50 protein-coding genes and 1 riboswitch (1 of these 51 running past the window's edge) are annotated in these 57,671 nt (G+C 31.4%); of the genes, 5 read left to right on the forward strand and 45 right to left on the reverse strand.

What is annotated here, in order from left to right:
• Nucleotides 1–91: 91 nt before the first annotated feature.
• Nucleotides 92–1,369 carry a PTS sugar transporter subunit IIC gene (locus KSU54_RS08250; RefSeq protein WP_003536278.1) on the reverse strand — a complete coding sequence of 426 codons (1,278 nt, stop codon included), beginning with the start codon at nt 1,367–1,369 and terminating at the stop codon, nt 92–94.
• Between the two features lie 15 nt (nt 1,370–1,384).
• Nucleotides 1,385–1,996 carry a hypothetical protein gene (locus KSU54_RS08255; protein WP_008791356.1) on the reverse strand — a complete coding sequence of 204 codons (612 nt, stop codon included), beginning with the start codon at nt 1,994–1,996 and terminating at the stop codon, nt 1,385–1,387.
• 50 nt (nt 1,997–2,046) lie between these two features.
• Between KSU54_RS08255 and KSU54_RS08260 the strand changes: the two genes are divergently transcribed.
• Nucleotides 2,047–2,736 (forward strand): MurR/RpiR family transcriptional regulator, encoded by a 690-nt coding sequence (locus KSU54_RS08260; RefSeq protein ID WP_003536276.1) that lies wholly within the window; start codon nt 2,047–2,049, stop codon nt 2,734–2,736.
• 81 nt (nt 2,737–2,817) lie between these two features.
• Here KSU54_RS08260 and KSU54_RS08265 read toward each other — a convergent pair whose 3' ends face one another.
• The gene (locus tag KSU54_RS08265) at nt 2,818–3,264 is read right to left on the reverse strand and encodes an S-ribosylhomocysteine lyase (protein WP_003536274.1); all 447 of its coding nucleotides are present in this window, start codon (nt 3,262–3,264) and stop codon (nt 2,818–2,820) included.
• On the reverse strand, nt 3,252–4,133 hold the full coding sequence (locus tag KSU54_RS08270) for a DegV family protein (protein ID WP_003536272.1): 882 nt from the start codon (nt 4,131–4,133) through the stop codon (nt 3,252–3,254). The genes KSU54_RS08265 and KSU54_RS08270 overlap by 13 nt, the downstream gene beginning before the upstream one ends.
• Before the next feature lie 96 nt (nt 4,134–4,229).
• Here KSU54_RS08270 and KSU54_RS08275 point away from each other — a divergent pair, with 96 nt between their 5' ends.
• Nucleotides 4,230–4,829 carry a YigZ family protein gene (locus tag KSU54_RS08275; RefSeq protein ID WP_008791355.1) on the forward strand — a complete coding sequence of 200 codons (600 nt, stop codon included), beginning with the start codon at nt 4,230–4,232 and terminating at the stop codon, nt 4,827–4,829.
• A 54-nt stretch (nt 4,830–4,883) separates the two neighbouring features.
• Nucleotides 4,884–5,348, forward strand: coding sequence for a dUTP diphosphatase (locus tag KSU54_RS08280; RefSeq protein ID WP_003536269.1), 465 nt, complete (start codon nt 4,884–4,886; stop codon nt 5,346–5,348).
• 4 nt (nt 5,349–5,352) lie between these two features.
• On the opposite strand, the gene KSU54_RS08285 is transcribed toward KSU54_RS08280, so the two are convergent.
• The 23 genes from KSU54_RS08285 to KSU54_RS08395 all read right to left on the reverse strand — a co-directional run bounded on the left by KSU54_RS08285 (nt 5,353) and on the right by KSU54_RS08395 (nt 34,448).
• A complete protein-coding gene (locus KSU54_RS08285) occupies nt 5,353–5,715 on the reverse strand; it encodes a metal-dependent transcriptional regulator (protein WP_003536267.1) in 363 nt (120 codons plus the stop codon).
• Nucleotides 5,715–6,320, reverse strand: coding sequence for a class I SAM-dependent methyltransferase (locus tag KSU54_RS08290; RefSeq protein ID WP_117792132.1), 606 nt, complete (start codon nt 6,318–6,320; stop codon nt 5,715–5,717). The genes KSU54_RS08285 and KSU54_RS08290 overlap by 1 nt, the downstream gene beginning before the upstream one ends.
• A gap of 57 nt (nt 6,321–6,377) precedes the next feature.
• Nucleotides 6,378–6,956: a TetR/AcrR family transcriptional regulator gene (locus KSU54_RS08295; RefSeq protein ID WP_008791354.1), complete on the reverse strand. Its 579-nt coding sequence runs from the start codon at nt 6,954–6,956 to the stop codon at nt 6,378–6,380.
• Nucleotides 6,957–7,097: 141 nt separating this feature from the next.
• Nucleotides 7,098–10,532, reverse strand: coding sequence for a transcription-repair coupling factor (mfd, locus tag KSU54_RS08300; RefSeq protein WP_003536260.1), 3,435 nt, complete (start codon nt 10,530–10,532; stop codon nt 7,098–7,100).
• A gap of 8 nt (nt 10,533–10,540) precedes the next feature.
• Nucleotides 10,541–11,095, reverse strand: a complete 555-nt coding sequence (gene pth / locus KSU54_RS08305) for an aminoacyl-tRNA hydrolase (RefSeq protein ID WP_003536259.1) — start codon at nt 11,093–11,095, stop codon at nt 10,541–10,543.
• 10 nt (nt 11,096–11,105) lie between these two features.
• A complete protein-coding gene (gene pulA / locus KSU54_RS08310) occupies nt 11,106–13,190 on the reverse strand; it encodes a type I pullulanase (RefSeq protein ID WP_003536258.1) in 2,085 nt (694 codons plus the stop codon).
• A 167-nt stretch (nt 13,191–13,357) separates the two neighbouring features.
• Complete coding sequence (locus KSU54_RS08315) at nt 13,358–15,754, reverse strand: glycogen/starch/alpha-glucan phosphorylase (RefSeq protein WP_003536257.1); 2,397 nt, start codon at nt 15,752–15,754, stop codon at nt 13,358–13,360.
• 24 nt (nt 15,755–15,778) lie between these two features.
• Nucleotides 15,779–17,641 carry a 1,4-alpha-glucan branching protein GlgB gene (gene glgB / locus KSU54_RS08320; protein ID WP_003536253.1) on the reverse strand — a complete coding sequence of 621 codons (1,863 nt, stop codon included), beginning with the start codon at nt 17,639–17,641 and terminating at the stop codon, nt 15,779–15,781.
• A gap of 208 nt (nt 17,642–17,849) precedes the next feature.
• A complete protein-coding gene (locus tag KSU54_RS08325; RefSeq protein WP_040434197.1) occupies nt 17,850–18,854 on the reverse strand; it encodes a LacI family DNA-binding transcriptional regulator in 1,005 nt (334 codons plus the stop codon).
• A gap of 171 nt (nt 18,855–19,025) precedes the next feature.
• Nucleotides 19,026–20,780, reverse strand: coding sequence for a glycoside hydrolase family 35 protein (locus tag KSU54_RS08330; protein WP_003536251.1), 1,755 nt, complete (start codon nt 20,778–20,780; stop codon nt 19,026–19,028).
• Between the two features lie 19 nt (nt 20,781–20,799).
• Nucleotides 20,800–22,161: a PTS sugar transporter subunit IIC gene (locus KSU54_RS08335; RefSeq protein WP_008791349.1), complete on the reverse strand. Its 1,362-nt coding sequence runs from the start codon at nt 22,159–22,161 to the stop codon at nt 20,800–20,802.
• Between the two features lie 310 nt (nt 22,162–22,471).
• Complete coding sequence (locus KSU54_RS08340; protein ID WP_003536249.1) at nt 22,472–24,166, reverse strand: phospho-sugar mutase; 1,695 nt, start codon at nt 24,164–24,166, stop codon at nt 22,472–22,474.
• 77 nt (nt 24,167–24,243) lie between these two features.
• Nucleotides 24,244–24,741, reverse strand: coding sequence for a cob(I)yrinic acid a,c-diamide adenosyltransferase (locus KSU54_RS08345; protein ID WP_003536248.1), 498 nt, complete (start codon nt 24,739–24,741; stop codon nt 24,244–24,246).
• A gap of 2 nt (nt 24,742–24,743) precedes the next feature.
• On the reverse strand, nt 24,744–25,223 hold the full coding sequence (ybaK, locus tag KSU54_RS08350) for a Cys-tRNA(Pro) deacylase (protein WP_003536247.1): 480 nt from the start codon (nt 25,221–25,223) through the stop codon (nt 24,744–24,746).
• Between the two features lie 83 nt (nt 25,224–25,306).
• Nucleotides 25,307–25,576: a phosphocarrier protein HPr gene (locus tag KSU54_RS08355; protein ID WP_003536246.1), complete on the reverse strand. Its 270-nt coding sequence runs from the start codon at nt 25,574–25,576 to the stop codon at nt 25,307–25,309.
• Between the two features lie 136 nt (nt 25,577–25,712).
• Nucleotides 25,713–26,804, reverse strand: a complete 1,092-nt coding sequence (locus KSU54_RS08360) for a phosphotransferase enzyme family protein (RefSeq protein WP_009009176.1) — start codon at nt 26,802–26,804, stop codon at nt 25,713–25,715.
• Nucleotides 26,805–26,810: 6 nt separating this feature from the next.
• Nucleotides 26,811–27,734: a nucleotidyltransferase family protein gene (locus KSU54_RS08365; protein WP_003536242.1), complete on the reverse strand. Its 924-nt coding sequence runs from the start codon at nt 27,732–27,734 to the stop codon at nt 26,811–26,813.
• A 50-nt stretch (nt 27,735–27,784) separates the two neighbouring features.
• Entirely contained in the window at nt 27,785–29,938 is a 2,154-nt protein-coding gene (gnpA, locus tag KSU54_RS08370) for a 1,3-beta-galactosyl-N-acetylhexosamine phosphorylase (protein ID WP_003536240.1), read from the reverse strand.
• Between the two features lie 2 nt (nt 29,939–29,940).
• Nucleotides 29,941–31,059 (reverse strand): ABC transporter ATP-binding protein, encoded by a 1,119-nt coding sequence (locus KSU54_RS08375; protein ID WP_003536238.1) that lies wholly within the window; start codon nt 31,057–31,059, stop codon nt 29,941–29,943.
• Between the two features lie 12 nt (nt 31,060–31,071).
• Nucleotides 31,072–31,239 (reverse strand): DUF6903 family protein, encoded by a 168-nt coding sequence (locus KSU54_RS08380; protein WP_003536236.1) that lies wholly within the window; start codon nt 31,237–31,239, stop codon nt 31,072–31,074.
• A gap of 11 nt (nt 31,240–31,250) precedes the next feature.
• Nucleotides 31,251–32,126, reverse strand: coding sequence for a carbohydrate ABC transporter permease (locus tag KSU54_RS08385; protein WP_003536234.1), 876 nt, complete (start codon nt 32,124–32,126; stop codon nt 31,251–31,253).
• Between the two features lie 14 nt (nt 32,127–32,140).
• Entirely contained in the window at nt 32,141–33,037 is an 897-nt protein-coding gene (locus KSU54_RS08390) for a carbohydrate ABC transporter permease (protein WP_003536232.1), read from the reverse strand.
• Between the two features lie 61 nt (nt 33,038–33,098).
• Nucleotides 33,099–34,448, reverse strand: coding sequence for a carbohydrate ABC transporter substrate-binding protein (locus tag KSU54_RS08395; RefSeq protein WP_003536229.1), 1,350 nt, complete (start codon nt 34,446–34,448; stop codon nt 33,099–33,101).
• Between the two features lie 183 nt (nt 34,449–34,631).
• On the opposite strand from KSU54_RS08395, the gene KSU54_RS08400 reads away from it, so the two are divergent.
• Nucleotides 34,632–35,474, forward strand: a complete 843-nt coding sequence (locus tag KSU54_RS08400; RefSeq protein WP_003536228.1) for an AraC family transcriptional regulator — start codon at nt 34,632–34,634, stop codon at nt 35,472–35,474.
• A gap of 37 nt (nt 35,475–35,511) precedes the next feature.
• On the opposite strand, the gene KSU54_RS08405 is transcribed toward KSU54_RS08400, so the two are convergent.
• The 11 genes from KSU54_RS08405 to KSU54_RS08455 all read right to left on the reverse strand — a co-directional run bounded on the left by KSU54_RS08405 (nt 35,512) and on the right by KSU54_RS08455 (nt 47,711).
• Nucleotides 35,512–35,646, reverse strand: coding sequence for an IS3 family transposase (locus KSU54_RS08405; protein ID WP_081446370.1), 135 nt, complete (start codon nt 35,644–35,646; stop codon nt 35,512–35,514).
• Between the two features lie 456 nt (nt 35,647–36,102).
• Nucleotides 36,103–37,224, reverse strand: coding sequence for a prenyltransferase/squalene oxidase repeat-containing protein (locus KSU54_RS08410; RefSeq protein WP_003536226.1), 1,122 nt, complete (start codon nt 37,222–37,224; stop codon nt 36,103–36,105).
• Entirely contained in the window at nt 37,221–37,910 is a 690-nt protein-coding gene (locus KSU54_RS08415; RefSeq protein WP_003536224.1) for an ECF transporter S component, read from the reverse strand. The genes KSU54_RS08410 and KSU54_RS08415 overlap by 4 nt, the downstream gene beginning before the upstream one ends.
• Entirely contained in the window at nt 37,907–39,424 is a 1,518-nt protein-coding gene (locus tag KSU54_RS08420; RefSeq protein ID WP_003536222.1) for an ABC transporter ATP-binding protein, read from the reverse strand. The genes KSU54_RS08415 and KSU54_RS08420 overlap by 4 nt, the downstream gene beginning before the upstream one ends.
• Nucleotides 39,417–40,289 carry an energy-coupling factor transporter transmembrane component T gene (locus KSU54_RS08425; protein ID WP_003536220.1) on the reverse strand — a complete coding sequence of 291 codons (873 nt, stop codon included), beginning with the start codon at nt 40,287–40,289 and terminating at the stop codon, nt 39,417–39,419. Before KSU54_RS08425 ends, KSU54_RS08420 begins: the two co-directional genes overlap by 8 nt.
• Complete coding sequence (locus tag KSU54_RS08430; RefSeq protein ID WP_003536217.1) at nt 40,290–41,009, reverse strand: DUF4430 domain-containing protein; 720 nt, start codon at nt 41,007–41,009, stop codon at nt 40,290–40,292.
• Between the two features lie 73 nt (nt 41,010–41,082).
• Nucleotides 41,083–41,252, reverse strand: a riboswitch (cobalamin riboswitch).
• Between the two features lie 871 nt (nt 41,253–42,123).
• The gene (locus KSU54_RS08435; protein WP_008791340.1) at nt 42,124–43,167 is read right to left on the reverse strand and encodes a class I SAM-dependent methyltransferase; all 1,044 of its coding nucleotides are present in this window, start codon (nt 43,165–43,167) and stop codon (nt 42,124–42,126) included.
• 4 nt (nt 43,168–43,171) lie between these two features.
• A complete protein-coding gene (locus KSU54_RS08440; RefSeq protein ID WP_003536213.1) occupies nt 43,172–44,596 on the reverse strand; it encodes a hypothetical protein in 1,425 nt (474 codons plus the stop codon).
• A gap of 141 nt (nt 44,597–44,737) precedes the next feature.
• Complete coding sequence (locus tag KSU54_RS08445; protein WP_003536211.1) at nt 44,738–44,956, reverse strand: DUF6465 family protein; 219 nt, start codon at nt 44,954–44,956, stop codon at nt 44,738–44,740.
• Nucleotides 44,957–45,149: 193 nt separating this feature from the next.
• Nucleotides 45,150–46,973, reverse strand: coding sequence for a translational GTPase TypA (gene typA / locus KSU54_RS08450; RefSeq protein WP_003536209.1), 1,824 nt, complete (start codon nt 46,971–46,973; stop codon nt 45,150–45,152).
• 120 nt (nt 46,974–47,093) lie between these two features.
• Nucleotides 47,094–47,711: a pentapeptide repeat-containing protein gene (locus KSU54_RS08455; protein ID WP_003536208.1), complete on the reverse strand. Its 618-nt coding sequence runs from the start codon at nt 47,709–47,711 to the stop codon at nt 47,094–47,096.
• A gap of 116 nt (nt 47,712–47,827) precedes the next feature.
• Here KSU54_RS08455 and KSU54_RS08460 point away from each other — a divergent pair, with 116 nt between their 5' ends.
• On the forward strand, nt 47,828–49,312 hold the full coding sequence (locus tag KSU54_RS08460) for a hypothetical protein (RefSeq protein ID WP_217746604.1): 1,485 nt from the start codon (nt 47,828–47,830) through the stop codon (nt 49,310–49,312).
• A 19-nt stretch (nt 49,313–49,331) separates the two neighbouring features.
• Here the strand turns inward: KSU54_RS08460 and KSU54_RS08465 are convergent, their stop codons facing one another.
• The 7 genes from KSU54_RS08465 to KSU54_RS08495 all read right to left on the reverse strand — a co-directional run.
• On the reverse strand, nt 49,332–51,332 hold the full coding sequence (locus KSU54_RS08465; RefSeq protein WP_003536206.1) for an FtsX-like permease family protein: 2,001 nt from the start codon (nt 51,330–51,332) through the stop codon (nt 49,332–49,334).
• Nucleotides 51,319–52,086, reverse strand: a complete 768-nt coding sequence (locus KSU54_RS08470) for an ABC transporter ATP-binding protein (RefSeq protein WP_003536205.1) — start codon at nt 52,084–52,086, stop codon at nt 51,319–51,321. Before KSU54_RS08470 ends, KSU54_RS08465 begins: the two co-directional genes overlap by 14 nt.
• A gap of 73 nt (nt 52,087–52,159) precedes the next feature.
• Nucleotides 52,160–53,167 carry a sensor histidine kinase gene (locus KSU54_RS08475; protein WP_003536204.1) on the reverse strand — a complete coding sequence of 336 codons (1,008 nt, stop codon included), beginning with the start codon at nt 53,165–53,167 and terminating at the stop codon, nt 52,160–52,162.
• Nucleotides 53,164–53,829, reverse strand: coding sequence for a response regulator transcription factor (locus KSU54_RS08480; RefSeq protein ID WP_003536203.1), 666 nt, complete (start codon nt 53,827–53,829; stop codon nt 53,164–53,166). The genes KSU54_RS08475 and KSU54_RS08480 overlap by 4 nt, the downstream gene beginning before the upstream one ends.
• A 49-nt stretch (nt 53,830–53,878) precedes the next feature.
• A complete protein-coding gene (locus KSU54_RS08485; RefSeq protein ID WP_003536202.1) occupies nt 53,879–56,836 on the reverse strand; it encodes an EAL domain-containing protein in 2,958 nt (985 codons plus the stop codon).
• Between the two features lie 88 nt (nt 56,837–56,924).
• Nucleotides 56,925–57,581: a GDSL-type esterase/lipase family protein gene (locus tag KSU54_RS08490; RefSeq protein WP_009300006.1), complete on the reverse strand. Its 657-nt coding sequence runs from the start codon at nt 57,579–57,581 to the stop codon at nt 56,925–56,927.
• Nucleotides 57,582–57,628: 47 nt separating this feature from the next.
• Nucleotides 57,629–57,671, reverse strand: the end of a protein-coding gene (locus KSU54_RS08495; RefSeq protein WP_003536199.1) for an ABC transporter ATP-binding protein. 1,646 nt of this gene lie beyond the right edge of the window; the window shows 43 of its 1,689 coding nt (coding positions 1,647–1,689); the start codon falls outside the window, past its right edge; the stop codon is at nt 57,629–57,631.

The raw sequence follows: 57,671 nt of genomic DNA on the forward strand, positions 1-57,671 counted from the left end.
CCATGATTCCTGCTGGTCCCGCTCCAACAACCACAACATCATAATTATTTTTCATCTTTCCTCCATATTAAAAGTGGCATCGGCCACTTTATTATTCTGCTTCATTTGCAAGTGTGTTTTTTTCATAAACTTTAAAAAATGGATAATATACTCCAACTGAAATAATAATCAAAACAATCATGAAGATTACATTACGAATATCCAATGCTGACAAAAAACCTTGAGCAAAAAATGGCGTAAATGATGGATCAACTATATATCCCATTGAAACTAATCCAATTTTTTGAACTAAATACCCTAAACCAATCGAAATACACGGCATTACTAAAAACGGTATCGATAAAATTGGATTTAATACAATCGGAGCCCCAAACATGATTGGCTCATTAATTCCACAAATCCCAGGAACAATACTTAAACGACCAATCGAGCTAATATGCTTAGATTTAGAACGACACATTAATAAAACCAATCCTAAAGTATTACCAGCTCCACCTAATAAAGCATATCTAAACATCTGTAAATTCATGATTGCTGTTGGATCTTTTCCTAAATTTACTAATTCACCATTTAGTCCCGTATTCGCAATCCCCAAAGCAAAAACTATTGGAAATACAATTGAAGAACCATTAATTCCAAACATCCAAAGAATATTTGAAAATAAATAAATTCCCATAAACATCCAAACATTATCAACCCCTGAAATTGCAGGTGTTAAAAACGACATAATTAAATTTGGCATACTTTTCCCTGATAAAGCTACTAAAATCAAATTAGCCCCATAAATAACAATGATATTTAGCGCTAATGGCATTAAACTATTTACAAAATTAGTCACTGCACTAGGAACACTATCTGGAAAAGTAAAGACTATTCGATGACTGACTACTCGTGAAATCTCTACTGATATTAATGAAATTATTAAAGCAACAAATAGACCATCCGCACCTAAATAACTCATTGTAATAGCTCCATCCTTTAATGGAGCTGCAACCATTAAAAAAGTACACATCGAAATTATCCCATAAACCGAAGCTTTCATCTTATAACTTTCAGCTAAGCAATAAGCAACCCCAAAAGCTGAAATCAAACCAACTAAGCCCATTGTATAATTATATGGTAAAGTTAAAACATCATAATTAGCTAAAGCAAATTGTTTCCAGCTAATTAAAAACTTTAAAAAGATATTTCCTGTATTCAAATCAACCAAGTCTAAATTAATTGGCGGATTGGCAATAATTAAGAAAACTGACCCTACTACGATTAATCCTAATGACATCATCATACCCGATGAAATTGCTTGAAGATGTCGCTGCTGAGCCAATTTATTTGCAATTGGTCCTAATAATTTCTCTAATTTACTAATCAATTTTTTATCCCCCTATTAAAATTGCCAACCATTAAAAGTGAACGCTGTTTCACTAACATTCTCTGGATCATATTCTTCAAGAATTTTTGCATAGCGTTCTTTATAATCGTTATCCACCTCCATTTGTGGAATAACTTTACTAGCTTCATTCAAGAAATGGAATGAATCACGCCCCATGGCTTTTCCTCTTACTGTATGCTTGTCTAAAGCAACATCAGGTATTTCCGGTAATTTTCCCATCGCAAAAGATTTAATACAGATATTTTTTAATAAATCACTAGAACGATCTTTTTGACAACTGCATAAATATCTAATCGCGTGGATAAAATACATTGGTTGATCACCATCAGCATAATCAAAATGTTTTGACATTTGATATAAATTATTTACTAATACTGCAGCCATCGGATCTCCCATTCCAATATCTTCTACCGAAATAGTTAATAATCGACGCCACATTTTTTCTAATAATTCCGGTGAAGAAATATACATTTCATAGGCGAACATACATGCCTGTTCTTCTAAACTGCGACGAATTGATTTCTGTAAAGCTGATATTACCTCATCTCCAGCATAACCATTTCTTGTAATAATCTTTGACCATGGGTCGTACATCGTTTTTGCCATAAACTTGCTCCTTTTTCTAATCTGTGACATAATCTAATTGAGGTGATAATATGAATATCGAACATTTAAGAGATAAATTTGATTTAAATGAACTTGAATTAGCATTAGTTAAATATCTTGAAGATAATCAAAATAATTTAAAAGATATTACGATTCGGCAAATGGCCAGCGCTAATTTCACATCTACTTCTGCAATTTATCGTCTTTGCAATAAATTTGGTTTTAGTGGCTACAGTGATATGATCTATCAGCTGTCATCATCGAATAATACCCAGCTTTTTTCTCCTGATGATCTTGAACAATATATTCCAGCATTCATTGAATTATTAAATAAACATCGTCAACATAATATCATCGTTTTTGGGATGGGATTCTCTGCTCCAATTGCTGATTATTTGCAACAGCGTCTAACCCTAAATGGATTTTATGCAATGAATGTTGTCCATACTGAAATGCTTGATATTAAATATCAAGATAATTCCCTATTTATTGTGATTTCTAATTCTGGAATTACACCCCGATTAGTTGAAATTGTCGATAATGCTTTTAAAAATAACATCGATATAATTAGTTTTATTGCCAATGAAAATTCTAATCTTTATCAAAATGTAACACTACCAATTATTGTTGGTTCTTATAATTCATTTACTCATAACAATTTAGTACCAAATACCTTCTTTGGTCAGGTTCTAATTGTTTTTGAATCACTCCTTTATACATATTTGTCCTCTATAGAATAATATACGCTTATAATGACAAAATTAAATAGATGTTCTCGATAAAAAAACATGTTTCAAAATTCGAAACATGTTTTAATTTAACTATAAATAATGATATTCATGCTGCCATTCGCTAGTAACAAAATGTTTAGCCGCAGCTTTAGCTTTTTCTAAATCCATAAATGAGTAATTGCCACATTCTTCCATCTTCGCTCCAGGTATGGGTTCTTGCCAATTTGCAATCTGTTCAAATAATTCACGTACAATTTTGATTACTCGAGCCAAATCTAATTCTTTTGTAATTAAATAAAAACCTGTCATACATCCCATTGGTCCAAAATAAATTATTTTATCTTTGTTTTCGCCGTTACGAAGTAATGTTGCCCCGATATGTTCAATTGTATGAGCACCACGAGGATCTAAAGCAGGCTCTAAATTAGGTGTAGTCATGCGGATATCAAATGTTGTTAATTCACCATCTATCCGAGATACATAGACACCTTTTGTTAACTTTGTATGGTCAACACTAAAACTTGTTATTCGTTCCATGTTAATCCCTCGTATTTTTTTATATATTGATATCCAACACCACCAACACCCATATGTGCTCCTACAACCGCTGGTAACTCTCGAACGGTAATCTCACATTCACCAATTCGATCAATAATCGCCTGTTTCATTTGATGAGCTAAATCATCAACTAAGACATGTTCAATAGCAATAATAAAGTCTTTATTGTTCAATCCACATTCATTAACTAAATGATCAACTATCTTTAAGTTGGCTTTTTTCACCGTTCTAACTTTATCTAAAGTATCGATCTTACCGCCCAACTCATAATTTAATTTCATTACCGGCACTATTTTTAATAAGTTCCCCAATAGTGCTACCGCTGGAGTGATTCGTCCGCCTTTCTTTAAATGGTCTAAATTAGGTGCCATAATCACAGTCGCTGAATCCTCAACCATTGCTGTTAAAATCGTTTCAATTTCCGCAACACTTTTACCATCATCAATTAATTTTTTAGCAACCCTAATTAAATAGCGATGATTACTAGCCGTACCCTTAGTATCAATTAACGTAACTGGTACTCCCACCATATCACAAGCCAATTTCATTCCATTCAAGGTTGAAGATAATCCAGTTGCAATCGGCAAAGCAATAATATGATCATATCCCGCATCTTTAATTCTATGAACTGCATTTTGAATTGAACCTGTTGAAGGCTGTGATGTCATCACCATTTCCCCAGTTTTATTCATTCTTTCAAATACTTCATTAGCACTTATTTCTTCTAAATCTAAATATGTTTTATTACCCATTGTAATCGTTAAAGGTACAATATAAATTCCTTGATCTTCTAACGAACCAATTGGTAACTGGCATCCACTATCTGCTAAAACAGCTATTTTTTTCATGGTCTCGCCCTCCCTATAATTACGTAACTAATATACCAAATTTATCATACTTTTGCTAGTAATATGTGTTATGATAATAAAGAAATGAGGGATTTAATGAAATCAGTACGTGAAATAACTACATATAAATGGATAATTAAAAAATCAGAATTTATTTGTACTTTAATACCGTGTAATGACGAAACTGCAATTGATAATATTATTAAAGAATATCAAGAAAAATATCATGATGCTACTCATAACTGTATTGCTTATATCGTTGGTACCCAAAAACGTGCCAATGATAACGGGGAGCCGAGCGGAACTGCCGGTCTACCAATGTTAGATGTTTTAGAAAAAAATAAACTTACTAATATCATTGCTATTGTTACAAGATATTTTGGCGGGATTAAATTAGGAGCTGGCGGTTTAACTCGAGCTTATCGTCAAAGTGTTGCTGATGCTTTAAAAGGAGCTGAGATTGTAGAAAAATTCAGTGTTCCTTTATATAAAATTACAGTGGATTATTCATACACTAAAAAATTTGAACACTTAATTAAAGTACATCATATTAAATGCATTAATACCGAGTATTTAGATCGGGTTAGTTATACCTGTTATCTTGAAAATGAATCTTTTCTAACTATTATTCAAGATCTAACCAATAATACCTATACAAAAGAATATTTGCGTCATGATTATATTGAATTATCATAATTCATGAAAATGTCACATAAAAGAGTATAATAATACTTAAGAGGTGATAATTAAATGAATGAAATTAATAAAATCTACCAAGCGCATATGAGCCACGAATTAAAATTGGTCGTTGATCCTAATCATGCTGTTTTAAATAAAGATAAGGTTGAAGCAAAAGTACTAGCTTTTCTTTGTGAATTAGGTAAAGTCGGTGAAGAAGCAAAAGTATTTAGCTTTTGGGATAATTCATCTGCCAATAACAAAGAAATCCTTAACTATTATACTGATGCCCTTCATATGTTGATGTCAATCGGATTTGAATTGCACGTTGACAAACTCAAGAACTATCAAGAAATCAACAACTCCAACAATATTGCCAATCAACTAATCAAGGTTTATCAAAGCGCATTGAAAGTTAATGAAACCTACAGTTTTGAAGCATTCCAAAACTGTATTGATGATTATTTTACATTAGGTTTTAAAATCGGTCTTGATTTTGATACGATTTTAGCAAATTACAGTTCACAAAAAGACTAAACAATTAATTGTTTAGTCTTTTGTCTTTAAGTAACATCTCAATAAATTTTTGATCAAAATCACTTTCTAATTTATCCGCATATAATCTTGCTTCATATGAAGTTAACCCTAAAGCCAATATCCATCGATAAACTTGCTGATAACTTTTCAAACTTTCTTGTGCCAACATACTTCCCCGCTCTGTTAAAGTAATGTTATTTTTAATAAGATCAATATACCCTGCTTTTTTCAATTGTTTAATTGCAATTGAAACACTTGAACGTGCGTATCCTAGAGATAAAGCCAAATCAATTTGACGTACCTTTTTTCCCTCCAACAATAATTGATAAATATATCGTAAATATTTACGATTTGTTGCTTGTATCATTATTTTACTCTTTTGATCATGTAAGCACTATTCGATACCTTTATCCATTTTATTTCATGAAATAATTCTTCCAAGAACGAAATCATTTCTTTTTTTGAATAAATTCTAACATCCCCATCTTTATTAAAGCGAATAAAATAATTCATAACCTGCCGAGCAATGACTGGCAAATATGTGTCACCAATAATCAATGTTCCCCCAATTTTTAAAACACGATATATTTCTGCAATGGCTTTTTGAGGATTTGGATAGTGATGAAATGAATCATTACAATAAACAATATCAAAAGTTTGATCAAAAAATGGCAAATTCTCACTATCTCCTACTACTAAAGTCGCCTTATTCTTAAGTTGGTGTTTAGCCTTTTCAATCATTTGTGATGATAAATCAATTCCTGTAAGATGTCGATGTGAATCCTCACTAATAACTTGTTTCATTAAAGCTCCTGTCCCGCATCCTAAATCAAGTACTTCCTCACCATAACAGCGAATAATTTCATTTAAAAGATATGGATAAATTTTACGGGCATGTTTTCCATAAAAAGTAGTATCATATTTTGAAGCCTGTAAGTCAAATGTTTGTCTAGATTGTTCTTTTTTATTCATAATGCCCTCCTTAAATGAACGATGTTCATTTTTTTGTTTTAATTTTAATCCCTAGAGTCAGGGATTAAATTTCATTAATTGATTAACATACTGATTCAATAATTTTGCAACTTCATGATGATCAATATTACTTTTAGATAATAATCCAACTTGACCATATATAATAAAACTAATTAATGCCTCAGGATTTTCAATATATATTTCTTTAGCTGCAATAGCTTTTTTTACTGCTTCTAATAAATGTGGATACATATATTTGCATAATTTGATTGATAATTGTTCATGTAATTCTTCATTTTCAACACGATGAAAAAAATCATAATATTGCATATTTGAATGCTCATCACCTATTGAAGTAAATAATGCATCTATCTTATCTTTAATCGTAATAGTAGAATCATGTAAAATAGCAAGATAACTATTACAACACTCTTCAATATAAAGATCGATTGCTGTATTAAATAGTATTTGTTTTGAATCAAAATAGCGATAACACAAACCTAACGAAACTCCCATTGTCCTAGCAATATCACGCATTGATGTTTGCGCGTATCCTTTTTCACTAAATAATTGCATCGCAGCTTTGATAATCTCTTTTTTTCGTTCAATTGTTTTATTAAAACGCTGACTAGTCATCTCATCATCTCTTTTCACACTTATTATATGCTATCATCAACAAGCATTCAATGAACATTGTTCATTTTTTGTTAGTTTTTCTAACAAAAAAAAGAGATTTGCTTTAAAAACAAATCTCCCTATTCAAGAATACTCTGTTTGCTAACTGTTTAATGTCGTTATCAATTGATTGATTCGCTCAAGCCATTGATCACCTTTTGGCAAGACAATTACAATTTTACCACCTAATTGCCTAAACACAGGTTTAGTGAAAAGTCGATTGACTAATTCAAACAATTGATCCCCTTTAACATTTTGACTATATCCTTTAGTAAAAGTAATTTCCATCTTCCCTTTAACTTCCGCTAAGTTTTCAATAATTTCAGTAGATGCTAAAATATCTAACTTCCGTTTTTCTACTAATGTACTTACTTCCTCTGGTAATTTACCGTAATAATCAATAAATTCTGATTTTAGATAATCAACACCGCTTATCGTTTTGGCATTATCTAGACGCTGATATAGTTCAAGTTTTTCAATATCACTAGATACATAATCATGAGGAATATATCCATCAACTTTGACATTAACACTTTTGATTTCTTTTTCTGCTTCCACATCCTCTTTACCCATTTTTTCGTTAATAGCATCTTGAAGAATCTTCATATACATCTCAAAACCAATTGAATCAATAAAGCCTGATTGTGTACCACCCAAAATATCTCCTGAACCGCGAATTGCTAAATCACGCATAGCAATTTTATATCCACTTCCTAATTCAGTAAACTCCTTAATTGCCTTAAGCCGTTTACTAGCTTCTTCATTTAAAACTTTAGTAGGATTATATAACAAATAAGCATATGCACCACGATTACTTCTCCCTACGCGCCCTTTAATCTGGTATAACTGACTTAATCCAAATTTATCAGCGTCTTCAACAATAATCGTATTTGCATTAGGAATATCGATTCCTGTTTCAATAATCGTTGTGCAAACGAGAACATTAAATTCCTTGTTCACAAAACGCATCATTACATCTTCTAATTCATTTTTATCCATTTGCCCATGACCTACCGCTACCCTTGCCCCAGGTACTGATAAAGTAATATTATAAGCAACATTAGCAATCTGACTAGTTCGGTTATACAAATAGAAAACCTGTCCATCACGAGCTAATTCTCGTTCAATGATCTGTTTAATTAAAACATTATTTTTTTCAATAACATATGTTTGAACTGGCTGACGATTCTTAGGAGGAGTTTCAATTTGTGACAATCCGCGAATTCCCATCAATGACATTTGTAAAGTTCGAGGAATCGGGGTAGCTGTAAGGGTCAAAACATCAATAGTTTTACGATACTCTTTAATTTTCTCTTTTTGTTTAACACCAAAACGCTGTTCTTCATCTATACATAATAATCCAATATCTTTAAAAACAATATCCTTTGATAAGATTCGATGTGTCCCTACAAGCAGATCAATATTTCCTAATTTTAAATCACTTAGTATCTGCTTCTTTTCCTTAGTCGATGTAAAGCGATTCAATAAAGCAATTTTGACAGGAAAATCCTTAAATCGTGCAATCATTGTTTTATAATGCTGCATTGATAAAATTGTTGTGGGACACAAAAAAGCAACCTGTTTATTTCCTAGAATAGCCTTAAATGCTGCTCTTAAAGCAACTTCCGTTTTCCCAAATCCAACATCTCCGCATAGCAAGCGATCCATCGGCTGACTCTTTTCCATGTCGGCTTTAATTTCTTCAACTGAACGTAACTGGTCAACTGTTAATTCATAACCAAATGAGCGTTCAAACTCCAGCTGAATCTCACTATCACTTGGGAAAGCATAGCCAGGCTGATTAATACGAGCAGAATAAATTTCAATTAACTTATCAGCAATATCATCAACTTTACTCCGTGCTTTGGCTTTTGTTTTCTGCCATTGTGAGCCTCCCAATTTATTAATTTTAGGAACTTTACCCTCATTACTTGAATACTTCCTAATCATCTTAAATTGTTCAACCGGTATATATAAAGTATCGTCTCCAGCATAGGCTACATATAAATAATCTTTATGAAATCCTTGAACTTCTAATGTTTTAATTCCTAAGTATTGCCCTATCCCATGATTATCATGTACAACATAATCACCAATATTTAATTCTTGATAATCTTTTAAAACCTTTGCATTCTTATACTTAAAATATTTTGGTTTTTTAATATTACGTGTTTTGAATAATTCATTTGCACTTATAATAACAATTTTTTCATCAACTAATTCGATTCCAAAACCAATTTTATTTACCGCAATATTCAACCCCGGATATATTTCATCTTTTATCCCAATCAAAGTATATGCCATTTCATGACGATCAAATAATTCAGTCATTAATTTTAATTGATGATCATCATCTAAAGCTACAACAACTTTTGATAACTTTAAATAAGCTCTAATTTGATTAATAATCATTGCCTCATCATCATTATTGATCATAATAGCACGAGCATTAAACAACACATCTTTATCACTTTGAGCAAAAGGTTTAAAATTAACTGATTTTCTATCAATCACTTCATATAAATCTCTAAATAGATTCAAACCTTTAATAGTTTTCCCAATACTAGCCAATTCTTGATAATAATAATGATTTTCTTCTAAATAGTTCTTATAAGCAAAATTAATATCATGATTGTTTGCTTGGATGATTAGCGGGGTATCGAGATAATCTAATAAACTAGCTGTCTGATTAAATAAATTAAAATAACCATACATCGTAAAACTAGTATCATGATTCCGCAAATTTTCTTGATCTATTGATACTTTACTTAAATAATCTTCTTGATATAACTCATCAAGTTCTTCAATCTGCCGGTCTCTTAAATCATTGATTTTACTTAAAACAGCCGGGACTTCTTGTTCATCATATAAAATATCACTAGCGGGAATAATGGTTACTTCTTTAACCTTTTCTATCGTTCTTTGACTATTTTGATTATAAAAACGTATATTATCAATCTCATCATCAAAAAATTCAATCCGTAATGGATTATCATATTGAATTGAAAAAACATCGATTACTCCACCACGTTTAGAAAAATAAAACGGCTGATCTACTCGCGGTGCTGATGTATAACCAGCCTTGATCAAAAGTTTTTGCAAATCATATATATCAATTTGCATTCCTGTTTTTAGATTTAAACAATTATCTAAAAATAACTGTCTACTTGGTAAATACCGTACCAGGGCCTGTCCATGAGTAATTAAAATTTTAGGCTGATCAGTTGTCAATTGATATAAAGCATCAATTCGCTGTCCTAATAGTTCTGGCGATGAGGCTAAAGCTTCAATTCGATATGACTCATCAACTGGAAAAAATAAGCTGTCTTTTTCATTAATCAATGAAATCTGTTGATACAACAAGTTAGCCTCATACTGATTTGGTTTAATTACAATAATATCTTTTTGTAATGTCAAAAAGGCACTAGTTACTAATAGTGCCTCATCGTTAAGATCATTAACAATGATATTCCCCTCTCCCTTTAACAATGTTTTAAAGGCAGGGTTTTGTTTCAATATTTCATCTATCTTCTTCATATAAACCTCTAATTATAACGATTCATAATGTAATCAAAATCATGATCAAGATAATCCAAAACAGCATCACTAGCCTTATCAATTCCTTGATTGATTGCTTCAGTCTCCTCTTTTGCAAACCTTGATAAAACATAATCAACTACTTTCATATACTTGTGACGATCAATTCCCACACGAATTCGTTTAAAATCTTGACTAGATAAATGAGCGATAATGTTTTTTATCCCATTATGCCCCCCAGCGCTGCCAGTTTTACGTAATCTTAATTTACCAACCGGCATATCCAGATCATCATAGATAACAATAATATCTTCTTTATCCAGTTTAAAAAAATTCATTGCAGCAATTACTGACTCACCAGAAAGATTCATATATGTTTGCGGCTTTAATAAAATAACATCTTCTCCATGATATTTTACCTTTGTATATAAACCTTTGAATTTATTCTGATTTATTTCTGTATTTAATTTATTAGCTAATTCATCTACTACCATAAACCCACAGTTGTGACGAGTTCCTTCATACTCTTTCCCAGGGTTTCCTAATCCTACAATTAATTTCAATTTAATTCTCCTATCTTGCTAGAACAACAATCGTTCTAGCTCCTATTTGCTGATCAGTAATTTCACCATAAAGGTGCTGATAAGCAGTTTCTTCATAATCAAATGTAAAACTTGATGGGTTAATGTAAATAACAAATTCACGATATTCACCTTCATCTTGTTTTAGAGTATATTTTAACATTTTAAAGTCAATATTTTCAACCATAACATTTGCTTCAATCTCTTTTCTAGTTGCATAGCGAAAACACTTATTATCTTTACGTAATTGAATAATTTTTCTTATCTCATTAATATCATCTTTATAAATATCTCGAAAATCCCAATTAATACAGTTAATATTATCAGGTGAATTATAAGTATTCCCAATCCCGCCTTTAGTTCGATAAAATTCTTGTCCCGCATGGATAAAGGGAATTCCCTGCGACAATAACACCATGATCGTAAGATTCTTTTGTCGAGTTATTATCCCATCTAAACCTTCTTCAACATTAGAAATATACAATTTATCAAAAACCGTCGCATTATCATGACATTCAACATAATTAATTGATTGGTCCGGACTTGTATAACGATTAGTCGCTGTAATTACATTTCTTGCCTTTTCTGTTTCGTAAAGATTTCCCGTAATAAAACCTTTATTAACTAAAACATTATCACTGCTTCCACCTTTAATAACCTCACGATATTCATCATTAAAAAAACTAATTTTCGGCATTTTTGCATGATTATCCTGCATCGCCTTTTGCTCATCTGGTAAATTAGTCGGCATATTCCAACCCTCCCCATAAACCATAAATGAAGCATCGTAAGCAGAACAAATTTGATAGACACGATTAATCGTTTCAATATCAATAATTCCCATTAAATCAAAACGATACCCGTCAACACCATAAAAACTTTGCCAGCGTCTCGACATATCTATAATATACTTACGCACCATATGTTCACCACTATCCAAATCATTACCACACCATGAACCATTTGATAAACTCCCATCTGGATTTTTTCTAAAATAGTAGCCAGGTACGATTCGTTCAAAAGCACTCGCATTAACATCATACATATGGTTATAGACAACATCCATCACTACCCGAATTCCTTTCGCATGCAGATCTGCTATCATCTGTTTACACTCAACGATCCTGCTGTAACCATCATTAGGATCTGTACAATAACTTCCTTCAGGAACATTATACTGAGCTGGATCATATCCCCAATTATATAGTACTTCCTGGTGATTTTCATCGACAGTCGCAAAATCATAGATTGGCAATAATTGTATATGTGTTATTCCTAATTCCACTAAATAATCTAACCCTGCACTATTACCATGTTTAGTCAATAACCCAGTTTCTCTAATTCCAGCGAATTTTCCTTTGTACTTACTTAAACTGTTTTCATACATCGTAAAATCACGGACACTAGCTTCATAAATAATCGCATCTGTCTTATTTTTTAATGGCTTTAAACATTCCCGATTCAGGTCGATCTTAATCTTATTTAAATCAACAATATAACTACTTTTACCATTTGATGAAGATCCATAAGCATATGGATCCAATGCCTTAATATAACTATCATGATGTCGTACTAGATAAACATACTCACAGTTATCAAAATTTCCCGCAACATATGAACAAAAAACACCGTTACCAATTCTTTTCATTTCATAACTATATGTAGTATGGTCTTTAGTAATTGCAACTTTAACAGCTAACGCTGTTGGAGCCCATACTTTAAAAATCGTATAATCTTCATGATATGAATTTCCTAAATCATTACCATCATAATAGTTATTTTTTAAAAACTCAGCATCATAGATCAGTTGAGTATATTGGAGGGTTTCCGCTAAACCATATGCATCTACAATTTGATAAACATGACAAAAATCTATTTCGACATTATCGAAATAGTAATGAACGTATTCTTCTTCTACAAATTTAGCGGATATTTCTATTTCTATCAAAGTATTATTATTTAAATCTCTCAAATAAAAACGAGGACAATTTCCTTCGTAATATCTTCTAATCAATTGTACTTCGATTTTATTTACAGATACCATCTTTGCAATCATTCTAATGGCACTTTTTTCCATGATTTTCACCCTTTCATCTCGTGTTCATTATATCCTATCACTTCTCAGATAGCAATGATATAAAATGTAGATAATCAGCATTTTTTTAGACTATATACAGATAATTTGGGTTTTATCAATAACTTATATACCAATTTTAATCAAAAGAAAAAGGGATTTTCAATCCCTTAAAATTTTACTTTATCTAAATGCCAAATATCGTCAACATATTGTTGAATAGTTCGATCTGATGAGAAGAACCCACTCTTTGCAATATTTGTTAGACATACTTTTGCCCATCTTGAACGATCTTTATATAGATCACGCACAGAACTTTGAGCTTGGCAATATGCTTCATAATCAGCCAAAACAAAATATTCATCATTTTTATTCATTAACTCTTCAAAAATAACCCGGAATTCTTCACGATTCTCATGGAATGTACCATCCATCAAGCTATCGATAATTCTCTTTAATCTTGGATTATTATTATAATAATCCCATGCCTTATAAGCACCACTCATTTGTAATTCTTTAACTTCATGATCTTTCATTCCAAAGATTACACAGTTTTCTTCACCAACTAATTCTGCAATTTCAACATTTGCTCCATCCAAAGTCCCTAATGTAATCGCACCATTCATCATAAATTTCATATTTCCCGTACCACTAGCCTCTTTACCAGCAGTTGAGATTTGTTCCGATACATCAGCCGCTGGCATGATTTTTTCAGCTAAAGTAACTCCGTAATTTTCTAAAAAGACTACTTTTAAGTATTTATTAGTTTCCGAATCATTATTTACAACATCGCCAACACTATTAATTAACTTAATAACTTTTTTAGCAAAATAATATCCACTTGCAGCTTTTGCCCCAAAAATAAATGTTCTCGGTTCAATTCTAAAATCAGGATTTTCTTTCATTCTTAAATACAGATCAATAACATGAAGAATATTTAATAATTGACGTTTATAAGCATGAAGACGTTTTACTTGAATATCAAAGATACTGTCAACATCAACAGTAATTCCGTTATGTTCTTTAATATAGTCAGCTAAAATTTGTTTTCTTTCTTTTTTCACCGCCAAGAAACGATCTTGAAGGGTAAGATCATCTAAATGCCCCATTAGATCTTCTAATCTTTCCGGATGCTTGATCCATTCATCTCCGATATATTCACTAATTAATGATGATAGTTCTGGATTGCAATATGCTAACCAGCGACGATGTGTAATCCCATTAGTCTTATTATTAAATTTTGATGGATATAATTGTGCAAAATCTTTTAATTCACGTTCCGCTAGAATATCAGAATGTAATTTTGCCACCCCATTGACACTAAAACTTCCAACAATTGCAAGTCGCGCCATGTAGACTGTACCATCGCGTAAAATCATTACTCGATTCAATAACTCTTCATCACGGTCACTTGCCATTTTAACATACCCAATAAAACGTCGATGAATTTCTTCAATAATTTCATAAACTCTTGGCAATAATGACTGCATTAAACTGATTGGCCATGTTTCAAGCGCTTCAGCTAAAATCGTATGATTTGTATAAGCAAACGTCTGTGTCGTAATATCCCATGCTTCTTCCCATTCATATCCTTGTTCGTCAATCAAAATACGCATTAATTCAGGAATTGCTAAAACAGGATGTGTATCATTTAATTGGATAACATTTTTTTGATGGAAATTATTCAAATTTGGATATTGTCTTAAATGCGCCCTTACAATAGAATTTAATCCTGCACAAGTAAAGAAATATTCTTGTTTCAAACGCAACATTTTTCCCGCAGGAGTTGAGTCATCAGGGTATAACATTTGACAAATATCTCTAACATTTTGGATATATTGCCTAAAATCTTGATTTGCAGGAATATTATCACTTGCTTCAGCACTCCACAAACGAAGCGTATTAGTATTTGTAGTATCATTACCGACAATAGGGACATCATAAGGAACTGCGTACACTTCCTCAGCATCAACATGTTCATATTTCCCTGTCGTTTCATTAAAAATAATTTTACCAAAGAACTTTACTGGTACTCGATGTTTCGGCTTTCTCACTTCCCAGTTAAATCCTGTTTGCATCCATTGATCTGGTAATTCGATTTGATAACCATTTTCAATTTTTTGTTTAAATAATCCATATTCATAACGAATCGTATGCCCATGCCCCGGATATGCTAGTGAAGCCAATGAATCCATAAAGCAAGCTGCTAGTCTTCCAAGACCACCGTTTCCTAGACCAGCATCTGTTTCAAGCTCCTCTAAATCATGAATATTGATTCCATATTCTTCAAGACCATCTTTAGCAATCTGATATATTCCTAAGTTCATCATATTATTTACTAATAATCGTCCCATTAGAAATTCCATTGAGAAATAATGCATTTGTTTTTGATAGTTATTACGAATAATCGCTTTACTAGTTGCCCAGTTTACTGAAGCATAGTCACGAACCATTGTTTCCAAAACTAAGAAGCGTTCAGTAATATGTGCTTCTTCTACAGTTCGTCCATAAGATTCTATAATTCTTCTTGAAAATTCAAATTTAAATTCTTCTTTATTCTTAAACATTTTATCTCCTCTTATACCAGTTCATTATTTAGAGCCTTTATATTCGAAAATCATGCTGCCAAATGGCGCAATATTTACTGGTATGTAATATTCCTTATTTAAAGTTTGACCCTCTTTAGCTTTTATAGCCCGTTTATTAACGAAATTGCTTCCAGTATAGATATCAGTATCACTATTTAAAATTTCTTTATAACTTCCTGGCTGATTTACTGGAACCATATATCCCTCATGTTTGTTTCCTGTAAAATTCATAACAGCAATTAAAGAACTTCCATCCGTTCCTTTTCTTTCAATTGCAAATACACTTTGTGCTCGATCATCAACAACTAACCATTCAAAACCATCCATTCCATAATCCTGTTCATACATACATGGATATGTTTTATAAACTTCATTTAATCTAATCATAAATTTATGAAAGGAATCATGAATAGGATACTTAAGAATATTCCATCCTAAAGCTACCTTTTCATCCCACTCTTTATATTCACCCAATTCATTTCCCATGAAATTTAATTTCTTTCCAGGATGAATCATCATATAAGTATAAAGTGTTTTTAATTGGGCAAATTTTTGTTCATTATTACCCCAAATTTTATCAATGATAGTTCCCTTACTATGAACTACTTCATCATGAGAAAATGGTAAAATGAAATTTTCACTATAAAAATAAGCCATCGAGAACGTTAGTAAATTATGATCACCTTGACGGTAAACTGGATCTAGTTTCATATATTTTAAAGTATCATTCATCCATCCCAAATCCCATTTATAATCAAATCCAAGGCCACCAATATCTGGTGCTTTTGTAACGCCATTAAAATCACTTGAATCTTCAGCAATCAACATCACACCAGGATAATAACCCTTCATATGATTATTCATACGTTTCATGAATTCTAACGCACCATCATTAACTCCAGCTTCTTTATTGCCTTTCCAATAGATCAAGTTACTTACCGCATCAAAACGTATCCCATCAATGTGGAAATATTCAGCTAAAAAGCCAACACTACTCATTAAAAAGCTTCTAACTTCTTCACGCCCAACATCAAAATAAACACTGTCCCATTCAGTATAACGACGATTAATATCTGGATAATCATATACAAATCCACCATCAAACTTATAAAGACCATGTCCATCTTTTACATAATGTGCAGGAACAAAATCCATAATGACACCTATTCCCGCCTTATGACAAGCATTGATAAATTTCATTAAACCTTTCGGTTCACCATAACGACTAGTTATACTAAAATACCCAGTTGCTTGATACCCCCACGAACCATCAAACGGAAATTCTGTCAGTGGCATTAATTCCAAATGAGTATAGTTATTTTCAACTAAATATGGAATTAGAAGCTCTATCATCTCTTCATAAGAGTAGAATTCACCGTCTTCTTCTGCCGTAAAATCCTTTTTCATTTTCCAAGAACCAATATTTACTTCATAAATATTCATTGGTTTATCAAAATTCTTTGTTCGGCTATTAAGCCATTTTTTATCAGCCCAACGAAACCGTTCAATATTGTAAACCCTTGACGCTGTTCCTGGTCGTAACTCACTATAAAACGCATATGGATCAGCACGATCTACTGTCGCAAAATTTTGTGTTTCAATCCGGTACTTATAAAGAGCAAATTCTTTTACCCCAGGAATAAATAAAGTCCAGATTCCTCCATCTGTATACCTTTCCATATAATGGTTTTGCCCATCCCAGTCATTAAAATCACCTACGACTTGTACACTTCGTGCATTAGGTGCATAGACGGTGAAGCGGACACCTTTTTTGTGGTCATTTGTTTCTAAATGAGCACCAAATACTTTATACGCTTCTAATGTATTTCCTTTGTGAAATACGTGAATTAAAAAATCATCGAGCATGTGTCACTCCCCCTTTTCTTAGATATTCCCATTATAACATAATTTATCTGGTATTTCATTAAAAAGATAGCGCTTTCATTACGCCAATAATTGATAATATAATACTAAATTCAACATTTATTTAAGTAAAATAAAAAAAGCGGCCTAATAATCAAACATTCTTGATTTTAAGACCACAGCAGCAAAAACTATCCTAATAACACTAATTTTATATAATTTTCTTACATGATTTACGTTCTAGTAACGAGCATGGCAACTGTACTCGCATCGGAAATAAAGCTTTTTTCTTTAAAATCATTTCATGTAACAGCATCGCACCAAGATTTCCCATCTCCTTTGAAGGCGCATAAACAGTCGTTAATGATGGTGTAGTAAAATTACCAGCTTCAATATTATTAAACCCAATAATAGAAACTTGTTCAGGAACTCTTATTCCCTGATCTTGTAATGCCCGCATTGCACCTATAGCAATTGGATCGTTGACAGCAAAAATAGCCGTTGGAAGTTCCTTGGTTTTAGCTAAATTATGTATCAAATTATAGCCAGCTTCACTCGTTAATTCATTTTCCAGCAGCAATTCAGTATATTTCAAGCCAAAATACTGGCAATATTTAATAAAACTACTCTTTCTAGTACTAATATGAAGTGATAATTCTTCGTACTCGCCCCGTCCTAAAAAACCAATATGTTTATGACCTAAACGGTTAAAATAATCAACCACCTGAAACATTGCGTTATCAAAATCCAAAGTTACACAACATTCAGTTACAGGGCTGATATCCATATCCAACAAAACAATATTTTCAGTGTACTCCTTTAATTCTTTTACCACTTCAAATTCAAACTTACCAATACAGATAATTCCTTGAACATTTTCCAAAACCTTATTTAAATCCATATCGTCTTTTCTAATTCTTTTAGCAATGATTCCATTTGTTTTTAAATAATTTTCAACACCTTGAATCAAAGATAAATAATATGTATCGCGCATTTCTTGTTCAAAAGAATACCACTGGATAACTGCCACTGTCAAAGCTTCATCATGATTTCCCTTACGTTTTGATTTAGGAATATAGTTTAATTGTTCAGCTGCTTTGATGACTTTTTCTTTCGTTTCTGGTAAAACAGTCAATGAATTATCATCATTTAATATTCGTGATACAGTTGCGATTGAAACATTCGCAAATTCAGCAACCTCTTTTAATGTAGCCATATTAACCCTCCTCAATCGATAAAACAGCTCTTTCATAGTATTATAAGTGAATTCTATCATAATTTCTAGATATTCTTTTAATAATCATTTCTCATTAAAATTATTAGTAAAAAAAGTTTAAATTCACTTGTCTAGAATTTAAACTTCTTTTAATCAGAATACTTCTACTGTTTATAGATATTTTGGCTGACCAATTAATTCAATCTTGTCACGATAGCAGCCTTCTGTTTCAAAAATAATAATTTGATTAATCCCTTTTTTTAAAAACGGACCTGGTATATATAGTGATAGTGTTGGTCCGGCCTCATAGAATCTGCCACAATGATGACCATTTACAAAGACCACACCCTTTCCAAAGCCTTCCAAATCAATAAAAGTTTCTTTAACTTCATCAGCTTCAAAAATATATTCATGGAAACCTGGGCCTGATTGATAACCATTTTCCCAGTTCAATAAATCAAGATGCTCAAAATTAAGACAGTAATGTTTCCATTTTTTGGTAAAATGGATATCTAAAATTACCCCATTACGGATTCCTTTTTGTTGCGTCTCAGCTTGTAACTTAGAACCATAATTGACCCGACCCATATTTTCCATTAATATCTTTAAATCATGAGTATCATTGCTATGTGTCGGTAAATTAATCTCATCACCAATTTCTTCTTGATATTGAGTAGCAATCTCTTGATCATCCAGATATATTTTTGCTCGATCACGTCCATCAATAATTCGCATCCGTAAATCATCAGTATAACTTTTAAAAGTATGTTGATAGACCACGTAACCATAATAATGATCTAACTCTTCCATCGTTAAAGGCCAATCAGACTGATGACAGGCAGCAATACAATCAAGCGTACTAAATAAAGAGACACTTCGATTTTTTATTATTTGACCATAATTTTTAGTTTGACGCCGCTCTGGTAAACGCTCTTTTTTTCCAGTGATTACTTCTCTCAATAAATGGTATTTCTCTGTTTTAGCACCATACTCAGTTAGAATCGCATCATAATCATATGAAGTTATTTGGGGCAAATCATGTTCTTTTCGAGCCGAACAGCCATTCATCCATCCAAAATTTGTCCCGCCTTGAAACATATAAAAATTGACACTGCCCAACGACAACATTTCTTGCGCTGAATTTACAAATTCTTGGGGATCTCTTTTAATTATTTCTTGATTCCAGCGATTAAACCAGCCATCCCAAAATTCCATACACATTAACGGTGCCGTAATTTGATAGGATTCCATGAATTTTTTTAACACCGTAATATTTTCTTTTGCTTGTGATCCAAAGTTTCCTGTAGGAAAAACTTTTTTTTCCAATAAAGAACCCGCATTTAAGGCTTCATGCCATGTTCCATCAGCTGTAAAGAGAGGTACTTCAATTCCATATTTTCTCATCATCTGATACACAGCCAATAAATATTCTTTATCTTCACCGTATGAACCATATTCATTTTCTAATTGAGCCAATATTATCGGCCCATTTTGAGTAATTTGATACTTACTTAATTTAGGTAATAAAATTGAAAAATATTGATCCAGACATTTAAGATATTGTTTATCATTAGTTCGTAAACGAATACGAGGATATTTTAACAACCATGCTGGTAAACCACCCATTTCCCATTCAGCGCATATATAAGGTGAAGCTCGTAATATAACAAATAATTCCAATTCCTCAGCTAGTTTCAAAAATGTTTCAATGTCTTTAATACCCGAAAAATCATATTTTCCTTGATATGGTTCATGTAGATTCCATGGTACATATGTTTCAACAGTATTGCATCCCATTGCTTTTAAATCCAAGAGTGTGTCGCGCCAATACTCAGGTACAATTCGAAAATAATGCACTGCTCCAGAAATAATCTTAACTTTATTTCCATTGATGAAAAACTCTTTATTTACTTCAATACTACCCAATATTATTTACCTCTTCCACTTATTTTTCTTCAAATTTAGGATTGTTTGCCAACTTAACAAACGGTAAATAAATAATTACAGCTAAAGCCAGATTTACAAGTGATAAAATAATTGCTCGCCAATCAAAACCAGTTGCAAAGAATCCATAAAGAACCGGCGGCATGACCCAAGTAACATTTTGTGTAACTGGTGCAACTAATCCTAATGCTGTTGCCCCATAAGCAACTGCTGACAATACAATTGGTGCCAACAGGAAAGGAATGAACATTAACGGATTCAAGACAGTTGGCAGCCCATACATAACAGGTTCACCAATATTAAACATTACTGGAGCTATACCTAATTTAGCTACTTCACGATAATGTTTATTTTTAGATTGCCAAAAAATTGCAATTAACAGGCCTAATGTTGCATACCAGACAAAGGCACCATATGATACACTCGTCCATAAATATGGTATTTCTGTTCCTTTTTGGAAAGCTTCAAGATTCGCCAATAATGCAACACCAAAAACACCTTCCATAATCGGTGCCATAACATTCCCACCGTGGATTCCAAAAAACCAAAATAATTGAGTTAAAAAAGCTACTAAAATAATAGAAAGCGGATTTTGAGAGAAGCCCAACAATGGTGTCTGTAAAATATCATAGATCCAATCAATAATTAATTGACCTGTCACCAAATTAAATCCATAAGTAATTGCTGCTACAGCATACATAGCAATAAAAGCCGGAATAATTGAAGTAAATGGCACCGAGATTGCCGGAGGTACAGAATCAGGTAATTTAATCGTCCAATTTTTCTTCATGAATTTACTATAAATCACTACCGCTAAAAAACCAATAACAATTGCTGTAAAATAACCACGTGAATTAATTTGGTTTCCTGGTAATAAGCCATTGATCGTTACTGATAAATTTCCATCACTAAAATTCAAGCCAGTGACCTGATTAATAATTTTCCCAATATCAGCACTAACACCCTCTAATTGAAATGTTTGAGTAATACTTGTTCCTAAAGAAATAACAAATGATGATAAAGCAACTAATCCTCCAGATAATTTATCTGTTTCGTATACTTTAGCGATATTATATCCTAAAGCAAAAATAAAGACTAAGGAAACAATTGCTAAACTCCCATTAAAAATCAAATTATTAATACTAATCAACCATTGAAATGCGTCAGTGATTCCTGTCCACCCAAATTCAGCAGGAAAATCTACAAAAAAAGCATTTAACAATAATGCGATCGATCCCGTCATAACCACAGGCATCGTTGCAATAAATGAATCACGTAATGCGACTAAATGTTTTTGTGAACCAATTTTAGTTGCAATAGGCAATAATCTTTCAGACATAATATCCATAAGTCTTTGATACATTTTCGTTCTCCTCATATATTTATTTTTAGATATTTGTTCATCGATGTTTTTATATCTATTTATATTATATAATTATAATAAAATAATGTAAATATTTTTTACTGATTATTTTACTTATTTTTTACTTAATTTTATTATATTTTAACTAAAATAATTAAATCTTATTAAAATTATACTAATAAATAAAAGCAAAACAGTAAAATAATAATTTTTTTTACTGTTTTTTACTGATTTTAAATAAAAAAGATGGAGCTAAAGAGTTTTTACTCAAATTAGAGCATAAACTCTCTAAAGTCCATCTTTTTATAATCTATTCACCAATAATACTTAATATATCTTTTTGGAAAACTTCTGTTTTTACACTCGCATCATCAGCATCATTACCTTTTATTGAAAAATAGAATTTACATTTTGGTTCTGTTCCACTAGGACGAGCCGCAATCCATGATCCATCTTCCAAATAGTATTTTAATACATTTGATTTAGGTAGATCAATAACTGTCGTAGTTTCATTTTCAATACGTTGACTACTTTGATAATCTTCTACTGCTAATACTTTATATCCTCCAATCACACTTGGAGCATCTTTTCTTAAATTATCCATAATTTCTTTAATACGTTTTGCTCCTTCAGCTCCGGCTTTGCTTAAAGCAATTTGCGATTCTTTAAACGTACCATGTTTAGCATATAATTCATTTAAAACATCAATTAGATCTTTTCCTTGATGTTTATAGAAATTACCAGCTTCTGCTGCCATTACAACCGCTTGAACTGCATCTTTATCACGAACGAAATCCTTAACTACACAACCATAAGATTCTTCATATCCGAAGATAAATTCTTTTTCTTTTGTTTTTTCATATTTACGAATCTTATCACCGATAAATTTAAATCCTGTCAATGTTTTTTCAACCTCAACACCATAAGATTTAGACACCAATTCACCTAAATCACTAGTAACGATCGTATTATACATTACTGCATTAGCTGGTAATTTACCTTGCTTTTTAAGTTCGCTTAAAATATATTCTAAATATACTGCAGCACTTTGATTTCCAGACATCAATACATATTCACCATCATGTTTAGCAACAACACCTAATCTATCACCATCAGGATCGCAAATTACAACGACATCTGCATCAACTTCTTTAGCTTTTTTAATTGCTAGATCATATGAGCAGTCAACTTCAGGATTTGGTGATTTAGTATTTGAAAAATCAGGATCTGGTGCACACTGAGCTAAAACCGGAATAACATTATAGCCTAAACGACTCAAACAATTTCTAACTGGTAGATTTGAAGTACCGTGTTGTGGTGAGAAAACAATTTTGAAATCTTTTTTATCCATACCGGGATTAATTTCAATTGCCATTACTTCTTGATAATATGCTTCATCTACTTCTTCACCGATCCATGTAATATATGGATAAGCTTCTTCATCGCTAATTACTTCTACTGCCAATTCATCTTTAACTTCATTTACATATGCAACTACTTGATCTCCCCATTCAGGAATTAATTGGCATCCAGTATCATCATATACTTTATAACCGTTGTATTCTTTAGGGTTATGACTTGCAGTGATCATAATCCCACCAGCACATTTTAAATAACGTACTGCATAAGATAATTCTGGAGTTGGTCTTAAACTTTCAAAAATATAAGATTTAATTCCATAAGTAGCTAAAACTTTCGCACTTTCAATTGCAAATTTGTAAGACATGTGGCGGTTATCATAACCAATTGCGACTCCACGTTCTTTTCCTTCTGGTAAACCTAATACATATTTAGCAAAGCCAACATTAGCCTTTCTAATTGTATAGATGTTCATTCGGTTAGTACCAGCCCCTAAAATTCCTCGCATTCCTGCAGTTCCAAACTCTAGGTTCATATAGAATGCATCCTCTTTTTCCTTTTCATTCATACTTGCTAACTCTGCTTTTAGTGATGGATCTAAATTTTCACAATTTACCCATCTTTGATATTCTTCATTGTAGTTCATGTTTTTCACCTCTTAATTTAATTATAACAAACCTGTAAAAAAATAACTACTTGTTTTATAAATGAAATTACTACAAATTAGAACTCAATTCCTTTACGCGCTTTTATTCCTTTATCATATGGATGCTTATGTTTCTTAATTTCACTCGAATAATCTAGAATCGGTTTTAATTTATGACTAGGCTGACGCCCTGTTAAAATTACCTCGTGAGTTTCTTTTAAGCTTACCAAGCAATCATACACTTTCCCTTCATTTAATAAATTTAAAGCAATTGCATCAAGAATTTCATCTAAAACAATTCCTTCATAACTTTCATCTATTTGTTCAAATAACTCATCTTCTAAACGACTCACCAATTTTATCATCTCTGGATCATGCATATCAATAAACATCTGAGGCATTTTAGCATACAACACTTTAATTCCACACTTTTTCAGCATCTTTATTTCACTGCTGTCACCGTCTTTCAAAAATTGTAGAAATAATACTTTTTTATCTGCCCCAGCCATTCTTAATGCTTGTCCTACTGCAGCAGTAGTTTTTCCTTTACCATTACCATAATAACATTGAATCATCGCTATCTCCTTATCACATCACCAACTACCGCATCTAAATATGCTAGTAACTGCTTTGCTTCTACAATCATTTGATATCCTCTTTTTCCAGCACTGAGAGCAATTTTATCACACTCATTAATTGAGCAATCAAAATAAGTATCAAATTTTTTCTTCATTCCCACTGGACTACAGCCTCCACGAATATATCCGGTCGTTGCTAATAAATCCTTCATATGAATCATTGCTACACTTTTATTATTAGATAACTTTGCCAATTTTTTTAAATCTATTTCCTCTAATACCGGTATACAGCATACTAAAAAACCACGGTTTCCTTTTAAAACCAGTGTCTTAAAAATATCTTTAGCCGGTATTTCAACTTGTGCAACAATATGTTCACCACTTAAATGATCTTCATCATATTCATATTCCTTTATTTCGTAATCAATCTTTGCTTGATCTAATAAACGTAAAGCATTAGTTTTAATTTTTTTAGCCATAAAAACCTCCTAACAACATTATTATCTTAATCCAAACATAAATTTTAAGCAAATAAAAAGAAGTCCGAGGACTTCTAATTTTCTTATTCAGCTACTTTTTGTTCTTTAATAACTTTTGCAATTGAAGCAATTACATCTTTTTCGTCATCACCTTCAGCTACGATTTCTACTGTAGCTTTAGTAGGAACACCTAAAGACATAACTCCCATGATTGATTTTAAGTTTACTTCTTTACCATTGTATACTAATTTAATATTGCTTGTAAACTTACTAGCTTGGTTAACTAAGATAGTAGCTGGTCTTGCATGTAATCCTACAGGATCAGATACTACGAAAGATAATTTTTCTGCCATTTTATGACTCCTCCTTAAAATTTCTATAAATCAATTATAACACCTAACCCCTTGGTTTTAAAGAACTTTTTACATAAAATTTAGCGCTTACAAATTATTCCCATATATTGCTAAAAATTTACCTTCTTTAATATAATCACATATATTTTTCAACGATTTTATTCATCATTTCCCATTTTGATTCCATATCTTTAACAAGCTTAAATTGAGTTCTACAACGATCAAGATTATGATTCTTGCGATGAATTTTGAAATAAATATCACCCTCCAAATAATCAGTTAAAAAACGCATTCCACATTCAAATGTCATAACCTTAGCCCCAATCGGTAATGCTTTGATTTCCTCTTTCGTTAATTTACCATCACAACCTTTGATAAAACCTTTAGCATAAATTTCAAACAACGCCATATCACATTCGATTTTATCTAAATCAATTTCATCTTCTGCCCCTGTACTGGCTCCAAATCGAATCGAATCACCAAAGTCATTGACTGCTAAACCCGGCATAACAGTATCTAAATCAATCACACAAATACCTTTATGAGTTTTATCATCAATCATAACATTATTTAACTTCGTATCATTATGAGTGACCCGTATTGGCAAATTACAATTTGTTAATACATTTGCCACATCTTCACGAGCTAAAACAAATTCAATCTCTGCTTGAACATCTTTAGCACGATTACAAATATCATTGGCAACTACTTCTTTAAAACGTTCAAAGCGAGCTTTAGTATCATGAAAACCTTTGATTGTCTCATGAAGTGTTGCTGCCGGATAATCAGCCAAAAGGCTCTGGAAGTGTCCAAAAGCTAATGCACTTTGATAAAAATCTTCAGCACTCTCAACTTGATCATAACTAGTTGCACAAGTAATAAATTTATATGCTCGCCAATATCCACCAGCTGAATCTACATAATATGGTTTATGATCCAAAGTATAAATAATATTGAGTGTTTCTCTTTCGGGATCACCCTCACTAGCAATAATTTTATCTCGTAAAAATCTTGTTACGTTAGCAATATTTTCCATCAATTCAATCGGTTTAGTAAAAACCGCAGTATTCATTCGTTGCAAAATGATATCAATCATTCCCATTCTTTCAATATCAAAAGTCAATAAAAATGTATCATTGATATGTCCGCTTCCATAAGGCTTTTTTTTCTTCAACACACCTTCAAATGAAAATGCTTCAACTACTTCGTTTAATAACTCTTCACTCACGATTGATCACTCCTTCCAAAGATGCTTAGGATAAACACCTGCATCTTTTAATTCTTTAATCGCCATTTGAATTATTGGTTTATCCTCACGATAAGTGACACCGTACCAGCGTTCTTGAGACTCTAGAACCGTAACTTCTACCTTATTTTGATCAAGTAATTTACTTACAACTGCAGGAATAAAATACTCACACTTTAACGGATTTTCTTTTAAACCGATTTCAAAAAAACTATTTATTCCTTTTTCTATCTCTAATAAGATACTCTTATTATATCCCCAAAGATTCATTGAAACAATTGTTCCTTTAGGCAGTTCAACCCAACTTTGACCATCATCCTCAGTATACTTTGCACCTGCACCATTTCGAACAATTTGTGTTCTTTCATGAATATCAACCAGCAGTTGTTTATCATTTACCTGACAAACACCCCGAGCCACATGACCATTTTCAGTTAATGTATTTTCAATATAATAACCTACCATTGCATAATTATATTTTACCCCATCGGGATGATTTAATAGAAAATCATAGATTTGTTTATACGCTGTAACTCCATAATAATCATCAGCATTAATCACTGCAAATGGCCCATCTATTAAATCTTTACAACTCCAAATCGCATGAGCAGTTCCCCATGGTTTCACACGACCAGCTGGTAATGAAAATTCCGCTGGAATATTAGCCAAATCCTGATATACGTATTTAACATTCATGATTTGCTCCATTCTATCTCCAATAACTTCTTTAAACTCTTCTTCGTTTTCCTTTTTTATAATAAATATAACAGTTTCAAAACCTGCTCGTCGAGCATCATAAATCGAAAAATCAATAATTATATGACCATCCTCATCAATTGGATCAATCTGCTTTAATCCGCCATAACGACTCCCCATACCTGCTGCCATAATTACTAATACTGGTTTATTCATTTTTATCCTCCTTTTAAAAGACCCACTTTCAAAGAAAATGAGTCTTTCAATTAAATATCAAGCCAACGCATTTCCATTGGTGCTAATCTTAATTTTTCTCGTAAATTTCCTTCTACATATAGATGGGTATCCAGAGCATCTAGTGAGTTATTAATAACTACGATCTTTCCTACCGCTTCAAAAGCAGCTACTTCAGCATTGACATTATCTACATAGTATTTTTTCATTTCATCTTCTTTAGCTGCCGCCCAATAGATTGCTCTTAATAATAAACGACAATTTTGCGGTGAATAAGGAAGTCCAGCTAAATAAACACTACGCCCAGCACCGTAAGTATTTGTAACTAATTGAGCAAACTCTTTATGTTGACGAATAATTTGATAGTTTTCACCATGTCCATAAATGCTAGCCATTCCTTCACCAAAATCAATTTCTCCTTCAATATCTTCAACAATAAAATGATTAGGATCAACTGTATTGTATTTATCATGACTTAATGTAAAGCCAACTTCCTTATCAACACCAAGAACATCACTTAATTGAAAGAATTTTCCCTGATATTGATAAGCGGTTGGTTCTCCAACCCCGATAAAACCGCCACCATTATCTATCCATTTTCTAATGGTTGTAAGAACCTCTTCATCAATCCAGTTTTCTGCTCCTGACCATGATGTGTAAGCCGTACCGGCATTAATAATTACTTTAATATCAGGATTAATTCCTTTTTTTATATCATCAAAATTAATAAACTCAACATCGATCGGCATCCCGCTTAAACATTCAATTATCCCTACATAAGAATAAATTTCACGATACCAGATAGCATGATGAACCTGATTATTCATCCAACGTCGAATACTTCCCCAACAGTTTAGTATTGCCACTTTAAATGGAGAGGTATAGGCTTTTGTTTCTTTTGTTAAATCATGAATTTGTCTAAATTCATCAACTACTTGGGTAATTGTATCAACAAATCCCGGCCATTCCACTGCCAATTTCAAATATCCTCCATAACCGATTCGATCTAGCGGACTTCTTAAAATAGCTCTTCTTGCTTGTAACCAGTTATCTTTTGCTTCTTTAATCGGATCACCACCCTCACAGAAAACATCAGGGAAGAAATATGGTAAAAAACGCCCTTCTGTATAACGTACGCCTTTAATATCGGAAATCATTCGCATCGTTACACCATTTCCTACAGAACCAACTACAGCATCCAAACCAATTGTTTCAAAATATTTACCATACGGTTCTGTTCCAATCCAATGATCACCCAAAAACATCATAGCCTCTTTACCATAACCATGAACAATATCAACTAATTCCTTAGCTAATTTACAAACCTCAATTTGTTGGAACTCAATAAAATCTTTAAATTGTTTTGATGGTACTCTAAATAATGAATTATGATATCCTTGATCAACAATATATTCAGCGCGCCATTTATAACCTGCCCATTTTTCAAATTGCTCTAAAATGTAAGGACTAACGCTTGCACTATATCCAAACCATTCTACAAATTTTTCTCTTTTTTGATCATCAAATGTTAAAGTAAATTGATGAAAAAAAGTGGTGAAACGAATTACATCAACATGTTTATTTTCTTCACAAAATTTCCGTAATTTATCTTTAACAAATTCCTTGGTCTTAGGTTGACGGACATCAAAGGTTAATTGATGCGGCGCATCTTTCCAATCATTTGTAATAAAATTATACATATGAACAGGATCCCAAATTAAAAATGCCAAAAAACTAACTGTATATTCATGATAAGGTATAGTCGAAATTGTTACTGCTCCAACTTCTTTATTAAATTCCCATTGATCAACTGCTACTACTTCACCAGTAGTACGATCAATTACTTCCCACCAGCGTTTAGGATCATCAATATCATTAACTTTCAGCTGCTGAGTATGAAAACCTTTCATTAACTCAATCGTTAAACTAGTATCACGAGCAGTATAACGGTCCGTTATCAAATATTCTTGTTGGATCTCGTCTGGATTAGCTTCAGCCCACTCATTATCTTTTCTTGTAGTATAATATGTTGCATATATTTTAGCATCCAAATTCATTAATTCTTGAGGCATGTCGGTCCCATCACAATCTCGAATTGCATCAGCCCCAAGTTTATTTTTTAATTCAATCGTTTGGTCAATTACATCTAAATCAGTAGGTAACGTTAATCTCCCGTATTTTTCCATGTCTACTCTCCTTCAATTATAGCTTCTTCACTGTCTATGTCAAAGAAATGCATTTTGTCCATCTTATAAGCAAATCTCCCAATTACCCCATTTGTCAGAGTTGTTCCGCCAGGGGCTTTAACAATAAACGGTTTTTCATCTTTAACCATATGGATATAACTTTCAGAACCCATAAATTCAACTACTTCTGCTTTCCCCTCAAAACAATCCTCCTGATGCTCATTAATGTAGTCATTATCAACACTGATATCTTCCGGCCTTATTCCCATTATTACCGTCTTGCCTAAATATCCTTTTTCTCTAAGCTGCTTAGCTCTAGTTGATTCAACCTTTAAACTAACATCACTCAGTTCAATAATAATAGCACCGTCCTTTTCATTAATTTTACCATTTAAAAAATTCATTTGTGGACTCCCAATAAAACCAGCAACAAATTTATTGACGGGATGATTGTATAAATATGCTGGTGATGCTACTTGTTGAATCCGACCATCTTTCATCACAACAATTCTTGTTCCCATCGTCATCGCTTCAGTTTGATCGTGAGTCACATAAATAAATGTTGTTCCTAATTGCTGATATAATTTTGAAATCTCTGTTCGCATCTGAACTCTTAATTTAGCATCTAAATTACTCAATGGCTCATCCATTAAAAATACTTTTGGTTCTCGAACGATTGCTCGCCCTAATGCTACCCGTTGTCTTTGTCCACCGGATAAAGCTTTAGGCTTACGATCTAAATATTGTTCTATATCTAAAGCTTTAGCTGCTTTACGAACCTTTTGATCAATTTCATCTTTTGGCTTTTTTGCTATTTTTAAACCAAAAGCCATGTTATCATATACACTCATATGAGGATATAATGCATATGATTGAAACACCATTGCAATATCTCGATTTTTTGGAGCCACATCATTCATCAATTTTCCATCTATATATAGCTCTCCTGCTGAAATTTCTTCTAATCCCGCAATCATTCTAAGTGTAGTACTCTTCCCACAACCAGAAGGACCAACAAAAACAATAAATTCCTTATCTGCGATTTCTAGATTAAAATCAAATACAGCTTGAACATTATTATCATATATCTTATCAATATGTTTTAAGCTTAAATTCGCCATCTTGTTTCTCCTTTACTTATAGCCTTTATTATATGTGTAAATTACTCCGATCAATCCAGCTAAGCCCACCAGTTCAGTCGCTAATCCTGTATAACCAACATTTTTTTGTCCAATAAAAATCAAAGCCATTGAAACTATAAATACAACAACCATGATAATTATTTTAGTTTTTCCATCCATAGTTTTCTCCTCTAATCTTTCAATCCACCCAAGGTCATTCCTTGTGTAAGTTTCTTTTGAACTATAATATATAGAATCAACGTTGGCAGCATAACTACTACTAATCCAGCATACATCATACCATACTCAGCCTTCCCCCGGGTTGCCTGCATCAAATTCAACAATCCTACAGGTAATGTTTTTGAAGTACTTGGTAATAATGTCAAGGCAATAATATATTCATTCCAAAATGCTAAAAAATTAAATAAAATTACAGTAATAATACTTGGTTTTGCCATGGGAATCATTACTCTAACCATTGTTTTATAATATCCACATCCATCTATTAACGCTGCTTCTTCATAAGCCTTTGGTAAAGTCTTAAAATAACCACTTAATAAATAAACGGTAAACGGAATAGCTGTCGCTGCGTATACAACAGCTAAAACAAAAATATTATTTAAAAAGAAATTTCCTCCGAGTAATTCATAAATAAAATCATCCCAATCTAATAACATTAAAAAGATAGGTACAACAATATAATTTACATTAATAAATAACCCTGCCATAAATAAGGTGTTAAAAAATCTTCTTCCCTTAAAATTATAACGCGCCAATACATACGCCGCTGGTAATGAAACGACTAATAAAATCACCAGTGCCATCGCTGTTGTTAAAATAGAATTAAGTAAATATTCTCCCATATTCGCTTGTTCAAATGCATTAACAAAGTTTTGCAAATAGATTCCTGCCGGAATAGACCAGGGATTTCCATAAAACTCAGAATTCTCTTTGATTGAAGCCATAAATACCCATGCTACCGGTACAATAATAGAAACCGCAAGAGTAATCAAAGCTACATAAATAAATATTTTATAAAGTTTATCACTGCTAAATAACTTTTTCATTTTCCTGCTCCTTTCTATAACTCTAACGTATCACGCTCTGTAGCACGATTAATAATAAAACTCAAAATAAATGAAAAAATAAAAACTACTGCGGCAATCGCCATTCCATATCCATATGATGCGTTGTTATAAGCTTGTTTATATAAATAACTTAAGACCGTTTCACTAGCTCCATCAGGTCCACCACTAGTCATAACTTTAACAAATAAAAAACTTAAGTTAATCGTCGAAATAATAAAGAAAGTTAAAGTTGTTCGGATATTATCCCAAATCAAAGGTAGTGTAATTGAAAAAAATTGTTTGATTTTCCCAGCTCCATCAAGTGCTGAAGCTTCATACAAGTGTTCGGGAATCGAACTCATCGAAGCCATGTACATAACCATATAATAACCTATAGCTTGCCATATCATTGTTCCTATGATGGCATAAATAACAATACTTTGATCTCCAAGAAACTTAACAGTTTCCCAGCTTTCTGGTTTAAATAACATTAAAACACTATTGATCATACCATTTTCTGAGGGATCATAGATTGCAGAAAAAATCGAAGAGATAACGACTACTGATAATATATTAGGAATATAAAAAATTACCCGAAAGAAATTTTGTCCTTTTATTTTTTCTCTAACTAAAATCGAAGCAAAAAGAATTGCTACAGCCATCGTAATTACAGTTACAACCGCAATAATCAAAATGGTATTTTGTAAAGCACGAATAAAATTCATATCTTGCATTAATAACACAAAATTATTAAATCCAACAAAAGTCTTATCGGCTGATAGCCCGCCCCATTTTAATGTTGACATCCAAAAGACATTAAGGGTCGGCAAAATCATGAACACTCCAAATAAGATTACCGCTGGGGCAAGGCATAAAATAATGAATCTGCGTCTTTCTTTTTTCTTATTCATTGCTGCACCTACTTTCTAAAATAGCGGTGGAATGACACCACCGCTATTATTTTATCAATTATTATTTGTCGTATTTTTTAACAGCATCAATCACAGCATTATACCATTCATCAACTGTTTTATCTCCTGTTACAACAGAATTAACTGTTCCATAAAGAATACCTTCAGCACTAGTTAGATCAACCCCTTCAATTGCATCAACAGATTTAAATCCAACCGTACAACTCTTAGCCCCATTATCATAAATTTGGTAGAATAGTGTTTTTTGATTATCAATTTCATTACCATCTTTATCTTTTACTTTTTCTGGTAAATATGATGAAGCAGTTGTAGTTGGTAAAACGCATCCAGATTCTTCAGCAAATAATTTTGCAGCTTCGTCACTGTACATAAATGTAATAAATTTTTTAGCCAAATCAGCATTTTTGGCTTTTGAAGGAATATATACTTGTTCAGAGAATGTAGAAGAATATGAATCTCCTTCTGCACTTACTTTTGGTAATGCCATAAATCCCCATTTGAAACCTTCAGCACGTGGTGCTTCAGACATTTCATCTGGCAACCAAGTACCATTTGGACAGAATAATGCTTTATTATCTAAAATTAATTGTTGATTTTTTGTGAAATTATCTTTATTAGCATTTGCAACCGTATTAGCTTCAGTATATTGTGCTAATTTTCCGACTATTTCAAATGCTTTTTTAGTTTCAGCAGATTGCCATGTTTTAGTATCATATTCCATTAACTTAGTATAAGCGTCAGCACCTACAGTTTCGTTTAATAACGCTGAGAAAAAAGCATCAAAATATCCAGTTGTTGGATAAGTGAATAAAGCAATTCCTTCTGCCTTTGCTTTTTCACCTAATTCCCACATCTCATCCCAAGTTGTTGGAACTGTCCAACCTTTTTGTTCAAATAAACCAGCATTATAGAATAAGCCGCAAGGATCATAAGTAAATGGTGCTAAATATAATTTTCCATCACCATATGGCTTAGTTGCAAATGAATTAGTAAATCCAGGGATAATTTTATCTTTAACTTTTACATCTTCACCATAAACTTTCATATCTAAAACATCACTGATTTCAGCGATTGCTTTATCAGAAATCATTGTATCTACTAAACCACCTTCAGATCCTACTGATAAATAAATCAAATCAGGTACATCTTTTCCTGAAGTAATTACCGGTCTTAAAGTTTCAGCAATATTTTTTTCTAAATTTAATTCAACTTTAACCCCTTCTTTTTTTTCAAAAGCCTTAACTACAGCTTCCCATCCTTTTGTCCCATAACCACCATTTAGTCCCGAAATTTTTAAAGTATTGGTGTCATCTGATTTCCCGCCACCACAACCAGTCAGCATCCCTGCTGCTAACGATAATACAAGGGCAGTACTTAAAATTTTCTTCATAATATTCGTTTTCCTCCTTGTTTATTATGATTAATTACAACTAAATTATATTTTAATGTAAGCGCTTTTACTAGGCGATAATTGCTTACTTTTTTATATATCTTGCTTTATTTTATTATAAAAATATAAAAATTTATATAAATTTGACGTTATATTAGTTATAATAAACTCGAGGTGAAAATTATGAGCAATGAAAGAATTGAATTTATCGAAAAGCCGGCATTAATTAATAATCAAGCTCGCTTACTATATGTTAGTAGTTCAAAATATGAAGGTGACTGGCATTCTCAGTTACACTCCCATCACTTTACTGAATTATTTTATGTAACTAAAGGATGCGGTGGCTTTAAAATCGGAGCAGACGAATTTAATGTTCAAGAAAATGATTTTGTTATTATCAACCCTAACACGATGCATACTGAAGTTTCTCGTGATCGAAATCCATTGGAATATATTGTAATTGCTATTGATGGGATTAGTTTTGAAATACCTGAGAATAGTTTAAAAGATTATATTAGCTGTAATTATGCTAATTATAAAAATGAGATTCTTTTTTACTTAAATTTAATGGTAAAAGAATCACAAGCTAAGAATGAACTATATGATGATATGTGCCAACAACTAATGCAAGTCTTACTAATAAATATTTTAAGATTAAATCGTATTAATGTATCTTTAACACAAGGTAAGACTATTCGCAAGGAAATCTTTATGATCAAGAACTACATTGATCGTAATTACCATAAAGAAATAACTTTGGATACTTTAGCTGAAAAAACTCATATGAATAAATTCTATCTTGCTCATGAATTTAAAAATGATGTCGGTGTTTCACCAATCAGCTATCTACTTCAGCGAAGAATATATGAGAGCAAATATTTACTTAGAGATACCGACCTATCAATTTCACAGATTTCAACAATTCTTGGTTTCTCCTCGCTTTCATATTTTGCTCAAGCATTTAAAAAAAGTACAAATTTTTCTCCTTTACAATATCGTAAAAACCACCAAAAATATAATAAATAAAAAAGTGCTTTTGTAGTGCCCCGAAAAGTTGGACACGTTAAATTAAAGTTAGATCTTGAAAGGATTGTTGTCTATATACAAGTGGACTCAATCCTTTTCTTTTTGTATTGATTCTCTCGTTATTATAATATTCGATATATTCACTCATTGCAGCTTTGAATTGTTCATGCAATTTTCTTTATCACTTAACCATTTTTGATAGGCTTTATGCTGTGACAATGTCATTCTTGATCTAAATGAAAGATTAATCCTTTAAGGTTTGAATAATAATTGCAAACTAAGATGTTCAGTTTTTTATTAATACATCGTCCTATACTGGCAGCTAAAGCTACTAACCGATAATTTTCTCTGTTTCCAACTCTATTTATCAGTTCCATTTTTTGTTCGATGGATAAAGTCAGCTTATATGTTCTAATTTTATTCCACTCGTTGAGTCAAAAATCCTTATGACATACACCCGATAGATCTTTTAGATATTCCCATCCTTATATTTTTAAATATATTTTAATTTAAATTTTTTACTATTCCGTATAAAAAGTGACCTCCTTTTTGATGTGTACCTTCTTTACTGGACAAACCAGTAAGGAGGGTACATATCATTTTGGGGGTCACTACATTTTACACTTTTTTAAGATTCTTTTCTAATAAACAAATACATTCCACCACTAATAATCAATGAAGATACTGTTAGTGCAATGACTGCATCATCACCTGTCTTAACTGATGTAATTGACTTATCAGCAGGTGTAGATGGTGTAACCGGAGCAGGAGCTGGTGTTGGTTCTGGCTGATCATTTTTAGGATTCAACATCTCATCATATTGAGCTTTAATATTGTCAATTAAGGAACCATTTTCATATACCCCAACAGTAAGGGCCGCTTGAACTGTTGCATAAGCATTGCCATAATCTACATCTAAACTAGCGCCAAATGAACCATCTTCTTGCATAAATTGTAATAATAGATCATATGGATTGCCTGTACCCTTATTGTAAGTACCATTTTTTACACCTTGAATATCGTATTCTAAAATTCCCCATACGGCACAAGCTTGACTATTACAATTAACGCCAAAGCCACTATAACCGCCATTATCAATTTGAATTGATGCTAAATAAGCTAAAGCTTTATCAATTGAAGCCTGATATGTATTGTTGCATAATGAAAGAGCAGCTAATGCCCATCCAGTAATATCAGGTCCACCCCAAGCTCCATTATAGCCCCAAGAGCCATCACTAAGCTGCATCTCAGTCAAGTTTAATCCTAGTTTATCAAGATTATAACTTTCATCAACAATAGCTAAGGCAAACATTGTATATGCAGTACTTGATTCTGGATTTGCTGACCCATAATCAACATTACCATTTTCATCAATTTTTGATTTTAATAAATCAATTAGATTAATCGTTGAACCATCTTTTAGTTTTAACTTAGCAGGATCTGATTTTATTGCCGCTAAAGCCATAATATTTTTAGCCAAATAACCAGCATCCATTTCTTCATAAGTAATTTCATCACCATAAGAATTTGTTGGTGCTTCAAAAGAATAGTTTAAAGTAAAATTATTCTTTTCATCTTCAACATCTAATCCTAAAGATTCTACAGCCAAAACGGCATCCAGTCCAGATAATTCATTGTTATTCAACCAATAGCTTTGAGCTTTGGCTAAAGTTGAAGATTGCGCATTGATTGGCACAATGCAAGCACAAACAAGCGCTAACGCCACAGTAAACCGCATTAATTTTTTCATTCAATTTTTCCCTCCGTTATTCCATATTTTATTTTTACCCTTTGTAAGATCTGAAACATCGTCTTACTAAGTAAAAACATAAAAATTATATTTGAAACAATATATATTAACGTCGTTGGTAATGAAGTTAATACTATTGCCAAATATCGTGTTAAATTAAAACTTGTTTCAAAAGCAAGAACTGACCATAAATCCATTACCATGGAAAAAGCAAGTCCACAAATAGCACTATATCCATATAATAAAAATTTATTTTTAAACAAATTTTTACTAAAAATTCCAGCTCCATAACCAATTATTCCCCATGCGATCATTTGGAATGGAGTCCATGGTCCTATTCCAAAAACAAAGTCTGATAATGTTGCTGACAACGACCCACACATAAAACCAGATGCCGGACCAAAAACTATCCCACAAATAATAACCATTGCAGTTACAGGTTTAAAACTGGGTGTTAACATAAAAATCGTTCTAGAAACAACTGTTAGGGCAATCATTGTTGCCAAAACCACAACTTCCCTTATTTTAGGTTTGCTATTTTCATATTTAAAATAAAATGGTAAACAAGATAATGCGAACGAAGCAATAATAATTAAATTATATTTTTCACCTTTATATAAAACAGTTCCTAAGATCGTTATTAAAACAATAACCATTAAAATAAAGATACTTTTTTTTATTTTCATAACCCTAAATCCTCTAATAAAACAACTTCAGAGTTATTATTTCTTACTATTTTATTAATCGTTGTAGTATAAAATAAATTATTACTAAAGAAATTTCGCATCGAGTCTACTGATTCCATTTGTCCATTAAAAATCATAGCAACTCGATCACTTATTTTAGCGACAAATTCTAAATCATGACTAACAACAATTATCGTCATATGTTTGCTTAAACTACGAATCAAACTCGCCAAATTATCTTTGCTCACTGCATCTATTCCTTTAGTAGGTTCATCTAATAACAACAATTGCGGTCTTGTCAGTAAAACTTTTCCTAATGCCAATAATTGCTTTTGACCACCGCTCAAATCAAACGGGTGCATATCTCGTAAATTACTAATTCCAATATTCTCCATTTCAATTTCAACTGTTTTTAAATTATTTTCTACTACTAATAATTCATTTATAACTTTATCGGTTATAAACAATGTTGTGGGATCCTGGGGTAAATAACCAATTTTTTCTACAACTCCTACTTTAGTTATATTACCTTGATACTTAACTAACCCTGCGATACATTTCAAAAATGATGATTTCCCACTACCGTTAGCTCCTACTACTGATAATATCTCATTTTGTCTAACATCTAAATCAAGATTTTCTAAAACCGTACTATCGTAGGCAAAGCTCAAATCACGAATTTTCAATAAAAGTCCAGTATCGACAACCTCCTGCTCCTTAATATCAAAATCATGATAGTCTTTTAGTGCTTCACGTGCTTGTTTTACAGTTAAACAAAGTGCATTAGCTAATGTTGAAACTCGTACATAATTAGGTAAAGCAGCTACAAAAACATCCTCTGTTAACATCTTTTTTACTGCCTTTTCAATTTGATCATCAATAACTTTTTGGCCATGATCAAGCAAAATCAAACGATTTGCAACATCCAACAAGCCTTCTAATTGATGTTCAACTAAAATAATCGTAATATCAAAATCATCATTTAGCTGTTTTAAAATTCTAATAAATTCATCACGATTAACTGGATCTAACTGAGCCGTAGCTTCATCAAGTAAGATAACACTAGGATTCATTACCATTACACTAGCTAAATTAACAAGTTGTTTTTCTCCGCCAGATAATGATTGTGTATCATTGTTAATAATATTTTGTAAATTAAAATAATTAACAATTTCACCTACTCGACGTTTCATTTGTTTTAAGGGGATTGCCTGATTTTCAAGTCCAAAAGCAATTTCATGCCAAACCTTATCCATAACAATTTGATCATCAGGGTTTTGAAAAACAAAGCCAATCTGAATATCTTTTTTTATTTGTTCGTCTAGTTCAATTGTTCCTTCAAGTGTTCCTGTCGGTTGTAAACTTGATTTTAACAATCTCAACAATGTTGTTTTGCCACAACCACTCTCGCCACAAATAACAACAAAATCCCCTTTATTTATTTCAAAGGAAAGGTTATCAATCACTTTTTCATTATCAGGATAAGTAAAACATACATTTTTTACTTTATACATTTTTCTTTCCTCCTAAATAAATTGGTAATAACATTAATCCTATATAAACTAGCATAAATAAACCATCTTGCCACTGTAAACTAAATTCTTGAATAAGTGGAAAATAATAAAAACTACGATAGCGGATTAAAAATCCTAATAAACTTATCATAAATAGTCCTATTATTACTATTAATTTTAAAGCATCATCTTTTCTAAAACTATACAGATGAAAACTAGTTCGCTTACCTTGTCCATAACCCCTAGCTTGCATTGAATTCATCATATCAAGCGATGATTCAAAAGCATATGTAACTAATACAACTATCATATTTCGGTAGTAACCCAACTTATTTTGACTGGGCATATTTATATTAGCCTCTCTAATTTTTTGATATTGATTTTTTAATTTACTAATCATATTCAAACACATCGATATAACTAACCCTAAGGTAGGTAATATTGAACCAAATAAATAAACAATATGACTATCTGTTAAGCATGTTTTCATTATGCGAAACCACAATAACATGCATGATAACAGCAAGCCAAATACTAATCCATAAAATAGAGCTTGTTTAGTAATCGTGACATAGTCATTTTGAAACCAAATATCAAATCCTTCCGTTACAAATAAAGGATTTGTAATCATTATAATAACCACCAAAACAACAGTATATTTCATATCTTTAAAAAAAGTTAGGTAATTAAAATAATAATCAATTATTATCGCACTAACTATCGACAAAATGATTAAATAATAATTTTGTTGAATAATTGTTAGAGTAATAACTGAAAGAAAATAAGCAAATAATACTACTGGATGACTATTTTTAAAAGGTTTGATTACTAATTTGTTTTTTATTATATTAATTTTACTGAGCATTTAAACATCCCCTTGTTTGCAAGTAAAACGCCATTCTATTTTATCACCATCTTTTAATCGATAAGAACTTGCACCATATTCAGGAAAATTACCATTAACTTTATACATCCAGCCACTCGATGAACCGCATATTTTTTCTTCAATTTGACCAATCCCTTTTACATAGAGCCCAAAACCTGAAGAAACAGTAACCAGTTTTATCTCATTTTCACTTGTTGCTTTCTTTAAAACATCTATTACGGTTGTATTTTTTTTAACTTTAAATTGTTCAGTACTAAGAATCATTCCATTAGTTGGGATAAATTGTTCATAACCATCTTTTAGATCATTCATATTATTTAAAATTGTTTTACAATCAATTGAAATGCTAACATTAATCATTTGATTATCATTATCAGCTGGCTTATTATTTGGAGAATTATCTTTATTACCAGCATCAGTATTAGCACCATCATTAGATGTCTGATTAGAATCTAAAGCAGAACTATTTGTTCCCTTATTATGCTCATCACCAGCATCTGTAGCGCTATCTGTCTGACTATTTTCACTTATGACTGTTACATTACCAGCTGCATCAATTGTTGCTGTCACCTCATTAGCCCATTGTTGTTCAGTTGATTCTGTTTTGGTTTTCACAATATTATTGCCCTTTGTTACTGTTCCACATCCAGTCAATAAAACCAAGATAAATACTAATGAAATTTTTAAATATTTTGACATAATAAAAGACCCTTTCTAAAAAATGGCGCACAAAAGGATCACGTTTATGTAGAACTACTCTATCGTCCGTAAAGTGTATCCTAAGATAATGGCAAGTATTCCGGCTTAGATTCATCGTCTTAACACCTTCCCAGTTTTCACCAGTGGTCTATCGTCTTAACTCCTCATTACGGCGGCGGGACCGCTCTTGCTTCTAACAAGATTCCTTATTAATGTACAACAACCATTAAATATGCGTTATTAAATTACTTTAATTATACAATAAAGAATCAAAAATGGAAGTTAAACTTCCATTTTTCGACTAATGATCTGATTTAAAATACTAGATCTTTAATTTTATTATCTCCTGCCAGCATTATTGGATGAATAAAAATAACCTCATCATCTTTATTAACTATTTTCTTCAATCTAATTTAAATAATCTCTAAATAACTCATCTTGATAATTTTACCGCATTGTATTAGCTACATAACTTGCATCTTTTGTTTATTGATCATACGGTGTGACAAGTGATACTTTTCTTAACCTTGCTTGATATTTGATTTAATTACTGTTTAGCCATGTTACTTCATGAATTTAATGTTGTATATTAAATTCAATAATATAATATTCTAATTAACAATTCTTTTAGTGTCGAGATTGGAAGTATACCTACCTTATCAGCTCCTAAATCTTTTTAGATTTAAAGCCTTTTTCTTAACAATCATAAAACCATCTCTTTTTATTCTATCAATACTGTAAAAAATCCTTTAATACAATTTTAAATATGAATTTACGACATTTTTTTAAGCGTTTGCCCATAATCAGTTACCCATTACTCCTCCGGCAATGAGATTCTAAACAGCTTAATATCCACTTCATAACAGCAGTACATATTATTTCTGATACGTGAACCAACATCGTTACAAAAAGCAATAATTTTCTAGTCACAGACTTACATATCTCAATATGATCTTAGACAACCCTGCCAACGTTATAAACACCTTCTGTTCATAGCGCAGATAAAACTCTCCTAAAAAATTGTCTGGTAGTTTAATTATCATTTTCCGTAATAATTAATTTTTCTCCATAAAAAAAGGTTAAATTGAAAATTTTTTTCAATTTAACCATACTCTTATAACTCTTTTTTTCTTGCCACTACCATAAAACGATGAGTCGTTAATTCAAAATATTTCTTATCTTTGATCTGTTTCAACACATGACTATAAAAATTCATAAAACGATCTTGAGTAATATCAGCTTTAGTGATTCCTTTCATGAACTGAATAAATGATGCCAGCGTGTCAAAACGAACATACCCATGTTCTTCCACACTATCAATAATCTCCAAACCAATGTCACTCAATGTCTGACAACTAGCCTCACGATCCCAACGACCATGTAACTTAAAAGGTAAGAAAATATTGATCAATTCTTTATAATTATCACTACCCATTTGATTAACAATAATATACCCACCTGGTTTTACGACCCGATACAAATCATACTTATCATAATTAGATAATTCATTAACAATGACATCGATTCGCTCATCTTTAAATGGTAATTTCCCTTCATTTGTTAATTTTGTTACTTTAACATTGCGATCAGCTAATTTTTCTTCAGCTTTTTCATATTGAGCTTCTACAACATATGTAAGTGGTGGTAAATGTTCAAAAGCAGCAACATATTCTCCCCCATCAAATGAGATAGTCGCTAAATGAGTGTCATCATTAAAATAACGGGCGGCAATCTCATGGCTTGAATAAGTTGGTAAACTTTGCTGTACCAGCGCATTAGCTGTTTCATTCATCGCTTTGGCAATTTCTGATTTCATCAATAAAGCCTCATTGATTTTCTTCCTAAAACGGATTTTATTGTAATAAAATCCAATATACTGGCTAATCCCATCACAAATAACTCCAACTGCGATAAATCCTAACATTTCAACAAACCATTCAGTTGTAAACATCGCCTGAACTGACGCAATAGCATAACATATCACACACATAAAGATAATACTTTTTGTTCGAGTATACTTAAACGGTTCATTTAATTTAGTATACCAGCTTAAAATACTTTTCTTTTGTGCCGTTCTACCTTCTAACTCACAAAAAATCAATTTGATTGCTGTCAACATTACTGCCAACGAAATAAGCATGTAAATATAATATTCCATTTCTTTACCTCTTATAAATTTTCTCGCCTTTCAATGAATAATAAGCATCACCATCAACTGTTACAAAATACCCTTTTTCATTGAATTCTAAATCACCTTCAACTGAGAAAACCACTTCATTTTCATTCATATCATAAATATAACTGCTTCCACTCTTGTTGAAGATACCATAAACTACATCATTATACACAAAGGTTGTCCCTTCGTCCATAAAATAGTCATTAATTACTTTATTTCCTTCTACATCAAATACTTCATACTTACTGCCAGTAGTATATCCAGCATAATATTTTTCACCTAAATACATAATTCGTACATATTGTTCAGATACTTTTTTGCCTTTATTATTAATTAAATAATATTTATCTTCTTTTTTAGAAACGACAGCAAGATTATTTTCATCAAAAGCTTCAGCACTCTTATAAGATTCCTTTATTGCTTCCTTACCATCAAAACCATAATATTGGTAACCTTCATCACGCACATACACCGGGAAAATCTTACTCTTTGTAAATGATGCCATTGGGTCTAACTGAATCCCATTTACCTCTATTTCTTTACCATCATTAACGAATTTATGTGGTCCGTAAATCATTTCTTTATTCTTTACAACATAATTTTTATAGTTACGATAGTAACTGTTTGATGTTACTGTTTCACCATCTTTGTTAAATAAATATGTAGTTTGATTTTTTACTCCAATAATATTTTTTGAATTATCATAATATAAATCATCTAATTCAAGTGTTGTAGTAAAAATTATTTTTCCTTCTAAATCCAATGCATTGATCTCATGAGTTTTACGATTATAAAGCAAATAACCTTTTTTACTACTATGATCCATCAACTGATTATTGCCACCAATCTTGATTCCTTCAATATGCTTTTCATTAACTAAATTGTAAATAGATGAGGTCTTTTCAAAATTAATAACCGCATAATCACTATCAACTGTATATGCACTTATAATCTTCTCCTTACTCTTTTTTAATACCTCACCATCATTATATAAAACAATATATTCTTTACCTTGATGAATAACCGGTAACCCGAATAAAGAAATCTCTGTTTTTTTATCTTCCTTGTATAATTCTTTTCCTTCACCATCTAAAATACTAATTTTTTCATTCTTATCATAACCAACAATCATATTTCCAATTGATTCTAGTTTATCATATTTTCCTAATTTGATTGCTTCTTCACCATCACGAAGAAGATATCCATACTTTTTATCCTTAATTACAATATAACCAGAACTTCCAACTTCTTCATACTTATCATAAATAAATTCAGTCTGCTTATCACCTTCATAATCCATAAGCGCATATTTTTCTTTATTATTAGCTACAAACAATGTTTGATCGTTATCTATATTTGAACATCCTGTTAGCATTAAAAATGCTAATAAACCAGCTGTAATTTTTTTCATTTTTTTCACTCCTTCAAAACAAAATAATTATAGCATGTTTTTTGTCGATAAACCACAAACCTTTGATGATAATAAAACAAAAAACGATAATCTAAATTATCGTTTCTTGCTTTGGATATATTTTTGGATATTATATTAAGACTACTCAATAACTAATGGTTCTTCGTTATTTACAGATTTACCATCTTTTGTAGTCGCAACGTAATAAACTGATGAAGTTTCTGGTGTATAATATATTTGCAACGTATCAACAGTTGAAATTTTAACTCCCTGTGATTTAACGTCCTCTTTTACCAATTTTTCAATATCAGTTGCTGTTACGTTTTTCCCATGATATTGTACTTCTACGATTGCTTTCATCTTTAAATAATTCCCCCGTTTCTTCTTGAATCAATAATATCATATTCAAGCCAAATATGCAAATTTTATAGTGTTAATCATCATTTTTTAAGAATTAACGATAAAAATATTATCTTTTTTTAGAAAATTCCTACAAAGTTTGTCTAACAAAATTGAATAAAAAAGAAAAAACAGAAAATCGAAATTTCCTGCTTTATGAATTATTTTGTTTTAAACGGTTTTGTTGTTTACGTGCTTGTTCTGTTAAATAACGTTTTCTCAAACGAATGTTTTCAGGTGTTACTTCAACTAATTCATCATCATTAATATAATCTAAGCAAGCTTCTAAGTTAAATGTCCGAGGTCTTTTTAAAACAACTGTTGAGTCTTTTGATGAAGAACGGGTATTTGTTAGTTGTTTACCTTTTGTAACATTAACTACTAAATCATTGTCACGACTATGTTCACCAACGATCATCCCTTCATAAACATCAACACCAGGACCAATAAACATAACTCCACGATCTTCAACCCCACCTAAAGCATAGGCTGTAGTTTGACCATTATCTATCGAAACTAAAACACCAAGTGATCTTTCTCCAACTGATTCACCTTCCATTGGGCGATATTCTAAGAATGAATGAGAAATAATTCCATAACCTTTTGTCATTGTTAAAAAGTTTGTCATAAAACCAATCATCCCTCTTGAAGGAATTGTATATGTGACACTTGTTTGTCCTTCATTACTAACCATATTTTCAAGTACACCTCGACGATATCCTAATGATTCTATAACATTACCAATACAGTCATCGGGTGCTTCAATATTAACTTCTTCATATGGTTCACAAAGTACACCGTCAATCTCTTTAATAATTACTTTTGGTTTAGAAACTTGAAGTTCATATCCTTCGCGACGCATATTTTCAATTAATATCGACAAATGCAACTCTCCCCGTCCAGAAACGATCCATTCTTCACTGTTAGGAATTCTTTCAATCTTTAAAGATACATCACGGTTAGTTTCTTTAAATAAACGTTCTTCAATTTGACGAGCTGTTACAAATTTTCCATCTTGACCTGCAAATGGCGAAGTATTAGTACCAAAAACCATTTGAATAGTTGGTTCATCTACTTTTAATAATGGTAAAGCTTCTTCTTTTCCCGTAGTACATACAGTCTCACCAACACCGATATCAGCTAAACCAGCAATCGCCACAATATCTCCAGCCCCTGCTTCTTCAATTTCAATTCGATGCAAGCCAATAAAACCAAATAATTTTTGGATTCTAAATTGACTGTGTGAACCATCAGCACGAACACAAGTTACGCTTTCATTAACTCGTATTTTACCACGTTGAATTCGTCCAACACCGATTCTTCCCACATAATCATTATAATCTAATAAAGCCGGCTGGAATTGTAATGGTCCTTCTTCATCAACTAATGGTTCTGGAATCTCATCAATGATCATATCAAACAAACAGTCCATACTTGGTTCTTGAGTTGATAAATCAGGGTCCAAACTAGAAGTTCCTTGTAATGCTGAAGCATAGACAGTCGGGAATTCTAACTGATCATCATCAGCTCCTAATTCCATAAATAATTCTAATACTTCATCCATTACTTCCTGAATTCTTACTACTGGACGATCTACTTTATTAATTACTACGATTGGTTTTACTTTAGCTGCTAATGCTTTCTTTAAAACAAAACGTGTTTGAGGCATTGTTCCCTCATAAGCATCGACCACTAATAATACCCCATCAACCATATTCATGATTCTTTCAACTTCACCACCGAAATCGGCATGACCAGGAGTATCCATAATATTGATGCGATAATCCTTATAATTGATGGCTGTATTTTTAGCCAATATAGTAATTCCACGCTCACGTTCAATGGCATTACTATCCATTGCACGTTCTGCTATTTGTTCATTATCTCTAAATGTACCCGATAATTTTAATAATTGATCTACAAGTGTTGTTTTACCGTGATCGACATGGGCAATAATCGCAATATTTCTTATCTTCATTTACTCAACCTCTCTTATAACTTCATCATTATATCACAGAATTGTATTTTGTCATTATTTTTTTTAATTGATATAAAAATGGGCTTAAATAGCCCTTAATTTCATTTTTTGTCATTGAATTCAATCAACGATGATTCCCAATAAACTAGCTAAAGCGATTGCCTGATACATATCAACATGGATTCCTTTTAAACTATAATCATCGATTCTAATTCCCTCAATATTAGTGGTCTTAAAGTCCATCCCTTTTAAGCTTGTTTTAAATACCTCTCCAGCAATAAAACTAACTTGTTTAAAAACAAGATTTTTAACATTCACTTCCATAAAACTACTTTCATCTAATGTACTATCATTAAACTCAACACAACGAATATTTCCAAGACTAATATTCATATAGCGTCCTTGTACTCCCTCAAATAAAAGATCTTGTAAAGAACAGTCAATAAAATTTAGCCCTGTCATCTTACAGTTAATAAAGTGACAACGATGGATACTAACCTTATTAAATTCTAAATTTGATAAATCACAGTTTTCAAAAATACAATCTGTTATATGAGTATTAACTAATTCGATCATATTAAAATCAATCTTAATAAATTTACATTCCTCAATCGTTAAATTTTTAATTGGAATAACTTGTTGAGGATTTTCATTAAATAAACACTGATAATAATTATCTTCTATTTCATGAAATGAACACTTATTTAAATCATGAATTACCGGCTCTCTTCTTTTCATCTTACACCTCACCTGATTATTATAAGCATAGCTTATCTTTATTGTAAAGATTCTTTGTATATCATTTTAAACTCCCAGCAAATTGTAGTATCCTATAAGTATAAGGAGGTGGTTTAATGAAACTAGTTGAATTAATTACAACACCTGAATGTCAGCATATTTACCAGCGTTATTTTAAGATTGTTGCCACCCTTAAACCACCGCATCAAATTACCTCAAAACAGATTTATCAAGAGATCGTAGCATACTACAATGGCAGTATTCAAAATGTTTTAGATATTTTATGTTATGACGAAATCGTTTTCTTACAAAATTTTGAAAAAACCAAAAGTTATCGTAAAGATATCCCTACAATCAATACATTGATCAACAAATGCTTACTAATTAAAAATCCTAATAATAATAACTATTTAGAAATCCCTGAAGACATAAAGATAAATGTTATTAATGCTGTAGAACAAGCGGATATTGACAAGGTCATTCAAATAGATCAAATCAATGAATTATTGATTGGTATTCTAGCCATTAGAGGTATTATTGAACCACAAGAATTAGTAAATATTTATCATAGTTATGATCCTTCACTTTCACGTAATGAAGTAAACACTCATTTAGATACAAATCACTATCTATTTCAGCATTACTTTATTTATCAAGGGGAAACTGAATTATTATTAGCTTATGAGCCATATCGGCCGATTATCCAAAAAATTGAACAGCTCCAAACATTAGTAAAAAAAACTCCTGCGGCTTATACCGCCAAACAATTAAGAACGATCGCTAAATATGGCTTTGACTTAAGTGAACCAGCCATCACTAACCTCTATGAAGCAGTCGAACAAATTGATAATCTTTTTGTAAGAGAATTATTTAGAGATAGTATTATGCTTTTTTGTCAAATTCATGGTGACCTTAACGATTTGATTTATATGATTAATGAATTAAAAATTACAAATAATCAAGTTATTGAACATCTTGAAAAGAATTTACGTGCTGCAGTTCCTTTAATTCATAGTGCTGCTTTTTATGGATTATCCCCGTATGATTACTATTTGACAATCAACAAAGATTCTTATTTCAGTGAGCAAGAGAGTTCTACCTTTTATCAGCTGTATTTAAGTTTATTAGAGTATACTAACCAAGTTTTTAAAATTACAGATATTTCAATGAAAAATCTTGATTATATTGAGCAAGATGATTTTTCTCAAATTCGAACCTTACTATTTGATAATCCAAATATAATCGACCACTATATCAGTGAAAATCCTGAGCACCTAACCAATTATGAACTGACTATTATTAATGATTTTAAAGCTGGCTTTATTGATGACTTTTTAATTTTAACAAATCTTGATGACTATACGCTCGTTAGTAATGAAACTGGTGTTTATGCTATTTATGGGCTTGTTAATCATCTTAAAGAAATTTATCCTAATTCAACTTTGCCCCAGGTCTGTAATTTAGCACTGCTCCCCTATCGACACAAGATTGTATTTGATGGATTGTTAGAAGATCGCCAGTCTATTTTACCTCATAAACAAATTCGTACATACAGCCATGACGATATAATCTACGAACTTCCGCATACGCTCTTAAACTAAAAAACCCATAACGGGTTTTTTATTCATTAATGATTCGATTACTAGCTAAATAAGTCGCTAAATAATAACCTCCATATACAATTACAATAAAGATCGTCGTAACCAAGATGTTATCAGCGATATTAATGCTGACCATCAAACTAATAATATAATTTATTTCTTTTAGTGCAACAAAACTATGAATTAAAGCTACGATTAATGGAAACATAAATGTGATTCCAATTTGAACTAAAAGGCTTCTATTTACCATTGGTTTACTTGCACCTAACTGTCCTAAGATACGATAACGTTCTTTATTATCAGAAGATTCTGATAATTGTTCAATTGCTAACACAGTACCACTTGCAAGTGCAAATACAATTCCTAAATACAGTCCAACAAAAGTAAACAAAGCACTCGTTCCAATTCCCGATTGCCCTAATCCAATCCGGGTAAAACTAATAACTGTTGGACTGCTTTCAGTCCTTAACTGTTCATTAAAAGATTTAAGCAAATCTTGGAATTGTTCCTCACATTCTTCCTTATCACCTTGATAGTCTGCCACTAGATAAGTTAAATAACTTTCTTGTTCTTCCACATATTTATTTGCAATCTGGTCATTTACAACAACAAACCCTTCATTGCCGCTATCGTTAGTAATTGCCAATTCTACTGCTTGATCCGTATTACTTTGAAGCGTAGTATCTCCTATTTTGATTGTACTATCGCCAGCTAGAAACTTATTATAATATTCAAGTGCTACAGGATAAGTTGCTACTAATTCATATTGATTATTAGCCAATTGTATTTTTTGATCTTCTTTACCATTTAATTCCATGATTTTATTAAAATCACTTTCTTTGATTACACGCATCGGTTGATTTTTTACTGCTTCTATATTAGTATAAGCATTATCTTTTGAATCAATAAAAATACCTTGTTTTAATCCTTGTAAATTAAGATAATTGAACTGATAATCCTCTTTGATGATTTGTTGATACACCGGTTCCTGTTTAAATCTTTCAATAATTTCAGTATTACTAGAAAATACAGTAACATCACTTGGGCTATTTCCCTCATAAGTAGTGTTCATTGCTGAGGCCATCGCTAAAGACGATGATAATATCCCGATCGTTAACAATAACATTAAGGAAATAACTGTTGTAGAAATAACATGTGTATTAATCTTATTATTTACTTGTTTTAATACAAACATATTCAGACCATTATAATAAGTCTTTTTGCGCATTTGAACAACTTTTAATAAAAAACCTGATACTGATAAGAAAAACAAGAAAGTTCCAATCGTCCCCAGAATAATCATGATCAAAAAATCAGAACCCACAACATATAAAGCGCCATCATACAATAACTTATATGCGTACCCAATCAAAACAATAGAGATAATAAAAATAATAAAAATTAACCAGCCATTTTTTATTTTAACCTTTTCATTTTTGCGATTTGCATATAATAAATCAATCAACTTAAATCGATTTAGTGTGATAATATTGAAAATCATTACAATAATATAAATAAATCCAAAATTAATAATCGCTGATAAAAGTGCTCCACTAGAAAAAACAAATGTAAATTTGGTCATATCAGCTTCAAACAATTTTGCAGTAAAAATTGATAACAATTGAGATAAGCCAATTCCTAAGAGTAAACCGATTCCTAATGAAATCACTCCAACAATAACTGTTTCAAGTACTAAAATCGTAGATACTTTTAACTTTGACATTCCTAAAGTCATATAAATACCGATTTCTTTTTTTCGGCGTTTAATTAAGAAATTATTTGCATAAACAATTAAAAATCCTAAAACTACCGAAACAAAAACCGAAATATATGATAAAACATTTACTAAAGACTGCACAATTTCCATTGTTGATTTGCTAATTGACATCATTGCTGTTTGACTATCAATCGAATTAAAGATATAAAATATAGCAACAGCAATAACTAGTGTAATAAAATAAATTGAGTAATCTTTTATACTCTTTTTAATATTTCTAAGTGCTAAACTAAATAACTTCATTTAGTTCACCACCTAATAATGTTTGAACATCCATAATACTATTAAAGAACATTTTACGAGAATTATCACCTTTAACAATTTCGTTAAAGATTTTACCATCTTTGATAAAGATTACTCGATCAGCATAACTAGCTGTAAATGAATCATGAGTAACCATCAAAATTGTTGCATTCAATTTTTCATTTAACGCATTCAAACTATCTAATAACATTCTTGCTGATTTACTATCAAGAGCTCCAGTTGGTTCATCCGCTAAAATCAAATCAGGATTAGTAACGATAGCTCTAGCACAAGCAACTCTTTGTTTTTGACCACCAGATAATTCATATGGATACTTTGATAAAATTTCTTTGATTCCTAAAGCTGCTGCAACCTTGTTTACTTTCTCATCTACTTTTTTATAATCTGATTTTTGAATCGTTAAAGCCAAAGCAATATTTTCAAATGAAGTCAATGTATCTAAAAGATTAAAATCTTGAAAGATAAAGCCTAACGAATCCCTTCTAAACTTTGTTAATTTATATCCCTTTAGTTTAGTAATGTCAGCATCCTTTAAATAAATATGACCACTAGTAACTTTATCAATCGTTGAAATACAATTTAGTAAAGTACTTTTCCCACTACCACTAGCCCCCATAATGGCTACAAACTCACCACCGTTAACATCGAAACTAATATTATCGACAGCCTTTGTAATGTTGTTTTTATTTCCATAATATTTTTCAATTTTTTCAATTCTTAAAATTTTTTCCATTTCTCTTCACCTCAACAACTATTATAGCCGTCATAATAATTTCTACCATCGAATAAAATAACATAACCTTACATTATTGTAAGGTTATGTGTGAGCTGTACGGAAAAACCAAAGTTACTACCGTACCATGTGAATTTGAATCTATTTTAATTTCATGATTTAATCGATAACATAATTTTTTACATAAATATAAACCAATTCCCGTACTCTTTTGTTTAGTTCGTCCCGTTGTTCCCGTAAATCCTTTATCAAAAACACGATTCAATTCATTTTCTAAGATTCCAATTCCATTATCTTTTATCATTAATTCAACACGATCTTTATATTGTTTTGCAAATAGTTTAATTATTGGTGTTTCATCAACATATTTAATTGCATTATTAATAATCTGATTTAAAATGAACTCTAACCATTTTTTATCACTAGCAACATCTATTTCAAGATTCTCTAATTCAATTTTAACATGTTTATTGATTAAATCTTTTTTATTACGTTTAATTACTGAATTAACTAATTCACTAAGTTTAACATCTTTAATTAAATAGTCTTTTTCAACATTCTCACTTCGAGCATAAAAGAGTACTTGTTCAACATAATTATCTATCTTTATGAGTTCTTCTTTAATACTCTCATTAACTGGATTTAGATTATTTTCAATAATCATTTGACTTGTAGCTACAGGTGTTTTTACTTCATGACACCACATCTCAATATACTCTTTGAGTTCACTTTGTCGATAAATTGCATCATTTAAATGTTCTTTCATTGATTTATCAATTTCATAAATACAGTTAACCATAATTTTACCATCTAGAAAATGAGGATTTCCAATCAATTCAGTAATAAGATACTTTTCATCAAGATGATCTAAGATTCCTATCAAATTATTATAAAAATTTCTACGCCGAAAAAAATTATACATTAATACTACTACAAATGAGCTAATGAGCAGAAGTGGAATGTAGACTACTAAAAAAGTTGGACAATTAAAAACTGCCAAAATCAACATTACCAAACAAGTCACAGAAATCATTACTGTAACCGTAATGATTTCATCTTTTAAATAATCAAATAATCTCATAAAATGATATACCCCTGACCACGTCTAGTATGAATTACATCATTTAAACCAATATCCTCTAACTTTTTACGTAAGCGATTAATATTAACAGTCAATGTATTATCATCCACAAACATATCACTATCCCATAAATATGCCATTAATTCTTCTCGAGATTTAATTTTCCCACGGTGCAGTAATAAAAAGTAAAATATTTTTAACTCATTTTTTGATAATTCAATCACTTTATTTTTATCAATAATACTACTTTTAGATACATCTAATTTTATCTTTTCATAACTAATCAAAACATCACTTGTAGGCTGTGTTCGTTTTAAGACCGCTTCGATTCGGGCCAATAAAATTAATGGATTATACGGTTTCGTGACAAAATCATCAGCACCATAATTAATACACATCAATTCATCCATCTCATTGTTGCGACTAGTTACAATAATAATTGGTTTACTTGAATTCTTACGATATTCTTTGCATAAAAACTGTCCATTTACATTGGGAAGATTAATATCCAATAAAATTAAATCCCCATCAAACTGATTCATTTGTTCTAAAGTATTTTCAAAAGACTCAATTACTTTAGTCAAATATCCATTATTATTTAAATATACTTCCAGTTCTTGGCGCAATTTAACTTCGTCTTCAATAATCAATATTTCTGCCATTATTATGACCTCCTAGATACAATTATACACAAGTATAAAATAATAGCACTTAAGTGCACTGTTTCGTAGTAATGCTAATAATTACCAATTTACCATTTTCTTTAACTGGCGAAAGATTATAAATAGTTTTAGCCTTAATAATCTGCTTTTCACAAGTTTTAAGTGGATGATAAAGCGTCTGTTCTTCCCCAGTTTCAACACACTTTTCAATTGCCTGATGAATTTGCTTTTGAACATCCAAATCGACGCTCCGATAGTACGTACTAAGAAAATTAGTAACATTTATATCATCAATATTTAATATCTTACGGTATGCTTCATTAATAAATAGCAGCTGGGGCTGAGACTCATATGTAAACATCAATATTCCATCATTCAATTTTTCCATAACACGATTATATGTTAATAATATGCTATCTAAACGATTAAAAATTTTCTCTTTATTTAAATAGACATTTATCCCCTTTACTAATTCTTGTAATGCCCAAAGTTCATCATCGCGCCATTGTCGATAATCATTTATCATTGTAAAAACAATACACCCGATAAATTCACCAATATCATCGTTTAGACTAATGATAACAAGTGTCTTTACTTGATTATCAAAGAAATTTTTATTAATTTGTTTACTAAATTGATTACCTTCATTTTTATTAACAACAATTATTTGATGCTCCTTAAAATATGTGACTATTTCTTGAAGCTCTGTCCTCACTATTGAGAAAGTATCACTAATCTCAAGCTCAATCGACTCATCTTGCCATGCATAGACAGAACGATAATTGTTTCCTTCTTCTAGTAATAACGTAATCCGATCAAGTAAAAAATCATCCCCGATCTCTGCCAAAATATGGTTGATTGATGAATCAAAATCAGTTGACTGCTCCATTACTGATAAAACATTCATCATTTGTTCATTAAGCTTTTCATCTGAAATAACACGACTTACACCAATACATATTTTTGGTTTGTTATCTTCATCATAAATTATTCTTCCTGTATCTTTAACCCAAGTATAACCAGAACCATGGTTAATCATAAAACGTCGATAGATAACCTTAAATTCCTGATTACCATTGAAAACAGTCTGATATCTTTTTACATCTTTTGAATGTACGATTCTACCAATACTTACATTGTAAAGATAATTGGGAATTTCCATCTTAGCTAAATTAGAACCATTTTCCTTTGTTGGAGTATCAAAAACAATCATATTATCACGCTTAAAATCATATTCGAAAACTTGAGCATTTAATTCTAATAGTGCCTGTCGATACCAATCTACTTCCCCTTGCTGATAAACAGTCGTTAAAATATCATCAATATTAACTATTGCACTATCCTCATCTTTAGTATCACCTACTCCGATGACACCATTTTCAACCATATAAGCAATTTTTGAAGCACTAGCTGGTTTAGCAAAACGATACCCTTGAGCACGATTACAACCTAGTTCTACTAAAAAATCTTCTTGGCGTTTGGTTTCTACTCCTTCAGCAATTACTTCCATATTAAGGCGTTTCGCCATTTGAATCACTGATTTTAAAATCTTTTCAGCTTTATTATTTTTATCAAAATGTTCCAAAAACGCCAAATCAATTTTAATTATATCAAACGGCAATTCCTTTAAGATATTCAACGATGAAAAACCACTACCAAAATCATCCATTAAAATAGTGAAGCCAAGTTCCTTTAACTTTACTACAGCCTCAATCATTTGATTACTATCCTGCATATATGCCGTTTCAGTAATTTCTAATTGAAATAACTCAATCGACAGCTCATATTCCGCTAAAAGTTTTAAGATAGTATTTCCTAATTCCGGATCATATAATTCAATTCGAGAAACATTTACAGATACAGGTAATAAGACATGTCCTTTTTGGCGGGCAATAACCATATCTTGACATACTTTACGCCAAATTACCCGATCTGCTTTAGAAATAAAACCATTCTTTTCAAAAACTGGAATAAAGGTACTTGGTAACACCATTCCTCGAGTCGGACTCTGCCAACGCATCAATGCCTCATAACCAATATATGTCCTCGTTACCATATTAAATTTGGGTTGATAATAAGGAATAAATTCATCATTTTCAAATGCACGATCCATTTCATCAATAATTCTCTGTTCTTCTAAAACTTGATCTCGAAGTTCATCATCATAAGTTGCATAGCTGGTATTGTATTTATCTTTTACTTTTTTTATCGCCATCATTGCCCGATCACACATATTATTGACTGGTAATGATAGATCATCAATATTATAATAACCAAAACTGACTACAACCTTGATTCCAAGATCAAAGTTACCAATGTCTTCATTCATTTGTTGAAGCAACAGGTCTTCAATATTCGCTTGATGAGGAACTACGATTGCAAATAAATCCCCACTTAAACGTCCAATTAATCCGCCAAGTTTCTTCATCCGCTTAACTCCCGTGTTAGCAATATAAATCAATAGTTCATCACCGACACTACTACCATAAATATCATTAATAATCTTAAATCGATCAATATCAAAACAAGCAAGATCATAATTAATATCTTGGTTTTGCGTAATTAATTTTTTAGCTTCGCGATAAAAAGCAGTACGGTTATAGATCTTGGTTAAAGTATCAAAATCAGCCATTATTCTATATTCATTATCTTCGGCCCGACGAATTGCATTATTGATTCGTAATTTAATAATTGCTTCATTATAAGGCTTAACAATTACCTCACTAACTCCTAAATTTAATAAATTAAGAAGATTTCCCGTAAAGTTCCCACCTACGATTAAAGGGATTTGAATATTATCAATATTTTTATAACTAGAATACTTTGCGACATTAACTTCAGTCGCATCATCTAAGTCCATAATAATAGCAACGATTCGATTATCATTAAGGTTATCAATAATATTTTCAAGTTCACTACATATAACAATATGATAGTCACTACTTAAAAACTCCTTTAATCTTAAACAATCATCACTATCTTTTATAACGATGATAATTGTATCCATAATATCTTCCTCCCCAAATCAACCATTAGTAGTATTCTAGCATCATTGTTGTAATTAAACAATCTATTAGCTATCCCCATTTTCTAATTCAATCTATCAGTTTTTCTTTGATTACCCCTGTATAGGCCCGATATCCATCATCATTAATGTGAAGACCATCAAGATAATAATTTTCAACTGGTTGGCCCTTTTTATTGCAAAGTGCCATAAAAGGATTAATCAAAGTAACATAATCATACGGAATAATATTTTTATACTCTTTAAAGACCATCTTTAAGGTATCATTACTGCGTAATCCTTGCTTTGTTGCTTTATAACCATGAAGCATTTCTAAACATGGTAATGGTGCTACAAGATAAATTTTAGTATCCAAACAATTATAATGAATAATTTCGATTGTTTCTTTAACATTTAAAGCAATATCACGGGGGCTCTCCATGACCGTATTACCAAGATCATTTGTTCCAATCATCAAAACCACGTTTTTAGGTTGATATTTGATAACCCCTTCGTCGATGAAATTTAAAAGCATTCCTGAAGTAATCCCCGCTATTCCACAATTATATTTAGTCTCTATCTCAGGATAATACTTGTCCAGATCACAATACTCAGTAATTGAATCCCCATAAAAAACAGTTCCTCCAGGAGTTATATTTTTATTTTGATTAATAATTTCTAACATTCTTATTAAAGTAAATTCTCTTAACTGATAATGGTTAGTTAAATATTTCATATTTTCTTTCACACTTATTTCCTCCTGAACATATTTTAGCATATAAAAAAAGAAAAGCCTTAAGCTTTTCCTCCTAATTCATAAATTTGTTTATTTTCTAAT

Source organism: Erysipelatoclostridium sp. MSK.23.31 (assembly GCF_019125875.1).
Taxonomy (GTDB): Bacteria; Bacillota_I; Bacilli_A; order Erysipelotrichales; family Coprobacillaceae; genus Thomasclavelia; species Thomasclavelia ramosa.

Excerpts from the sequence above, each read along its gene's own strand:
- KSU54_RS08420 (WP_003536222.1), bottom strand. The coding sequence starts at position 39,424 with ATGTATAAAGTAAAAAATGTATGTTTTACTTATCCTGATAATGAAAAA.
- KSU54_RS08440 (WP_003536213.1), bottom strand. The coding sequence starts at position 44,596 with ATGAAAAAAATTACAGCTGGTTTATTAGCATTTTTAATGCTAACAGGA.
- KSU54_RS08260 (WP_003536276.1), top strand. The coding sequence starts at position 2,047 with ATGAATATCGAACATTTAAGAGATAAATTTGATTTAAATGAACTTGAA.
- KSU54_RS08270 (WP_003536272.1), bottom strand. The coding sequence starts at position 4,133 with ATGAAAAAAATAGCTGTTTTAGCAGATAGTGGATGCCAGTTACCAATT.
- KSU54_RS08295 (WP_008791354.1), bottom strand. The coding sequence starts at position 6,956 with ATGACTAGTCAGCGTTTTAATAAAACAATTGAACGAAAAAAAGAGATT.
- KSU54_RS08485 (WP_003536202.1), bottom strand. The coding sequence starts at position 56,836 with ATGGATACAATTATCATCGTTATAAAAGATAGTGATGATTGTTTAAGA.
- KSU54_RS08400 (WP_003536228.1), top strand. The coding sequence starts at position 34,632 with ATGAGCAATGAAAGAATTGAATTTATCGAAAAGCCGGCATTAATTAAT.
- KSU54_RS08410 (WP_003536226.1), bottom strand. The coding sequence starts at position 37,224 with ATGAAAAAATTAATGCGGTTTACTGTGGCGTTAGCGCTTGTTTGTGCT.
- KSU54_RS08395 (WP_003536229.1), bottom strand. The coding sequence starts at position 34,448 with ATGAAGAAAATTTTAAGTACTGCCCTTGTATTATCGTTAGCAGCAGGG.
- pulA (WP_003536258.1), bottom strand. The coding sequence starts at position 13,190 with ATGGAAAAAAGTGCCATTAGAATGATTGCAAAGATGGTATCTGTAAAT.
- KSU54_RS08325 (WP_040434197.1), bottom strand. The coding sequence starts at position 18,854 with ATGGCTACATTAAAAGAGGTTGCTGAATTTGCGAATGTTTCAATCGCA.
- KSU54_RS08455 (WP_003536208.1), bottom strand. The coding sequence starts at position 47,711 with ATGAAAAGAAGAGAGCCGGTAATTCATGATTTAAATAAGTGTTCATTT.
- KSU54_RS08385 (WP_003536234.1), bottom strand. The coding sequence starts at position 32,126 with ATGAAAAAGTTATTTAGCAGTGATAAACTTTATAAAATATTTATTTAT.
- KSU54_RS08435 (WP_008791340.1), bottom strand. The coding sequence starts at position 43,167 with ATGGAATATTATATTTACATGCTTATTTCGTTGGCAGTAATGTTGACA.
- KSU54_RS08340 (WP_003536249.1), bottom strand. The coding sequence starts at position 24,166 with ATGAACTACAATGAAGAATATCAAAGATGGGTAAATTGTGAAAATTTA.
- KSU54_RS08365 (WP_003536242.1), bottom strand. The coding sequence starts at position 27,734 with ATGAATAAACCAGTATTAGTAATTATGGCAGCAGGTATGGGGAGTCGT.
- glgB (WP_003536253.1), bottom strand. The coding sequence starts at position 17,641 with ATGCTCGATGATTTTTTAATTCACGTATTTCACAAAGGAAATACATTA.
- KSU54_RS08355 (WP_003536246.1), bottom strand. The coding sequence starts at position 25,576 with ATGGCAGAAAAATTATCTTTCGTAGTATCTGATCCTGTAGGATTACAT.
- KSU54_RS08375 (WP_003536238.1), bottom strand. The coding sequence starts at position 31,059 with ATGGCGAATTTAAGCTTAAAACATATTGATAAGATATATGATAATAAT.
- mfd (WP_003536260.1), bottom strand. The coding sequence starts at position 10,532 with ATGAAGAAGATAGATGAAATATTGAAACAAAACCCTGCCTTTAAAACA.
- KSU54_RS08425 (WP_003536220.1), bottom strand. The coding sequence starts at position 40,289 with ATGCTCAGTAAAATTAATATAATAAAAAACAAATTAGTAATCAAACCT.
- KSU54_RS08415 (WP_003536224.1), bottom strand. The coding sequence starts at position 37,910 with ATGAAAATAAAAAAAAGTATCTTTATTTTAATGGTTATTGTTTTAATA.
- ybaK (WP_003536247.1), bottom strand. The coding sequence starts at position 25,223 with ATGGCTAAAAAAATTAAAACTAATGCTTTACGTTTATTAGATCAAGCA.
- KSU54_RS08275 (WP_008791355.1), top strand. The coding sequence starts at position 4,230 with ATGAAATCAGTACGTGAAATAACTACATATAAATGGATAATTAAAAAA.
- KSU54_RS08380 (WP_003536236.1), bottom strand. The coding sequence starts at position 31,239 with ATGGATGGAAAAACTAAAATAATTATCATGGTTGTTGTATTTATAGTT.
- KSU54_RS08390 (WP_003536232.1), bottom strand. The coding sequence starts at position 33,037 with ATGAATAAGAAAAAAGAAAGACGCAGATTCATTATTTTATGCCTTGCC.
- KSU54_RS08255 (WP_008791356.1), bottom strand. The coding sequence starts at position 1,996 with ATGGCAAAAACGATGTACGACCCATGGTCAAAGATTATTACAAGAAAT.
- KSU54_RS08480 (WP_003536203.1), bottom strand. The coding sequence starts at position 53,829 with ATGGCAGAAATATTGATTATTGAAGACGAAGTTAAATTGCGCCAAGAA.
- KSU54_RS08475 (WP_003536204.1), bottom strand. The coding sequence starts at position 53,167 with ATGAGATTATTTGATTATTTAAAAGATGAAATCATTACGGTTACAGTA.
- gnpA (WP_003536240.1), bottom strand. The coding sequence starts at position 29,938 with ATGGAAAAATACGGGAGATTAACGTTACCTACTGATTTAGATGTAATT.
- typA (WP_003536209.1), bottom strand. The coding sequence starts at position 46,973 with ATGAAGATAAGAAATATTGCGATTATTGCCCATGTCGATCACGGTAAA.
- KSU54_RS08345 (WP_003536248.1), bottom strand. The coding sequence starts at position 24,741 with ATGATTCAATGTTATTATGGTAATGGTAAAGGAAAAACTACTGCTGCA.
- KSU54_RS08290 (WP_117792132.1), bottom strand. The coding sequence starts at position 6,320 with ATGAATAAAAAAGAACAATCTAGACAAACATTTGACTTACAGGCTTCA.
- KSU54_RS08315 (WP_003536257.1), bottom strand. The coding sequence starts at position 15,754 with ATGTTTAAGAATAAAGAAGAATTTAAATTTGAATTTTCAAGAAGAATT.
- KSU54_RS08430 (WP_003536217.1), bottom strand. The coding sequence starts at position 41,009 with ATGTCAAAATATTTAAAAATTTCATTAGTATTTATCTTGGTTTTATTG.
- KSU54_RS08465 (WP_003536206.1), bottom strand. The coding sequence starts at position 51,332 with ATGAAGTTATTTAGTTTAGCACTTAGAAATATTAAAAAGAGTATAAAA.
- KSU54_RS08470 (WP_003536205.1), bottom strand. The coding sequence starts at position 52,086 with ATGGAAAAAATTTTAAGAATTGAAAAAATTGAAAAATATTATGGAAAT.
- KSU54_RS08445 (WP_003536211.1), bottom strand. The coding sequence starts at position 44,956 with ATGAAAGCAATCGTAGAAGTACAATATCATGGGAAAAACGTAACAGCA.
- KSU54_RS08335 (WP_008791349.1), bottom strand. The coding sequence starts at position 22,161 with ATGTATCAAAGACTTATGGATATTATGTCTGAAAGATTATTGCCTATT.
- KSU54_RS08285 (WP_003536267.1), bottom strand. The coding sequence starts at position 5,715 with ATGATACAAGCAACAAATCGTAAATATTTACGATATATTTATCAATTA.
- KSU54_RS08280 (WP_003536269.1), top strand. The coding sequence starts at position 4,884 with ATGAATGAAATTAATAAAATCTACCAAGCGCATATGAGCCACGAATTA.
- KSU54_RS08265 (WP_003536274.1), bottom strand. The coding sequence starts at position 3,264 with ATGGAACGAATAACAAGTTTTAGTGTTGACCATACAAAGTTAACAAAA.
- KSU54_RS08460 (WP_217746604.1), top strand. The coding sequence starts at position 47,828 with ATGAAACTAGTTGAATTAATTACAACACCTGAATGTCAGCATATTTAC.